This window comes from Thioclava sp. GXIMD4216 (assembly GCF_037949285.1).
GTDB lineage: Bacteria > Pseudomonadota > Alphaproteobacteria > Rhodobacterales > Rhodobacteraceae > Thioclava > Thioclava litoralis.
The window spans coordinates 765433-820758 of record NZ_CP149926.1; the positions used below are offsets into that span (position 1 = coordinate 765433).

Below are 55326 nucleotides of genomic sequence, written 5' to 3' on the forward strand. Positions count from 1 at the left end.
GCGCGTGCCGTCGCTGGTCTGCCAGCCATCAAGCACCTCGGCCCTGTCGAGCCCCATGGGCAGGCCCGTCGGCGCATCGGCCGGCAGGGACGCGGGCATCGGTTCGAGATCTTGCGCGAAGGTGCGATCTCCCGCGCCGGAAACCAGCGCGAGCGCGCCCAGACACAGCCCGAAACGAGGCCCCAAACGGGTAAGTTTTGACCGAATGCTCATGATCTTCGCTTATCGCGCCCGAGGCGCTTTCGGGAAGTCACAAACGCGCCAACTGCTCTGATGGCGGCCTTTTGGCAACATTGCCATCTTGAACCTGGATCTTTTGCACTCCAGTTTGGTTAAAAGACATAGGCGGTCTGTCATCCGATAGGCGTCACGGTAGCGATGGACATGGCACGAGGAGGCCCCGATGGATCTGAGCGGCAAGATTTTGATTGCAATGCCCGGTATGGGGGATCAGCGTTTCGAGCATTCGGTGATCATGATCTGTGCCCATTCGGAAGAGGGGGCAATGGGGCTGATCGTCAACAAACCGCTGCCCAAGCCCGACCTGCCGGATCTGCTGGAACAGCTTGGCATCACCATGACGGCCACCGACGAAAGCGGAGATCGTCCGATTCTGTTCGGCGGGCCGGTCGAGACCGGTCGCGGCTTCGTGCTGCATTCCACCGAATGGGATGGTGGTGGTCCGATGATGGAAGTCAGTGACGAACTGGCCATGACCGCAACGCGGGATATCCTTGAAGATATCGCCGCCGGAAACGGGCCGGATCGCGCCGTTCTGGCGCTTGGCTATGCCGGTTGGGGGCCGGGCCAGCTCGAGCAGGAAATCCTTGATAACGGCTGGTTGATTGCCGATGGCGATGCCGATCTGGCCCTGTCGGGCGATTACGCCAATAAATGGGTGCGCGCGCTTAATACGATGGGGATCGATCCGCGCACCTTATCCGCAACCGCAGGGCATGCCTGATAAGGGGAGCTGACACGGGGGCCTGATACGGAGTTTGGTTTGGGGCCGCAGGTCAGGGACGCGGCGCAGCGGCCCTGTCCAGACGGTCATTGACCGCCAGCCCGAGCCCCGTCACCGGCACCGGCGCCACGGCAATGCAGTTGGTGCCTTTTTCCTGCGCCAGCCTGTCGGCCTGCCGTAACAGGCCGAACAGGCGGGTTGCGGCCTCGGTTGTATCGCCTTTTTCCGATAGGTTGAACTCGGCCCCCGCACAATCGGGGCCGAAGCCGATCCAGATTTCCCCGCTCTGGCGCGCACGGGCATTTAGCCGCACCGCAGCCCCCGGCGCGTAATGCGATTTCAGCTGGCCCGGCGCATTGGGTTTGTCACTATCGCCGCCCGTGGGAAGGGCACGGCCAAGACAGGCCTCGATCTCTTCCAGAGTTAGTCCGCCCGGGCGCAGGAGGGCCAGAGGATCGAGCGAGAGAATGGTCGATTCCACCCCCACATCGCAGGGCCCGCCATCCAGCACAGCCGCGATTTTGCCGGACAGCCCGTCCATCACATGGGCGGCGGTTGTCGGGCTGATTCGGCCTGACGGATTGGCCGAGGGGGCCGCCACGGGGCCGTCAAATGCTTGTAAAAGCTTGCGTGCGACCGGATGGGCGGGCATGCGGATCGCCAGTGTCTCCAGTCCGGCTGTTACCAGATCGGAGATGCCCGCATCGGGGCGCAGCGGCAAGACCAGCGTAAGCGGCCCCGGCCAGTAGCGCGCAATCAGCGGGCGCGCGGCATCGGGGATTGTGACATAGCGCTCGGCCATTTCGACCGAATGCACATGGACAATCAGCGGGTTGAACCTTGGCCGCCCCTTGGCGGTGTAGATCGCCGCGACTGCCGCGCTGTTCCGGGCGTCGCCGCCCAGCCCGTAGACGGTCTCTGTGGCAAAGGCCACAAGCGCGCCGGTGCCAAGATATTGGGCGGCGCGGGCATAGCCTTCGGTGGTTGGGGCAAGCAATTCGGTCGTGAGGGGCATCGGATGTATCTGACGTGGCGTCTTGATTGCTGAGGAGGGGGAAGGCGATAACCTTCGCTTTGTGTTGTCCTGTGCATAAGCCGGTCCGCCTCAAATGCCAAGCGGGCTGCGTTTGTTGCAGGAGAGGGAGGAATGATGACCTACTGCGCGGCGGCCCGAGATATCGCCTTTATCCTAAATCACCTGACATCTTTTCCGGCGCTTTACGGGGCCGGGCCTTTCGGGGATCTTTCCGGCGATCTTGTCACGTCGATCCTGAGCGAGGCAGCGAAGCTGTCGGATACGGTGCTTGCGGCCAGCAACCGCGCCGGAGATCTCGATCCGGCGCATCTTGTCGACGGGCAGGTGAAAACCTCGCGCGGTTTTGCCGAAGCCTATGCCGCTTTGGCGGAAGGGGGCTGGATCGCGCTGGCGGCCCCGCAGGAGTATGGCGGTATGGGGTTGCCGAATGCGCTGGGACTGGCGGTCAATGACATGATGGCCGGTGCCAATATGGCGCTACATCTGAAACTGATGCTGACACAGGGCCAGATCGAAGCCCTGCACCATCATGGCAGCGAGGCCCAGAAGGCGCTGTATCTGCCAAAGCTCGTGTCTGGCACATGGTCGGGGACGATGAATCTGACAGAGCCACAAGCGGGCTCCGATCTGGGCGATCTGCGCACAAGGGCGATGCCCTGCGCCGATGGCAGTTACGAGATCACCGGCCAGAAGATCTTTATCTCCTGGGGCGATAGCGATCTGGTCGAGAATGTCTGTCATTTGGTTCTGGCCCGTCTGCCCGATGCGCCTGCGGGCACCAAGGGGATCAGCCTGTTTCTGGTGCCGAAATACCTGCCCGCCGAACAGGGGGCTTCAGGCGAGGCCAACCGCCTGCATGTCGCGGGACTGGAACACAAGATGGGGCTGCACGGGTCTCCGACCTGCGTCATGGTTTTCGATGCGGCCAAGGGCTGGATCGTGGGCGGGGCGGGGCAGGGGCTGGCAGCCATGTTTACCATGATGAACAATGCCCGCCTGTCGGTCGGGGTCGAGGGGATCGGGGTGGCCGAGGCGGCGGTGCAGAAAGCGGCGGCCTTTGCTGCCGAGCGGGTGCAGGGGCAGCCGCTTATCGCCTTCCCCGATATCCGCAGGCTGCTGGCAGAGGCGCGCGCCGAGTTGTTTGCCGCACGGGCGCTGGCCCTGAAGGCGGGGGTGGCGCTGGATATGGCGCGCCTGTCCGAAAGCGGTGCCCTTGCACGTGAGACGGCTGGGGGAGAGCCTGTTGCCCCTGCGGACTGGATGGCGCGCGCTGCATTCCTGACCCCGATCGTGAAGGCCTATGGCACTGAAACCGGCATGCGGGCGGCTGATGCGGGAATACAGGTTCATGGCGGCATGGGCTATGTCGAGGAAACCGGGGCGGCGCAGTTTTTCCGTGATGTGCGGGTCAGTGCGATCTATGAAGGCACCAACGGCATTCAGGCGCTGGATCTGGTGGGGCGCAAGATGCGCGATGAGGGGCAGATGGCCGGCCTTCTGTTGCAGGAGGTGCAGGATCTGGCCGCACGGGCACGCCCGGACCATCCCGATCTGGCCGAGCCGGTCTGGGAAGCGGCCGAGGCCGTGGCCGAGGCTGTCGACTGGCTGGTCGGCCAACTGCCCGAGATGCGGGCCGCATGTGCGCATGATATGTTGCAGGCGCTTGCCCTCGTGCTGGGGGCTGGGGCGCATCTTGAGGCTGTTCTGGCCGATCCGGCCCGTCTGGCTCTGGCCGCGATCCATATCGGGCGGGTGCTGCCGCGCCATGCGGCGGCTCTGGCCGCGATGCGGGCGGCCTCTGGACTTCGGGCGCTTTCGCTTTCAGATTTGGGGCTATGAACGACACCGAGACCCGCCCCCGCTCGCTGCGCTACCCTTGGACCACGCCCCCCGAACAGGGCGCGCTGTGCGAGGTGGCGCCTGATGTCTACTGGTTCCGCCTGCCCCTGCCGATGGCACTGGACCATATGAACGGCTATGCGCTGGACGAGGGGGACAGCTGGACGCTGGTCGATACGGGCATCGACCGCCCTGCCTGTCGCGCGGCCCTGCAGGCGCTGCTGGAGGGGCCGCTTTCGTCCAAGCCGGTTGGCCGCGTGGTGGTGACCCATCATCATCCGGACCATATCGGGTTGGCGGGCTGGTTGCAGGCGCAGGGGGCCGAGCTTTGGACCACGCGCACCGCTTGGCTGATGGCACGGATGCTGCAACTTGATGTGCAGGAGCGCCCCGACGCGCAGACGGTGGCTTTCTGGAAGGCCGCCGGAATGCGGGCCGATATTCTGGCCAAACGGCTGGCGGAGCGCCCGTTCAACTTCGCCGATTGCACGGCCCCCCTGCCGCTGGGCTACCGGCGGCTGGTTGAGGGCGAGGTGCTGCGCATGGCGGGGCGCGACTGGACCGTGCGGATGGGGCATGGTCACGCGCCCGAACATGCCACATTCTGGAGCGAGGATCTGGTGCTGGGCGGGGATCAGATCCTGCCGTCGATCTCGGCCAATCTCGGGGTCTATGCCACGGAACCCGAGGCCGATCCGGTGGCGGGCTGGATGGACAGCACGCGCGGCTTCCGGCCCTATGCCACGGAATGCCAGCTGGTCTTGCCGGGGCATAAGCTGCCTTTCTATGGGCTGCCGACACGGCTTGATCAGATGATCCAGAACCACGAGGGGGCGCTGAAACGTCTGCGCGCCCATCTAGGTGCCCATCCGGGTGGAGGGCCGAAGACGGCCTGCGACTGTTTTCCGCCCCTGTTCAAGCGCGAGATCACCGAGGCGGTCTACGGGCTGGCGATGGTCGAGGCGGTGGCGCATCTCAACCATCTCCACCACCGCGGCGAGGTCGGGCGGGTCGCGCGGGCTGACGGGGCGTGGCTCTGGCATCTGCTTTAGCCGCGCGCAGCGGCGCGGTATCGGGGCCATATAGGGACCGTCTTGCAGGCGGGCGGATTTTTGAAACCGTGCCCTTGGCGGAACAGCTTCGGGTTTTATCTGGAGCCTGACTTCTGCGGCGGTTGTCTTGCGCTGGATTTCCGTGTTTCAAAAGCCAGGTCGAGTGAGGGCGGTTGCCGCTCTTTATACGTGAAAAAGTTACAAGGGGGTCTGGCTGATGCGCCGACTACTTATTTGTTTGGGCATGCTGCTTGGCCTTGTCGCCTGTGCTGCCGAACCGCATTGGGCACCGGATGATGCTGTGGCAAAGGCGCATTATGTGTCGGGCGATCCGCCCTCGATCACGCTTTACACGGTTGTCAGTCGTGAAACCGGTGCCGGTGGCCATTCGGGGTTGATGATCGATGGTCCCGAGCGGGTGCTCTATGATCCGGCGGGGACGTGGTATCACCCCTACGCGCCCGAGCGGAACGACCTGCATTTCGGGATCACCGAGCGGATGCGGAAATTCTACATCGATTACCATGCCCGCGAGCGGTGGGACGTGATCGAGCAGAAGGTGCCGGTGACTATGGCGCAGGCGCAGATGATCCGTGCCAATGCCGAAAAATACGGTGCCGCGAAGAAATCCTATTGTGCCAATGCGATTTCGACCGTGCTCAAGGATGTTCCCGGGTTCGAGGCGATCCATCACACATGGTCGCCCAAGAAACTGTCGCGGTATTTCGCACAGCTGCCGGGCGCGACCTACCGCGTGTATCATGATAACGATCCCGAAAATAACTCGGGCGTGCTGATGATCCAGCAATCGGACCCGCGGGCCGCCGAGATCCGCGAAAAGGCTTTTGAAGAACAGGACGGCAAATAATACGCCGTTCCCCTCCAGCGGACAGGGCCCTTCGGGGCCCTTTTTGCTGCGTGGGTTTGTACGGCAGGCTGGCTGTTGGCACAAAGGGGGGAGGCTTTGGCCTGACAGGGCGCCTAGAAGATCAGGAACAGGCCCAGATAAAGCGAGATAAAGCCTGCCAGAATGGCCAGCAGCACATTGCGTGTCACAATGCCTGCCCCAAGGGTCAGGAGGGCGGCCAGCATGCGTGCGGGTTCGGGCATGCCACCTGTCGCTTCGGGCCACAGGACAAGCGGGGCGACCATGCCGGGCAGCACGGCCACAGGGGTGTAGCGCAGATAGCGCAAGAGCCATTCGGGCATCGGTTTGCGCGCCGCCAGTCCCAGAAACACATAGCGCAGGGCAAAGGTGCCGATGCCCAGCACGATGATGATGGTCCAGATTTCGAACGGGGAATAGCCGGTCATGCTGCGCGTCTCCGTGCCAGAAACAGTTCAACCTGTGCGCCGGTCACCATCGCGCAGACCGCGGCGATCAGCAGGCCCATACCTGCGGGCAGGAAAGCCAGCAGCAGAGCCGCACAGACCGACATCAAAGTGGCCGCGATATGCGGCAGCGACCGTAGTGCGGGGGCAATCATCGCCAGAAACGTGATGGGCAGCGCGAAATCCAGCGCGAATTCCGGCGGGATGGCCGCGCCCGCGACGGCCCCCAGAAGCGTTGACAGATACCATAGCGGCGGCAATACCGTGGAACAGCCCGCATAGAAGGCGAGTTTTGCGGGCAGCGACATCTCGGGGCGCAGGCGATATTCGGTTTCGGCGGTCACAAATGTCTGGTCGACCATGAAATAGGCAACCAGCGCGTGCTGCCAGCGCTTTGCCTGCCCGAGATGGGGTGCCAGCGCGGCGGAATACATGGCCATCCGCAGATTGATGGCGAGCGAGGTCAGAATGACGAGGATCACGGGCGCATGTTCTTCCATCAAATGGATGGCGGAAAACTGCGAGGCACCGGCGATGACCAGAATGGTGAATCCCATTACCTCGCCAAGATCGAGGCCCGCCTCGGTTGCGGCCACGCCAAAGAGTAGGCCGAAAGGGGCGATGACCAGCGTAAAGGGCAGGGTGGCCACAATACCGCGAAGAAAGGCGTGACGCGCGTGCATGCTTTGCTCTTGTAAGTCGGTGTTCATGCAGGCAGTCATAAGCACGCTCTCAAGGGCGACAAGCGCAGAATTGTATTGGAGGCAATTTGGAGATTTTCGGCCTGATCCTTGCCGGAGGAGAGGGGCGCCGTATGGGGGGCGTCGATAAGGCATGGCTCTCGCTGGGCGGCCAGCCCCTGCTTGCGCATGTCCATAACCGGCTTGCGCCACAGGTCGCGCGGCTTGCGGTTTCGGCCAATGGCACGCCCGAGCGTTTCACCGCCTGGTGCAAGGATCTGCCCGTTCTGCCCGATCCGCCCGCGTATCTGCATGACGGGCCTCTGGCGGGCATTCTGGCAGGGCTTGACTGGGCAAGTCTTGCAGGCGCGGCGGGGCTGGTGACTGTGGCCGTGGATACGCCCTTTATTCCCGCCGATCTTGTGGCGCGGCTTGTGCCCGCAGGCGCAGGCGCGGGCGCGCAGGCAGAGCCCGCGCAGGCGGTCTCGCAGGGGCGGGGGCATCCGACCCTTGCCTATTGGCCCTGTGCGTGGCGCGAGCAGGTGGTGCAGGCGCTGGCAGCAGGGGAGCGGCGTCTTGGGGCGCGGCTTGCACGGGCGCGGCGCGTGGAGTTTGCCGACCTGCCGGACCCGTTTTTCAACATCAATACGCCCGAAGACCTGCAACTGGCGCAAGCACGCCATGACGCGTTGGGGACAGGGAAATGAGCTATCATATCCGTCGCGGGGTTCCCGAGCATCACCGCAAGGCTGCCGCGCAGCTTTACTGGCAGGCCTTCGGCGGCAAGCTGGGTCGTGTTCTGGGCCCCGAACCGCAGGCGCTGGCCTTCATTGCGCGGGTGATGGACGGAACACACGGATATTGCGCCGTGGAGGATGACAGCGGAACCCTACTGGCCGTTGCGGGCTTCCGCACCGCGCAGGGGGCCTTTGTGGGCGGTGATCACCGCGATCTGAGGGCCATTTACGGGCTGGGCGGGGCCGTCTGGCGCTGGGCCTGCCTGTGGGTGTTGGCCCGTGATCAGGAACATAGGGCGATGGTGGTGGACGGGCTTTCGGTGCGGGCCGACCAGCGCTCGCGCGGGATTGGTGCGGCCTTGATCACGGCGGTCTGCACCGAGGCCAGACGCCGTGGCTACGTGCAACTGCGTCTGGACGTGGTCAAAGAGAACATGCGGGCCCGCGCATTATACGAGCGTCTGGGCTTTCGGGTGATCCGCGCGCGGGAGAGCCGCCTGACAGAGCTGCTCTTCGCCTATCGCACGGCCTTTGTGATGGTCTGCCCGCTACGGCCTTGGGATGCCTCCGAGGCCCCCCGTGGCTCAAGCCGCAGCTCTTAAGGCGCGGCTCTTGCGTCGGGCGCAGGGCATGGCTCCCTAGTCGAAGGTGCCAGCCACGCGCCCCAGCAGCATGAAAGCCCGTGCCGAGCGGGTGTCGGAGAGTTCGACGATCTCCATATCGGTCGCATTGGGCTCGAAACCGGCGAAGGTCTTGTCGAACTGGCGCAGGAAGTGATGGGCCGCATCGCGGAACACGGTGTCATTGCGCATCCGCGCCGCCGAAAGCGCCAGTGACGAACGGTCCCGCACCCCGCCCAGGGCCGCCACCTCGCGTCCGCGTTCGCCCTTGGCGAAGCGGCGCCAGAGCTCGGGGCGAGCGCGGTCGGGTTTGAGGTCATCCATGTAGATGCCGTCCTGCGATAGCAGGTTCAGCACATCCTGCGCGGCACGGATCAGCTTGGCCATCATCCGGTCTTCCAGCGCGCGGCGTAGCGCACGGAACCCCTCGCGGTCATCTGCCGTATCGGGGAAGTTCAGCGCACGCACGAAATCGCCCACGGTGACCGGCGTGCCCAGCGGCTCTGCCGGTGCGCCAAGTTCGAACGTGGCCTGTTCCTCGTGCAGAGGGTGGGCCGGTGGCGGGCTGACAAGGGCCATCTTGGTGTCGGCGGTGGCCTCCAGAGCATGGCCGCTGCCCTGCGTCGCAAGATTCAGCAAGGCGGTTTCGGTCTGGCGGGTGGCCAGCGCGATCTCGTCAAGCTTCTTCTCCACAGAGCCGTCGCGGCGGGCGCGGGCCTCGGTGACCCATGCCTGCCGCATCGCATCCACCGAGGCGCGCAGCGACTGCGCCTCGGCGCGCATTTCCCGTGAGGCTTTGGCCGTCAGGGCCGCCACCCAGATCATGGCGAAAGGCAGGAAAATACCCACCACAGTGAAGATGACAGATGTCGTTTGCCCGTCAGTTCCGGAGGGAATGAAGACCCAGACCCCGATCACCAGAACAAGCCAGAGGACACTGAGCGCCGCAGCGATCATTTCCGTGCGGCCAAAGCCCGTATCCGTAGCGGGTCGGGGCTGATCGGGCTGCCGGTTCAGCGGGTCGGATCTTTCGGGTGTCATCTTCAGGCTCCGTCAGACGAAGAGGATCTCGAGGATCTCGTAGCTGCGCGTGCCACCGGGGGTGCGGACTTCGACGGTATCGCCTTCATCCTTGCCGATCAGCGCACGGGCCAGAGGGGATTTCATGTTCAAAAGCCCCTTTTCCAGATCGGCTTCATGTTCGCCGACGATCTGGTAGGTCTTCTCTTCGTCGGTATCGACATCGACAATCGTGACGGTGGCGCTGAATTTCACCGCGCCCGACATCGTTTTCGGTTCGATCACCTGTGCGAGGCCGAGGATGCTCTCGATTTCCTTGATGCGGCCCTCGATGAAGCTCTGCTTTTCGCGCGCCGAGTGGTATTCGGCGTTTTCCGAAAGGTCGCCCAGTTCGCGTGCTTCCGAGATCGCCTGAATGACAGCAGGACGCTCGACAGATTTCAGTTTCTTCAACTCGGCATCCAGCCGATTAAATCCCGCGCGGGTCAGCGGTATCTTTTCCATAAACAAGGCCCTTTGCCGTTTTGTTTTTCCTTGGGCGGTCGAAGAAGTGTAAATCGGGGATGACGCCGTGGTGTCAAGGGCCAGCCCGAGGCAGATGCGAAATTTCGCTCTCCAGAAGTAAAGTGTCGGTTTCGCATTTCCACCGTGCAGAACAAGCCTCTAGACTTAGGCCCAGATTGCCTTGAGACTGAAGGTAAGCTATTGAAAACGTAAAAGCACGCGCGAAGGCCAGCCAGGGAGCCCTAATTTTATGACCGAAATCACCCGCGAATCGATGGATTATGACGTTGTCATCGTCGGCGCTGGCCCCTCTGGCCTGTCGGCTGCCATCCGTCTGAAGCAGATCGACCCCGATCTTGAAGTGGTCGTTTTGGAAAAAGGTTCGGAAGTGGGGGCGCATATCCTGTCGGGTGCGGTGCTGGACCCTGTAGGGCTGAACAAGCTGATCCCCGACTGGAAGGAAAAGGGCGCGCCGCTGAATACGCCGGTGACGGAAGATAACTTCCTGTTGCTGACCGAGACCAAGGCCACCAAGATCCCGCATTGGCCGATGCCCAAGCTGATGTCGAATGACGGCAATTATATCGTGTCGATGGGCAATGTCTGCCGCTGGCTGGCCGAGCAGGCCGAGGAGCTGGGCGTCGAGATTTTCCCCGGTATGGCGGCGTCCGAGCTGGTGATGGAGGGCGACCGCGTGGCGGGGGTCGTTGCGGGCGAATTTGGCCGCGAGGCCGATGGCACGCCGGGGCCTGCCTATGAACCGGGCATGGAGCTGCGCGGCAAATATGTCTTCCTCAGCGAGGGCGTGCGCGGGTCTTTGGCCAAGATCGTGATCGACCGTTACAACCTGTCCGAAGGCCATTGCCCGCAGAAATTCGGCCTTGGCATGAAAGAGATCTGGGAGATCGACCCCGCCAAGCACGCGCAAGGCACCGTGACCCATACGATGGGCTGGCCGCTGGGCAATAATGCGGGCGGCGGGTCCTTCATCTACCACCTCGAGAACAATCAGGTCTATGTGGGCTTCGTGGTCCATCTGAACTACGAGAACCCCTATGTCTTCCCCTATATGGAATTCCAGCGCTTCAAGCATCATCCCGAGGTGGCCAAGCTTCTGGAAGGCGGCAAGCGCGTGGCTTACGGCGCGCGGGCGATCTCCGAAGGTGGCTACCAGTCGCTGCCCAAGATGAGCTTCCCGGGCGGTGTTCTGCTGGGCTGTTCGGCGGGCATGGTCAATGTGCCGCGCATCAAGGGCAACCATAATGCGATGCTCTCGGGCATCGCTGCGGCAGAGGCTGCGGCCGAGGCGATCAAGGCGGGCCGTTCGGGCGATGAACTGACCGCCTACGAGGCCGAGGTCCGCGATGGCGCGATTGGCCGCGACCTGAAAAAGGTGCGCAATGTCAAACCGATGTGGGCGAAATGGGGGATGTATGCCTCGACCGTGCTGGGCGGGTTCGATATGTGGACGAACGAGCTCTTCGGCTTCTCGGTCTTCGGCACGCTGAAACATGGCAAGACCGATGCGCAGGCCACCGGCGAGGCCAAGGATTTCCAGCCCATCGACTACCCGAAACCCGATGGCAAGCTGTCCTTCGACCGGCTGACCAATGTGAGCTTTTCCTTCACCAACCACGAGGAAAGCCAGCCCTGCCACCTGAAGCTGCGCGATCCTTCGGTGCCGATCTCGGTCAACCTGCCGAAATATGCGGAACCCGCGCAGCGTTACTGCCCCGCAGGCGTCTATGAGGTGCTGGAAGGCGAGGAGGGCCCGCGCTTCCAGATCAACTTCCAGAACTGCGTCCATTGCAAGACCTGCGATATCAAGGACCCGTCCCAGAATATCGACTGGACCACGCCTCAGGGCGGCGACGGCCCGAACTATCCCAATATGTAAGCGAAAAGGGGCCGGTCGGCCCCTTTTTTGTCAGGATTAATCTCGCATTCATGCCGTTGCCCCAAGGTAAGGGGGTCTCTTGTGGAGGTGTGCATGGCTGTCCTGACCCAACGCCAGTTCCGTCTGAACCATCTTGTGCTGCGTCTTCTGGCGGGCCAGCCTTTGCCGGAAAAGCGTCGGGGGCAATGGCCACGGCAGGCCTCAACGGATGTGCTGACCCTCCGGCTGGGCGTGGAAGAGGCCATGACGGCGCTTGGGGGGCGGGCGTCGATGGCGCGGCTTGTCGGCGGGCTGACCGGTGTGGACGAGGTGATGATTTCCAGCTTTCTGATCCCGCGCGACAAGGCACGTTACAAGGCAGGCATTATGGCCCGCCTTGTGACAGAGGCAGAGGATCCGGCTGTTGCCCGGGCCGTACAGAAAAACCAGTTGCGCATTCTGACGGCCGATGAGGTGCCCGAACTGAATATCCAGCCCACGATCCGCTACCGGTTTCTGGCGCAGGGCCGGATGATTGGAAGCGGTCTTTTCACGCCGGAGGGGTTTGACCAGTCTCTGTTCGCGGCATGGGGGGAGCGGCGCTGGCAGCGGGTGATCGGTAAGGCCTATGTCTATTACGATCTTCCGGCATCGTCCTGCGGGCTGCCCTGAATGAAACATGTGCAGGAGCCTTGGCCGTAAAGCTTGCCGTCCTGCGTGCCACGGATCTCGCCCACCGCGACGCCGGTTGACCGCCCGATATGGGTCAGTTCGCCGGTGATGGTCAGCTCTGCTCCGGGCGGGATCGCGCGGATCAGATTGATCTTGTATTCGATGGTGGATTGGAACTGGCCTTTCCTGAGGCCCGAGATCACCGCCATAGACATGCAGCTATCCAGCACCATTCCGTACCAGCCGCCTTGGGTCGATCCGAAGGCATTGGTCTGGGCATGTTCGGGAAAGGCGCGGAAGGTCACCTTGCCGTATTCAGCGGCAATCACGCGGAAATTCATGAGCTTGGCAACCGTCGGATGTGGCGCGCTGCCGTCAATGATCCGTTGCATATAGTCGAGACCGCTGATCGAGGTCACCTCGTCGCGCGAGAGAAAATCTTTGGCGCTTTCGGCAAAGAGGGCGGTGTCTGTCATCCGTGGCTCCTGCATGGAAAAGGGGCCGCGCGGCCCCCGTTTCGTCTATAGTGTCAGGCGCTGCCGTCTCAGGCAACCGCGCCCAGATCAAGCCCTTGTGCAAGGCCCAGATTCTGGCAGACGCGGCCCGTCAGCACGGGGCGGTTGACGGTGTAGAAATGCAGGTCTTCCACGCCGCCCGCGATCAGCTCTTCACATAGCTTGGTGCAAAGTTCGATCGAGAGGTCTTCCTCGCGGTCTTCGGCAATGGCTTTCTCGAAGGCCGGTCCCAGATGCTCGGGGATATTGGCGCCGCAATTTGCCGCAAAACGCTGCACGCCCTTCCACGACTGGATCGGCAGGATGCCCGGAATGATCTTGGCCTTCACGCCCTCTTTCTCGCAGCGGTCGCGGAAGCGGAAGAAGGTCTCTGCCTCGAAGAAGAACTGGGTCAGCGCCGAGGTGGCTCCGGCTTCGCATTTGCGTTTGAGCCAGCGGACATCGGCCAGATCGTCGGCGGCATCGGGATGCGGCTCGGGATAGGCGCCACAGCGGATGGTGAAGCGCCCGTCGGCGGCCAGCGCCTCGATCAGCTCGACCGAAGAGGCGAAGCCCTCGGGATGGGGCGTGAAGCGGTCCTGCCCCTTTGGCGCATCGCCGCGCAGTGCGACAAGCTGGTTGACCCCTGCCTCGGCATAGGCGTTGACGATTTCCATCGTCTCGGCGCGGGTCGCATTGACGCAGGTCAGGTGAGCGGCCACATCCAGCCCGTAATTCTTGCCGATCGTGGTCACCGCCTCATGGGTCAGCTTGCGGGTCGTGCCACCTGCGCCATAGGTCACCGAGACGAAATTCGGTTGCATCGGGGCCAGAGTCTTTACCGTTTCCCACAGGCGGAACGATGCTTCCAGCGTTTGCGGGGGAAAGAATTCAAAACTCAAACGGGGCGTGGTCATGGCGCTATCCTTACTGATTGAAGATCTTGTGCCAGATTCCGTAATGTGAGACAAACTCATATTACTCAACAACAACATGAGTCAGATTTGATGTATCTCGAGCTGCGTCACCTGCGAACCATCAAAGCGATTGAAGACACGGGCGGGCTGGCGCGGGCTGCGGAGGCGCTCAATATTACACAAAGCGCGCTGTCGCATCAGATCAAGGGGCTGGAGGAACAGGTCGGGACCGAACTGTTTGTGCGCCGCTCGCGGCCTATGCGGCTTTCGGCGGCGGGGCAACGGCTGCTGCGTCTGGCCCAGCGGGTCCTGCCCGAGGTGCGCGCGGTCGAGGACGAGTTTCTGGCCCTGCGGCAGGGGCGGGCGGGGCGGTTGCATATCGCGATCGAGTGTCACGCCTGCTATGACTGGCTTTTTCCGGTGCTCGAGCAGTTCCGCAGGGCGTGGCCGGATGTCGATATCGATATCCGCCCCGGTCTGGCATTCCGTGCCCTGCCGGCCCTGCAGAACGAAGAGGTTGATCTGGTGATCTCGTCCGATCCGGAAAAGCTTGACGGTGTCGTGTTCAACCCGCTGTTCGACTATTCCCCGACATTCATTGCAGCGGCCAATAGCCCGCTGACGCAGAAGGCATATGTCGAGGCCGAGGACTTTCTGGACCAGACATTGATCACCTATCCGGTGGACCGGGCGCGCTCGGATATTTTTTCGGGCTTGCTGACGCCGGCACGGATCGAGCCTAAAACCCACCGTCAGGTCGAGTTGACCGCTGTGATCCTGATGCTGGTAGCCGCCGGGCGCGGGGTGGCCGTCCTGCCTGACTGGGTGCTGCGCGAAGTGCGCTATCGCCCTGATTACATAACGAAACCTGTGACAGAGCACGGGTTGCAAAAGCGCCTATATGCCGCCACCCGCACGGAGGATGCCGTGCAGCCCTATATGGCCTATTTCCTGCGGCTGGCGCGGACCGAGCCTGTCAAATTGCAGCGCGGCGCGGCGGCCATGACGACAGGCGCTGTCTCCGGAGGTGTGGCGCTCTGACGCGCGCGGGTCGGCATCGGGGAGAAGGGCTTTCGCATCACGCTGTGCCGGAAGCGTATATAACGCTTGGAATCGCGTGCCCGACGGTATAAGCGAACGCCTCGAACCCCCCAAGGAGATCTCCCATGCAAGGCAGCGCAAATCTTAACCTCATGATCAAAGCCGCCCGTAAGGCAGGCCGGTCGCTGGTGAAGGACTTCCGCGAAGTCGAAAACCTGCAGGTCTCCGCCAAAGGGCCGGGGGATTTCGTGTCGCGTGCCGACCGCGAGGCCGAGAAGCTGATCAAGGAAGAGCTGTTGAACGCACGCCCGACCTATGGTTGGCTGGGCGAGGAAACCGGTGAGGAAGAGGGCAAGGACCCGACCCGCCGCTGGATCGTCGACCCGCTGGATGGCACGACCAATTTCCTGCACGGTATGCCGCATTGGGCCGTGTCGATCGCGCTGGAACATAAGGGCGAGGTTGTAGCCGGTGTGATCTTCGATGCCGCCAAAGACGAGATGTTCTTCGCCGAAAAGGGCTTTGGCGCCTTCATGAACGAAACCCGCCTGCGCGTTTCGGGCCGTCGTTCGATGACCGAGGCCGTGTTTGCAACCGGCGTGCCGTTCGGGGCCAAGAATACCCTTCCGGCGACCCTGCGCGATCTGGCGCGTCTTATGCCCGCCTGTGCCGGTGTGCGCCGCTGGGGGGCGGCCTCGCTGGATCTGGCCTATGTGGCGGCGGGCCGCTACGAAGGCTATTGGGAGCGCGAGCTGCAGCCGTGGGATATGGCCGCAGGTCTGGTCATCGTGAAGGAAGCCGGTGGCTTCGTCTCGGCCGTGCGTGAGGACCGCGAGATCTTCGAAAGCGGCTCGGTTGTGGCGACCAATGCCGAGATGTTCGAGCCTTTGACGAAAATTTTGCGCAAGCCGGAGTAAATCCGTTCACTACTTGTTCACCTTGCTCTGCGATGTTCTGAACAACGCAGAAAGCGAGGTGCATCATGCAGCAGGAACAGGACTGGATTCTGGCGGGGCTGACCGCCCGGCGTGTTGTCGTGGACCATCAGGTGGTCGCCGTGGCGATGGGCCTGATAGAGATCGGGCGCGCTGCGCGTGACATTGCAACTTGCGAGGCGGCAGAGGCTATGCTGCATCACCGCGTGGCACGTATCCGTGACGGGATCGCGCGGGTCGAAGACCGGATTGCCCAGTTGAATATGGTCGATGCGTCGTTGGAAGCCGCTTCTGCGGCGCTCTGGGCGGAATTGCAAAGCTATCAGGACAGCCTGCCGCTGGAACTCGCGTTCCGTGCGGATCAGCGCGACCGTGCTATCGACCGTCTCGAGAGCGCGCGTCAGCGTCTTCAGAGGCTGATGGATCTGATCGACGAATGTCGCCCTGCCAGCAAGCAGGACCTGCGGCAGATGCTGCATGATCTGGTGGATGGTGCGATGTCGCGCCGCTCCGACGAGATTATCCGGCAAGCGCGTGAAGAGGCGCGGGCACGGCTTGCAGGGGCACCTCTGCCCGATCCGGCGCTTGAAGAATTTCACATGACCCAGCCGGAAGGCTGGTCGGCGTGGCAGGCAACGCGTCTTGTCCGCCCGGGTGGGGACACGCAAGGCTTTGCCGCTGCGTGACCAATGGCCACTGTGGGCGTCGGGGCTGTCGCGCCGCAGTGGCCATAAGGCTTATCCAAAATCTTTCCCTGACCCGTGCCGGAGCTTTGCTTCGGCATTAATTTTTTAATCTATAAAATTCAGGCGCTTACTGAATCCGCTCGGCTTTTGCCGGTGGCTCTTCGTTGACAAGCTGGCTCAGTTTGTATTTCTGATAGAAACACTCTGGTATTTGAGGACGTGATGGAACCCGAATCAATTGCAGTCGATCCTGCAACCGGCTTGAGCCGTTTGACAGATTTTCTCCAGATGGGCGGCCCTGCGATTTGGGCGATCGCTCTTCTTTCGGTGCTGACCGTGGCCCTGATCTTGTGGAAGCTTTACCGCTTTGCCTGTTTCGGTGCATGGTCGGGGGGCAGCCATTCGCGCCGCGCCTTGGTGCAATGGAAGGCCGGACAGCGCGCCGCCGCGATTGACAGCCTCAAGAAACGCCGCAGCCTGCGCGCCCGTCTGACCCGCGCAGCGATGCTGGCGGCGGATTCGAACCTGACCGATAGCGAGGCGCGCGAAGAAACCGGGCGAGTGGCACGGCTCTTGTTGTCCAAGGCGCGCGGTGGCTTGCGCGGTCTGGAACTGGCGGCCACGATCGGCCCGTTGATCGGTCTGCTGGGCACGGTGACCGGTATGATTTCGGCCTTCCAGGCTTTGCAGGAGGCGGGCGCTCGTGCGGACCCGTCAACACTGGCCGGCGGGATCTGGGAGGCGCTGCTGACCACCGCAGCCGGTATGGCCGTTGCAATTCCGGCACAGGTGGCTTTGACATGGTTCGAAAGCATCGTGGACGGTCTTCGCGAGGATATGGAAGATACCGCAACGCAGGTCTTCGTTTCGCGTGACGCCAAACAAGATACGATCCGGGCGCTGGCGGCGGAGTAAACGTCATGTTCAACTTCGCTCCGGAGCGCGTGCGCCGACGCCCCGATCTGACGCCGATGATCGATGTCGTCTTTCTGCTTCTGGTCTTTTTCATGCTGGCATCGCGCTTTACGCAAGATGTCAGCCTGCCTCTGGCCGCAGCCAGCGGGGCCGCCTCCGAGTGGAAAGGGGCCCCGCGGCTGGTCGATATCGCGGAAGACGGCACGCTGATGCTGAACGGGACACCGCGCGACTTTGATGATCTTGTCACCGAGCTGGACCGTCTGACCGAAGAGCGCAGCGATCCGGTGATCTTGAGGGCCAAAGAGGCCGAGCTGCAGGCTCTGGTGACGGTGATGGACCGTCTGACCGCCGCCGGGTTCAGCCATCTGATTTTGGTGGAGTGAGCTATGCAATTCGATGCGCCCAAGCGTCGGGGCGGAAATTCTTCGCTTCTGCCCATGATCAATGTCGTTTTTCTTCTGCTGATTTTCTTTCTTATTTCAGCCAAACTGTCCCCGCCCGAACCTTTCCCGACAGAGCCGCCACACTCCGAGGCCGCGGCCGAAGCCGAGGGGGAATTCTCGGTGTTTCTCGGGGCCGAGGGGCAGCTTGGGTTCCGTGACATGATCGTGGCGCAGGGCGAAGATGTGGATCCGCTGGTCGGGGCGTTGGTTCAGGCGCGGGAAGAATATTGCGCGACAACCGATTGCGAGACCGATCCCGCCCATCTTCTGCTTCGCGGAGATCAGCATGTGAAAGCGACCTATCTTGCGGGATTGCTGCCCAAGCTCGGGCAGGCCGGTTTTGCCAAAGTTGAACTGGTGACGACCCGGGGAGGGGCGGAATGAAAAGCGGGCGTGTTCTTATAGAGCTTGCGGGGTTCGCGACCGTGGCTGCGGCGCTGCATGTCATGGCGTTCGGGTTCGTTTCCCGTTCGGAAGGCGCGGTTTCGGCAGGGTCCGGAGGCGATGCGCTGGTCAGTATCGAGGCGGCGGATGCACAGGTCGCCGAATTGGTCGAGGCTTGGGAAAACCCCAAAATGCCCGAACCGGAGCTAAAGCTTGCGGCTGCCCCGCCCAAGATCGATATGCCCAAAGTGACCTTGCCAACGGTTGCGGAGGCTCCGCCATTGCCCGAGGTGACCGAGGAAGCGGAAGTGACCCCCGAGACGCCACCGGTTGAAGAGAAGGTGGTGCAGGAAGAAAAACCGACGGAGCTTGCGCCCGAAACGTCGGAGCGTCCGGAGGCCAAGCCCGAAAAGCCGGTCAAACCGCATCGTCAGGCGCGGGATGACCAGCGCAAGGGCCGGAAATCGGACCGCGATACGGCAGGGCGCGCAGCGCGCCATGCGGCGGGGTCGGGCAATCGCGGGGCGCGGGGCAATGACGGCCATTCGAATGCGGCGACCCTGTCCAATGCGCAAAGCGAAAGCCTGCGCGGGCGCTGGGGCGCGCAGATCCGTCAGCGGGTTGAACGGCGCAAACGCTATCCCTCGGGGGCCAATGGGGCCAAGGGGCAGGCCGTCGTGCGGTTGACGGTTGCGGCCTCCGGACAGCTGGTTTCCGCTTCGCTGGCACGGTCTTCGGGCAATGCGGCCATTGATGCGGCGGCTCTTTCTGCGGTGCGCAATGCGGGCCGTTTCCCCAAAGCACCGGCGGGTCTGGGCAATGCCAGCCTGACATTCACGCTGCCGATGAGCTTCCTGCGGCACTAAGTTTCTGTTGAAGCCCCGCGCGGGATATGCATGTGATTAACGATAAGCATGTGCAATTCGATTAGAACGAGGGAAACGTTATGCTGCAGGAATTCAAGGATTTCATTGCCAAGGGCAATGTGATGGATATGGCCGTGGGGATTATCGTTGGTGCGGCATTTACGGCGATTGTGAAATCGATGGTTTCCGATCTTCTGAATCCGATTATCGGGCTGGTCATCGGCGGGCTGGATTTCAGCAATATGTATCTGGTGCTGTCCGGCGATGTCGCAGCGGGGTCCAGCCTTGAGGCTGCGCGCGAGTCGGGGGCTGCGATCTTTGCCTATGGGGCCTTCGCGACCGCTGTCATCAACTTTCTGATCATCGCCTTTGTTGTGTTCATGCTGGTGCGGATGGTGAACCGCATTCGCGCCGCCGCAGAGAAGCCCGATGAGGTGGCACCGGCGGTGCCCACCGGCCCGAGCGAGCTGGATGTTCTGATCGATATTCGGGACGCGTTGAAAAAAAGCTGAACTCTTTCCTGCGAGAAGGGGAAAGTTTCTTGAACAAGTTTCAAAATTAGAAGATTCTTCGGCCCAGACCGTTTTGGGCCGAAGGAAACTGTATGTCACTTGATGCGACGGATCGCCGGATTTTGATGGTGCTGCAGCAGCAGGGCCGTATTTCCAACGCCGATCTCAGCGAGCGTGTGAACCTTTCGGCGTCCGCGTGTCATAGGCGGGTGCAACGGCTTGAAGAAGAAGGCTTTATCCGCGATTACGTAGCCCTTCTGGATCGTCGCCGTCTGGGGCGGAACACCACGGTTTTTGTCGAGATTACCCTGTCGAGCCAAAAGGACGAGGTTCTGCGTGCCTTCGAGAGCGAGGTGCGCAAGGTGCCCGAGGTGCTGGAATGCCATCTGATGGCAGGCAAGGCCGATTTCCTGCTGAAAGTCGTGGCGCAGGATACCGATGATTTCGCGCAATTACACCGTGCGCGGCTTGCCTCTTTGCCGGGGGTGGCGCAGCTTCAGTCCAGCTTTTCGCTGCATGAGGTGCAGAATACCACGGCGCTTCCGATATAATTTAATCGCAGCTTAAATGTTCTTCCTTAGGTAGATTCCGAGACTTGTGAAAGGGGTTCGGATGAAGCTGGAGGCGTTGATTCTTTTCTTCTCGCTCTTGGTCGCGCCGATCGCACATCTGACAGGGGCACGGCCTGATCATGCGGGATTGACCCTCATGGTTGTGCCACCTTGGGAAGATGCCGTGCAGGTGGCCGACGTCGCACAGGCGCGGCTGATCGGACCAACCCGTGCGCCCTTCGGACTTTTGATCGAGATTGACGATTTAGCTCAGCTCGACCGCCTCGAGAGGGCGGGGGCGTGGTTTCTTCTGGATGCCAGAAAAGTGGAATGGATCTGCGGATGAATAAAGTAGGGGCCTTTTTCAGCGACGATAGCGATCTCCCTTTTGCAGGCCGCGATATGGCGATGAAATATCTGGCATTCGGGATGGTGGTTGCGGCGCTTGGTGTGTCGCTTGTGGCCTGGATCATCGGGACCGCATTCTGGATCGCGACAGGGGCGGCAGGTGTCTTTGCGGCTTTGGCCCTTTTGGGGTGGCGTATCGGGGACACGAAAAAGGGACGTTCGCTTCTGGCGCAGGGGATGATCGGCCAATGTTTCGCCTTTACAGCCGCGTTTGCAGGCCATCCCTGGATCATCGACACCCATATGGCCTTTTTTGTGATGTGCGCGATGGTGACGGCACTTGTGGATACGCGCTGTTTGATCGTGATGACCGTCAGTACGGTTCTGCATCACGCAGGGCTCGGGATCATCTATCCGGTTCTGGTCTATCCCAGCACGGATATTTACGAGAATCTTGAAAGGATTGCGTTACATGGCGGTCTCTTTGCCCTTGAAGCGGGCGTGCTGATCGAGGTGGTCCGGCGACGGCAGAAGCTGTTCCGTGATGCGCTGGACCGTATGTCCGAACTTGAGGCCATTTCGGCGCAATCCGCGCAGGCACGGGAAACGGCAGAGGCCATGTCGCGCGAGGCCGAGGCGCATCGTGCCGTGGCCGAGAAATCCGCGCAGTCCGCGCAGGAGGCCAGCGCCTTGGCCGCGCGTCAGGCCGATGAAAAACATGCTGCCGATATGGCGGTGCTGGAGGCCGAACGTCAACAAAGTATGGAACGTGCCGAGACGGCCAAGCGGCAGGAGCAGTTTGTGGCGGCCTTGAAATGCGCTTTGGAGCAGCTTGCGCAGGGGGATCTGTCGGTGCGGATGGTGCGGCCCGACGATCCGGGCTATGCGGATCTGGCGCAAAATTTCAATCTTTCGGTCGAGCAGCTTGCCGCCACCGTGACCACTGCTCTGGAATGCGCCGTCGATATTCGGGCGCAGATTTCCGAAATCACATCCGCCGCCGACAACCTTTCGTCCCGGTCCGAACGGCAGGCAAGCGCACTTGGTGATGCCGCCGCTGCGATCAACGAGCTTACGGTGGCGATCGAACAGGCGGCTCTGGTGAGCCGTGAAACTGCCGGATCGGCAGAAAAGGCGCGTAAGGCGGCGGGGGAAAGCTCGACCGTGGTGGCCGAATCGATCGAAGCGATGGCCGCTATCGAGGAAAGCTCGACACAGATTGCGCGGATTTCCTCTGTGATTGACGATATCGCCTTCCAGACCAATCTTTTGGCGCTGAATGCAGGTGTAGAAGCTGCGCGAGCGGGAGAGGCTGGGCGCGGGTTTGCGGTGGTCGCATCGGAGGTGCGCGAACTGGCGCAGCGTTCTTCGTCTTCGGCGCAGGAAATCAGCAAATTGATCGAGGCTTCGGGCCGGCAGGTGAAAACCGGTGCCGAACTGGTCAGCCGCACCGTGTCCGAACTCGACAGGATTATCCGGCATGTCGGGACGATTGCGACCCAGATCCGTGAACTGGCTGAAAGCGCGGCCGAGCAATCGCGATCCGTCAATGAGGTGAATAGCTCTGTGGAGCAGTTGGACCGGACGACGCAGCAGAATGTCGCCATGCTCGAAGAAACGACTGCTGCACATAATGCGCTGAACGAGATGGCAGGGCGCCTGGAGCAAACAATGTTGGTGTTCCGCCAAAATCTTGCCGATGACAGCTTTGACGGACAGGTGATGTCGCCCAAGGCAGGGTGATTGGCCCGCTATTTCGGGCTGCGTTTGGCCAGAATACGTTGCAGGGTGCGGCGGTGCATATGGAGGCGCCGCGCCGTTTCCGACACGTTCCGATCGCAAAGTTCATAGACCCGCTGGATATGTTCCCAACGGACGCGGTCAGCGCTCATCGGATTTTCCGGCGGAGCGGGCTGCGTGTCGCTGCGCGCCAAAAGCGCATTGGTGATATCGGTCGCATCCGCCGGTTTGGACAGATAGTCGGTGGCCCCCATTTTGACTGCGGCAACGGCGGTGGCAATCGCACCATAGCCGGTCAACACCACGATACGCGCATCCTCGCGGCTTTCACGCAGAGCTTCCACGACGTCCAGCCCGTTGCCGTCCTCCAGCCGTAAATCGATGACGGCATAGGCGGGGGCAGATTGGCCGACCAGCGTTTTCCCCTCGGCCACAGAGCCAGCCATCTGGACTTCGAAACCACGTTTTTCCATGGCCCGCGCGAGGCGTGTCAGGAAAGCCTGATCGTCATCGACCAGCAACAGGCTACGATCAGAGCCGATTTCGGAAGAAAGATCATCAACCATTGGGTCGTCCGCAAAAAAATCCAAGCACCAGACATCTTTTAGGCGGCGAATGGCACAGGGTCAAATGCCGCCATACGTTCTCGCTTGCAAGTTACTCTGCGTTCGCGTGGTCGATATAGCAACTGACGCGCTCGGCCATCTCTTCCGGCGTCGTGTCGCGATCGAAGTAATCGACATAGCCAAGCTTGGGCAGCACCAGATATGTCTGGGTGGAGTGGCTGATCAGCGTATAGGGGTCGTCCGGGTTTTGCACAGAAAACAGCACGCGATAGGCTTTGGCCGCCACCTTGATCTGCTCCGGTGTGCCCACAAGCCCCAGCATTTTGGGGCTCATGACATCGGTGAAGGCCGCCACCGAAGCGGGGGTGTCACGGGCGCTGTCCACTGACACGAAAACCGGCTGCACATCATAGCCTTGTTCGTCAAGGATATCAGTTGCTTGCGCATTTCGCATGGAATCTAGAGGGCAGACGTCCGGGCAGTAGGTATAGCCGAAATAGAGCAGGCTCGGCTTTGTGAAGACCTGCTGATCCGTGACAGTTTCGCCCGTCTCCGAGGTCAGCGTGAAGGGTCCTCCCAGTTTGACATGGCCCGCAGCAGGTTTGGCGCGACATTGAGCAAATGCATCCGCAGGCTGGTTACGGGTCATGCCGATGCCGATAGCGATGCCGCCGACCACGATAACAGCCCCTAGAATGGCATAGACTTTCGGGGAAAGGCTCATCAATTTTCTCCCATGCGGATCCGGTCATCTGTTGAATTTGTGAAGCAGATCGGATTTTGCAGCAGTGTTATCAATATTGATGCTGGTTTTGAAGCAGACAGAATGTCCTAAAGGCATTTTGACGGAAGGGAAGGACGCGGTCATGTCGGGGTTTGAAACGGCGCTCCCCGTGCGCGGGACGACATCGCATGAATGGGTGCGGCTGCGCACGCTGACCTTTCTGCGCTGGATGGCGATTATCGGCCAGTTGATGGCCATCCTCGTGGCATGGTTTTTGCTGGAGATCGGGCTTAATCTTGTCTGGTGTCTGGCGACGGTCGGGGCTTCGGTTCTGGTGAATCTGCTGGCTTTGTTCCTGACGCCGGAAAGCCGCAGATTGTCACATAACGCGGTGCTGGCGTTGCTTTTGTTCGACACCGCGCAGCTGGCGGTGCTGTTGCTGCTGACGGGCGGGCTGAACAACCCTTTTGCCCTGTTGATTCTGGTTCCGACAACCATCGCGGCAACGACGCTTGAATGGCGCGCGACGATGTTGATCGGGGTAGTGACCGTGGTTCTGACGACCTTCGTGGCAGGGCTTTATGTGCCTCTGGTCTCGACCGAAGGCGAAGTCATCCAGCTACCGGCGCTGTTCGAGTTTGGGTATTGGACGGCGATTGTCATAGGGGTCGTCTTTCTTGGCGCCTATGCGCAGCGGATCTCGAATGACAGCCGTGTCATGTCAGAGGCGCTTCTGGCGGCGCAACTGGCCCTGTCGCGCGAGCAGAAACTGACCGATCTGGGCGGGGTTGTGGCGGCGGCGGCACATGAGCTGGGCACGCCTCTGGCCACGATCAAGCTGGTGTCGAGCGAGCTGGCTGACGAGCTTTCCGATAACGAGGAACTTCGGGAGGACGCGCTGTTGATCCGTGCGCAAGCGGACCGTTGTCGCGATATCCTGCGTTCGATGGGGCGTGCGGGCAAGGATGACCTGCATCTGCGGACCGCGCCGCTGATTTCTGTCCTGCGGGAGGCGGCCGAGCCGCATATGGATCGCGGAAAAGAAATTATCTTTACGACAGAACCGATTGGCGATGGCAGCGATAAGCAGCCCGCCATCTATCGTTACCCCGAGCTGATCCATGCGCTGCGTAATCTGGTGCAGAATGCGGTGGATTTTGCGGCCAGCAGGGTCTGGGTCGACGCGCTGTGGAGTGGCTCGACCATCGTGGTGCGTGTGTGTGATGACGGGCGCGGTTATGCGCCCGATGTGATCGGGCGTATCGGTGACCCCTTCCTGCACGGGCGGAATTCGACCGCGCGTAAGGAATATGAGGGGATGGGGCTGGGGCTGTTTATCGCCAAAACGCTGTTGGAACGCACCGGCGCGCGGATCACCTTTCGCAATGGTACAACCCCCTTTGTGCCCGCAGATCGCAAGCCCGAGCGTTCGGGAGCGATTGTCGAGCTGGCTTGGCCGATCGAGCGGCTGCTGGCTCCCGAGCGCGAGGCTCTGGGGGAGAATGTGCCGATAGAGAGCTGATCGAAAAGGAATTGTTAAGCTTAACGGCGCATTAACCATTGTGTTGCATCTTTGACTTCAGTTTGTGGCATGGGGCATGGATATGTCAGAGGTTTTGGTCATCACGGGTCTGGTTGCGATTGCATCAACCGTTGCGGCGGTCGTGGCGATTTTGGTGCTGACCCGATTGCAGCGCAGCTTGCGCAAGAAGGACGCCCGCGCGCTTCAGCCCATGATCGAGCAAACGGTTCTTCTGTTTGATGATGAAGAGCTGATCGACGCGACCGCGCCTGCGCGGACCCTGCTTGAAGCCTCGCCGCTTGCCTCTAGCGACTGGGGGCGTCTGGTTGCGTTTCTGATGCCGCGTTTCGAAACCGTGCGCGAAAGCCTTGCCGATCTGCGGACGGTGGGGCGGCTTGAACTCACCGGCTTTCCCGGACCCAATGGCGGGGCACCGCTGCGCTTGCTGGCCGAGGATGTGAATGGCCTGACCCGCGTGACCCTGATTGATCCCGAAGCCGAAGGGCAGGGGCTTTTGGTCGATGGTCTCTCCCAGCGCGCGCTCGAGGACGAGCTGGAGAACCTGCGCCATGCGCTGGATCTGTCGCCATCGCTGGTGTGGCAGGAGAGCGCGGCAGGCGAAACGATCTGGGCGAACCGCGCCTATCTGCTGCGGGCCGGCACCTTTGAAGAGGAAGAGGTCACGCTCAGTTGGCCCTTGCCGCAGATTTTCCAGTTCGAGCGCGAACAGACCGAATATGCGCCGCGTCGGCTGATGCTGCAGGACGAGGATGGCATTGATACGTGGTTCGATTGCTACAGCTACCGTCTGGGCGATAACTGGATGCATTTCGCGCAATCTGCCGACGCGACGGTCTATGCGGAAAAGGCTCTGCGTGATTTCGTGCAGACCCTGACCAAAACCTTTGCCGACCTGCCGATCGGTCTGGCGATCTTCAATCGCCAACGCCAGTTGCAGCTATTCAACCCTGCGCTGAGCGATCTGACGGCGCTTGGTGTGGATTTCCTGTCCAAACGTCCCACACTTTACGCGTTTCTGGATCGTCTGCGCGAGACCCGTATGATGGCGGAGCCAAAGGATTACCGCAGCTGGCGCGAGCAGATGACCACGCTCGAAAAGCAGGCGGCAGCGGGCTATCATTCGGAGACGTGGAACCTGCCCAATGGCCAGACCTACCGTGTCACCGGCCGTCCGCATCCTGACGGGGCCATCGCTTTCCTGTTCGAGGATATCACCTCGGAGATGACCCTGACCCGCAAATTCCGTTCCGAGCGGGATCTGGACCGCTCTGTGCTGGACAATATCTCCGAGGCTGTCGCCGTTTTCCTGCCCTCGGGCGAGCTGACCAGCGCCAATGCCGCCTATCGGGCGCTCTGGCCGGTGCAATCCGCTGGCATGTCGCTGCATGACTCTCTGCGGTCTTGGGCCGAAGCCTGTGTTCCGACCGAGATCTGGAGCCGCGCCCGCTTGCGTCTGGGGGCAATGGCCGAGCGCGAACCTCTGGCAGGCGAGGTGACCCTGCGCGACGGGCGCGTGGTGGGGTGTAGGTTCGTGCCGCTGGCCGGAGGGGCGCTGATGGCCAGCTTTGCAGAAAAAGAGGCGCTGTCGACATTGGAACCTTTGCGCAAGATTGCCGCGCAATGATCCTTTGCACGGGCAGGCAGGCAGGGTAGAACGGGCGCCATGAGCGCAGATATCCTGACCCTTCCTCTTGTCGACCCCGATGCCACTGCCCGGCTTGGCCGGACCATCGCCCCCTTTCTCAAGGCGGGCGATGTGCTGTTGCTGGACGGGCAGATCGGTGCCGGCAAAACCCATTTTTCGCGGGCCCTGATCCAGCATCGTCTCGAGATGCTTGGGCTATATGAGGATGTGCCATCCCCGACCTTTACGCTTGTGCAGGTCTATGAGGCGGATCCGGAAATCTGGCATAGCGATCTTTATCGCCTGTTCCACCCTGATGATGTGCTGGAACTCGGGCTGGACGAGGCCTTTCAGGAGGCGATCTGTCTGGTGGAATGGCCTGACCGTCTGGGGGATCTGGCTCCGGCTTCGGCCCTGACGCTGGCGTTTTCCCTGACTGAAGAGGGCGCGTCGCGTCAGGTGGTGTTTTCGGGCGATGCCGCGTGGGCCGCACGTCTGCCCGAGATGTTGGGGGCATTCTGATGGATAGGGTCGACGCCTTTTTGGAACGGGCTGGCTGGGCGGAGGGCAAGCGCCTGCCTCTGGCGGGGGATGCCTCCGCGCGCCGCTATGAACGTATCACAGGAACGCCGCCTGCGGTGTTGATGCTTACCTGCCCGGGAGAGGAGCTTGACCGTTTTCTCCACATGACCAACTGGTTGGCGAGCCAAGGGTTTTCTGTTCCGCAAATCTACGCGCAGGATCTTTCGCAGGGGCTTTTGCTGCTGGAAGATCTGGGGGATGACCTGATCGCCCGGCTTGTGGCGCAAGATCCCGCGCGTGAGGCCGAGCTGTACGGTCTGATTACCGAGGTGCTGGTCGGCCTGCGCGATTGTGCCCCGCCGGAGGGGTTGGCAGAGCTGGATGCCAAAGGATTGGCCGATCTGACCGCGCTGACCGAAGAATGGTATCCCTGTGCCGCTCGGCCCGAGCTGTCCACCGCCGTCCGGCGGGCTTTCGCGCGGGTGGATGACGGCCAACGTGTTGTGTCCCTGCGCGATTTCCATGCCGAAAATGCGCTGCTTCTGGCGGAGCGTGAAGGGGTCGCGCGGCTGGGATTGCTGGATTATCAGGATGCGGTTCTGGCCCATCCGGCCTATGATCTGGTCTCGGCTTTACAGGATGCGCGGCGGGAGGTCTCGCGAGAGACAGAAACGGCGCAGATTGCATTTTACTGCCGGAAGACAGCACAAAATGCGGACGTATTTTCTGCCATCTATGCCTGTCTGGGCGCGCAGCGCGCTTTGCGTATTCTGGGCATTTTTGTCCGGCTTTGTCTTGGGGCCGGAAAGCCGCGCTATCTGGAATTCATGCCGCGCGTCTGGGCGCATCTGCAGCACAATCTGACCCATCCGGCCCTGTCTGAACTGCGCGACGAGGTCCTGCGGACCATGCCCGCCCCTGACGCCCCCCTGATTGAGGAGATACGCCTCCAATGTGCGACACGCCCGATAGCCTGATGCTGTTTGCTGCCGGTTTCGGCACTCGGATGGGTGCGCTGACAGCGGATCGCCCCAAGCCTCTGGTCGAGGTGGCAGGCCGCCCCTTGCTGGATCATGCTCTGGAACTGGTTGAAGAGGCAGGGATTTCGAAGGTCGTCGCCAATATCCATTACCGAGGCGATCAGATCGTCCAGCATCTGGCGGGGCGCTCGGTCGAGATTTCGGATGAAACGGATGAGATCTTGGAAACCGGCGGCGGGCTGCGCAAGGCGCTGCCGCTTCTGGGGCAGGGGCCGGTCTTTACGTTGAATACGGATGCGATCTGGACGGGGCCGAATCCTTTGGCCGCGCTGCGGGCGGCTTGGGATCCGGCGAAGATGTCGGCGCTGTTGATGCTGGTTCCGCCTGAACGCGCGACGGGCCATAAAGGCGCGGGAGATTTCACTCTGTCAGAGGGGCGCCTGTCGCGTGGCCCGGGATTTGTCTATACAGGTGCACAGCTTATCGATCCTGCTGAACTTTCAGATATTTCCGAAGGGGCGTTTTCGTTGAACCTCTTATGGGACCGTCTTCTAACTAAGGGCAGGGTTTACGGGGTCATCCACGACGGCGGCTGGTGTGATGTCGGGCGTCCCGAAAGCATTCCGCTGGCCGAGGCGCTTCTGGAACGCCGCGATGATTGAGCGGGGCATTTACGCTCTGCCCTGCGGGGTGGATTTCCCGCGCGAGCTGGTTGCGGGGCTGATTGCGCGGATGCAGGACCAGCCCCCCGAGGCGATGGCGCGGGTGCGGCTTTACCTGAACTCGGGGCGGATGCTGCGGCGCGTGCGCGAGGAATTCGACCTGCATGGCGCGCGGTTTCTGCCGCAACTGAAGCTGGTGACCGACCTCGGGCGGGCGCCGGTGCGGGGGCTTCCGCCTGCCGAACCTGCTTTGCGGCGGCGGCTGGAGCTGGCGCAGCTGGTGGCGGGGCTGGTCGACCGGCTTCCGGGGTTCGAGGCGGGGCATGGGATCTTCGGGCTGGCTGATAGTCTTGCGACTTTGATGGCCGAGATGCAAAGCGAAGGCGTCACCCCCGATGACCTCGAGGGGCTGGAAATTGCCGATACCCATGCGCAGCATTGGCGCTTAAGCCTTGATTTCATTCGGATTGTTGCGCGCTACTTCGAGGCTGATGCCACCCCCGATGCCGAGGCCCGCCAGCGTCGTGTGGTCGAACAGATCATCGCGGATTGGGCCGAGGCAGGGCCGACCGACCCGATTATTGTGGCGGGGTCGACGGGGTCACGCGGGGCGACGGGGCTGTTCATGCAGGCGGTGGCGCGGCTGCCGCAGGGGGCGCTTGTGCTGCCGGGGTTCGATTTCTCCATGCCGCCGCATGCGTGGAACAGTCTGAAATCCGGTACATTTCCGATCGAGGATCACCCGCAATACCGCTATCGCGCGATGTTGGATGCGCTAGAGGCCACGCCCGCCGATGTGGCCCGCTGGCACCACCGCCCTGAACCCTCGCCCGAGCGTAACGCGCTGATTTCGTTGGCTCTTCGGCCTGCGCCTGTGACCGACCAATGGATGCAGGAGGGCGCGCATCTGCCGGATCTGGTTGCGGCCTGCGAAGACCTGACCCTGATCGAGGCCCGAGATCCCCGCGCCGAGGCCAATGCTATCGCGCTGATCCTGCGGGAGGCGGCGGAAAACGGCACCTCGACCGCGCTGATCACGCCGGATCGTATGCTGACACGGCGGGTGGCGGTGGCGCTGGACCGCTGGGGGATCATCCCTGACGATTCGGCGGGGCAACCGCTGCAACAGACGGCTCCGGGGCGGCTCTTGCGCCATCTGGCGGCGATGCGCGGCGAGGCTCTGACGCTGGATGGGCTGCTGATTTTGCTGAAGCACCCGCTGACCGCCACGGGCTCGACCATGCGCGGCACCCATCTGCGCTATACCCGCGAGCTGGAACTGGATCTGCGGAACAAGGGCCCTGCTTTCCCCGATCATGCGGCTTTGGTGGCTTGGGCGAAACGCTATGATGACAAGCCCGATTATCTGGACAAGCTGACCTGGGCCAATTGGCTGGGCGCGTTTTTCCCTTTGCTGGAAGCGCCTTACGAGATGCCCTTGGGCGAATGTGTGACCCATCATCTGGCGCTTGCGGCGCATCTGGCGACGGGGCCGGATGGCACGGTCGAGGCCAGCGAGCTTTGGTTGCAGGATGGCGGGCGCGAGGCCTTCCGCGTCTTTTCCGAACTGGCCCGCGAGGCGGTGCATGGCGGCGCCTATACCCGCGCCTCCTATGCCGATCTGGTCAACCATTTGCTGCAAGGCTCGATGACGCGGGCGGGGCTGGCGGCCCATCGTGACATCACGATTTTTGGCGCGCTCGAGGCGCGGGTGCAGGGGGCCGAGCTGGTGATTCTGGCAGGGCTGAACGAAGGCTCATGGCCCGAGGCGCCCGATCCCGACCCGTGGTTGTCGCGGCAGATGCGGCTTCAGGCGGGGCTTTTGCTGCCCGAGCGTCAGACGGGGCTTTCGGCGCATGATTTCCAGCAGGCGGTGGGCGCGCCGCGGGTTGTCCTGACCCGTGCGCGGCGCGATGCCGAGGCCGAGACCGTGCCCTCGCGCTGGGTGAACCGGATGGTAAACCTGATGTCCGGCCTGCCCGATAAACGCGGCCCCGAGGCGCTGGCTAAGATGCGCGAGCGCGGTGCGAAATGGCTGGGGCTGGCCTCGAGCCTTGACCGCCCGCAGGGCGAGACCAAGCCCGCGCGTCGCCCTTCGCCGCGTCCTCCGGTCGAGGCGCGCCCGAAGGATCTGTCGGTCACGCAGGTCAAAACGCTGATCCGTGATCCTTACGCGATTTACGCCCGCAAGGTGCTAAAACTCTATCCTCTCAACCCTTTGCGGCCCGAACCGGACCCGCTTTTGCGCGGCAATGTGCTGCATGAGATCGTCGAGCGTTTCGTGCGCCAGCGCCCCGACGGTGAAGACCCCGCCTTGGGCGAGGCGCGGCTGATCGCGATTGCCGGGGATGTTCTGCGCGAGGAGGTGCCATGGCCCTCGGTGCAGCGGCTCTGGCTGGCGCGGATCACCAAGATCGCGCGGCGCTTTGCCGTGGACGAAGCCGCGCGGGCCAAACTGGGCACGCCCGCGATTATCGAAGAAAAGACCGGGCTGCCCTTGCCAAATCTGGACTTCAAGCTGACCGCCAAACCTGACCGGATCGATATTCTGGAAAACGGGCTGAGCCGGATTTATGATTATAAATCAGGCTCTCCGCCCTCGGCAGGCGAGATGATCCACTTTGACAAGCAGATGCTTTTAGAGGCCGCGATGGTCACCCGTGGCGCCTTCAAGCAGATCGGCCCGCGTGAGGTCGAGGGCATGACCTATATCCGTCTGGGCGGCGAGGGCGAGACCGCCCATCACACCACGACCGTCGAATTCAAGCCCCGCGGCGGCGAGACCCAGACCGAGACGGCGGAAGAGGCTTGGGCCAAATTCTGCAAGCTGGTGGCGACCTATATGAAGCCCGCCCAAGGCTTTACCGCCCGTCGCGCGATGCATGGGGCGCAGGACCGCAGCGATTATGATCAGCTGTCGCGCTACGGCGAATGGGAGCTGAGCGAGACACCCGATGGGGAGGATCTGACATGAACGCCCCCAATGATGCGACGATCCGCCAGATCCGCGCGGCTTCTCCGACGGCTTCGACATGGCTTTCGGCCAATGCGGGCTCTGGTAAGACGCGGGTTCTGACCGACCGCGTGGCGCGGCTGTTGCTGAACGGGACCGAGCCGCAGAAGGTGCTGTGCCTGACCTACACCAAGGCCGCCGCGACCGAGATGCAGAACCGTCTTCTGAAACGTCTGGGCGAATGGGCGATGCTGTCGGATGCGGCTCTGCGTCAGCAATTGCTTGATCTGGGTGAGGAAATCACCATCGACGCCGACCGTCTGGCCGAGGCGCGCAGGCTCTTTGCCAAGGCGATCGAGACGCCGGGCGGGTTGAAGATCCAGACAATCCACTCCTTCTGTGCGGCGCTTCTGCGGCGGTTTCCGCTGGAGGCTGGCGTGCCGCATGGGTTTTCCGAAATGGATGACCGCTCGGGCGATCTGCTGCGTCAGGCGATTTTGGAGGATATCGCCACGGGCGAGGACTGCCCCGTGCTGGACGGCTTGGTTCGGTATTATTCAACCGATGATCTGGGCGGACTGCTGGCCAATATCGCGGGTAATAAAGACGGTTTTGCACAGGATCTGACCCGCGATCAGGTCTTGGCGCTTTACGGTCTGCCTGCCGGATTTGACGGGCAGGCGCTGGTGGATGAGGTCTTTGACACGCATGACCTGAAGATCCTGCGCGATATGGTGGCGGTTATGGGCAAAGGGTCCTCGACCGATGCCAAGAACGCGCTGAAGCTGGGGCTGATCTCGGGGGCGGACCTCAGTGCGCTGGCCATTCTGGAGGATGTCTGCCTGACGGGTGCATCGGCCAAGGTGCCCTTTAGTGCCAAGATCGGGTCGCTGCCCACCAAATCCACGCAGAAGGCCGCAGGCGCGCTGATGGATCCGTTCAACGAGCTGATGGAGCGGGTTGAACAGGCCCGCCCGATGCGGCTTGGGTTGCAGGCTGCTGATCGTACCGAGGCTTTGCAGAATTTCGCGCGGGTCTTCCTGCCGAAGCTTGAGGCCGCGAAGGCGGCACGCGGCTGGCTGGATTTCGACGATCTGATCGAACGGGCGGGGCGGCTATTGTCGGATAGCACCATGGCGCAATGGGTGCTGTTCCGGCTGGATGGCGGGATCGACCATATTCTGGTGGATGAGGCGCAGGATACCTCGCCCAGCCAGTGGCGCGTGATCGAACGTCTGGCCGATGAATTTACCGCAGGCGAGGGTGCACGCGACGAGCCCCGCACGATCTTCGTGGTGGGAGACCGCAAACAGTCGATCTATTCCTTCCAAGGTGCCGATCTGCGGGCTTTTGAAGCGATGCAGCGGCATTTCGCGCAGAAATTCGCAGCCGTCGGGCGGCCCCTGCAGGAGGCGCAGCTTTTGCATAGTTTCCGCTCGTCTCGGGCGGTGTTGGGGCTGACCGATATGACCTTCTCGGGCGAGGCCAATGAGGGCTTGGGCGGTGCGCCTGAACATATTGCCTTCTTTGACAAAATGCCCGGTCGGGTGGATCTTTGGCCGCTGGTCGAAAAGGCCGAGACCGAGCAGGAAGAAGCATGGGACAACCCCGTTGATCTTCTCACTGATACCGACCCGACCGTGGTTCTGGCCCGTACTGTCGCCGCCGAGATCCGCGCGATGATCGACCAAGGCGTGCGTCTGCCCGATGGCGCGGACAGCCGTCCGCTGCATGAGGGTGATATCCTCATTCTGGTGCAGCGGCGCGGGGCGTTGTTTTCCGAGATCATCCGCTCGTGCAAGGCCGCCGGATTGGCGATTGCGGGCGCGGACCGGCTGAAGCTGGGGGCCGAACTGGCGGTGAAGGACATCCGCTCGACCTTGGCGTTTCTGGCGACGGCGGAAGATGATCTGGCCTTGGCCGAGGCGCTGAAATCGCCGCTTTTCGGTTGGTCCGAGCAGGATCTTTACACGCTGGCCCAACCACGGAAGGGATATCTGTGGGAAGCCCTGCGTAAATCCGAAAGCCACCCCGAAACGCTTAAAATCCTGCAGGATCTGCGCGATCAGGCCGATTTCCTGCGTCCGCATGATCTGATCGAACGGCTTCTGACCCGCCATGGCGGGCGCGAGAAGCTGATCGCGCGGCTCGGGGTCGAGGCCGAGGATGGCATCGACGAGCTGATCTCGCAGGCGCTGGCCTTTGAACGCGCCGAGGTGCCCAGCCTGACGGGGTTCCTTGTGTGGCTGGATGCCGATGATGTCGAGGTGAAGCGCCAGCTTGAGGGCGCGGGGCGGTCCATTCGGGTGATGACGGTGCATGGGTCCAAGGGGCTTGAGGCGCCGGTGGTCATTCTGCCCGATACTGGCAAGCCGCATATCAAGGCGCGTCCGTTGAATATCTACCGGCTTGAGGATGGCACGGCGGCTTGGGCCGCGCCCTCGGCCGACCGCCCGCCGGAAGAGGCGGATGCGCAGGCGGCCAATGTCGCGCGCCAGACCGAAGAGAGGATGCGGCTGCTATATGTGGCGATGACGCGGGCCGAGAAATGGCTGATTGTGGGCGCTCAGGGGAAGGTCGGAGAGGGCGATGACAGCTGGTATTCGATGATTTCCAACGGTCTTTTGCAGGCAGGTGACCGGCCTGCCACGGGGCTGTCGCCCGATTTGCAATCCTTGGGCGAGATCCGCCGTGTGCAGCATGGCGACTGGCCGGAAAACGGGTTCAAGGCGGGCAGGGTGGTCGATACCTATCCCGCTTTGCCCGATTGGGCGCAGGTGCCTGCCTTGCGCCCCGAGCGGCCCAAACGCGTGCTGACGCCCTCGGATCTGGGTGGGGCGAAGGCTCTGGCGGGGGATTTGCCCGGTGTCTTCGATGAAGAGGCCGCCAAGCGGCGCGGGCGGCAGATCCACCTTTTGCTGGAACATCTGCCCAACTGGCCCGAGGACGACTGGGAGGATTGGGCGCGCGATCTGCTGTTGACCGGCGAGGATGCCGCCTTCGAGCATGAGCTTCCTGCGCTTCTGTCCGAGGCGCGGGCGGTGCTGCGCGCCCCCGAGATGCAGCCCTTCCTGGCGCCCGAGGCTTTGGCCGAGGTGGAACTGACCGCGCGGATGAATGGCGAGCTGATGCATGGGATCATCGACCGGCTGCTGGTCGGGCCGGACCGTGTGCGGGTGCTGGATTACAAATCCAACCAGATCGTGCCCGAGGATGTGGCGCAGGTACCGCTGGGTCTGGTGCGCCAGCTGGCCGCCTACCGCGAGATGCTGCGCCAGATCTACCCTGACCGCGCGATCGACTGCGGGCTGTTATGGACGGCAAAGGCACGGATCGATTGGCTGACTGACGCACAGATGGATGCGGCTTTGTGCAGTGACCCTGCATCTTGACGGGGCGGGGTCGCATACATAGGTTCTCATCAACTTAGTATTCAGGAGAAATCCCATGGCAACTGTCGCTGTTACCGACGCAACCTTCGATGCCGAAGTCCGCCAATCCGACGTTCCCGTCGTTGTTGATTTCTGGGCCGAATGGTGTGGCCCCTGCCGTCAGATCGGCCCCGCTCTGGAAGAGATCGCGGGCGAGATGGCCGGTAAGGTCAAGATCGTAAAGGTCAATGTCGACGAAAACCCCGAAAGCCCCGCATCGCTTGGCGTGCGCGGTATTCCGGCGCTGTTCCTGTTCAAGGATGGCGAGGTCGTTTCGAATAAAATCGGTGCGGCTCCGAAAGCGGCCCTGCAGAACTGGATCAACAGCGCGATCTGATCGCGGCTGAGGGAGACGGCCCCTAGGGTTTGAAACGGGGCCGTCAGGCTTGAAAAGGCGTCTTTCGGGGCGCCTTTTTGCTATGGTGGGTGGCTCAGCCCGTAGAATGGCCGGAAATTGCATAGATTTCGGGGCTGAAGGTCAGGTTGGTGGTGGTCATTGTGGTGACATCCGGACGGGCGCGGAAGCCCAGAGCCGCGAGAAACCCGACGAAGCTTCCTTCGGTCTGGCGGGTGTCAAGCCGGAGGAACTGCCCCGCCAGCCCCGCCATAAGCGAGGTGGTCAGGCTGAGGGCGTCGGTCTCGTTGGCGGCAATGACCGGCCCGATCACATGCCCCCGACCGAAACGGCGGCGCATCGCAAACCCTGTGACATGGCCGCATGTCTCGATCACATAGGTTTCGGACTGTTCCAGAAGGGTGGCAACCAGTCGGGATCTGTCGGCACAATAGCCGCTTTGATCAAGCTGATGGAGGCGCGGGCGGTCTTGCGGGCGGAAGGGCCGGACATTGCGCGCAAGGGAAAATCCGCAAGGCAGAAAGCCCTCATATCTGAAAACAGGTGCCGCAGAACGCACCCCGAGATCGCGATAAAAAGACACGTCTTGCTGACAGGCATTCAGGAAAGCGGCCCCCGTGCTCTGCTCCAGTGCCTCGGTCGCAAGGGTCCGGAACAGCGCTGTGCGGGCGAGTTTGGGATGGGCGATCACCATACCGATGGCGCTGAGATCCCTGTGATAGGAAAAGGTCATGGCCGAGCCATGCACCCGACCTGCCTCGTCCACCGCCACGATGCCGGTGCCGCTATCCAGATTGGCCGCCCAATCCGCATGTCGATGGGGCCATCCAAGCGCAACGGACAGGCCATGCAGCGCCCCGAGATGCTCTTGCTGCATCGGCATAAGGGTCAGGCTGAAAGGGTCGATCTCGATCTGGCGAACGGGAGAGAAGACCATCGGCGAAGCCCCTTTGCGGCCATTGTGCCACGCGGCTGTGGCGGTGATCGGGCAATGTTTCCAGTTTTGCGCTTTCGGGGCAAGAGGACGCGTGTCAGGCCGTGGCAATGGAGGGTACGGGCCAGCCCTTTTCCCGTAGATGGGTCAGCAGACGGGTTTCAAACTCCGGTCGTCCGGCATTCAGCGCCTGATCGCGCAGGAACCATGTAAGATATTTGGCGAAATTCTGCCGTTTTTGCAGCATTTCCAACGCGGCATCCAAGCCCATATGCGGCACCGACCCCGCGATATGGTGAAAGTCGATCTGCGCAAAAAGCAATGCCGGTTTACGCAGGATATAGCCGTCGAAGGCGACAGAGGAATTCTGTGTGATCACATAGGAGCAACGGCGCAGGAGTTCGGGCGTGCCCCCCTCCTGCACACGGAAATGCGGGTAGCGATTGGCCAGCGCCACCAGTGTCTGCCGCTCCAGCGGGGTGTAGTCCTCGTTCGGATGCAGCGTTGCGATCACCGGCTGTGTGACGCGCACCATCACCGTCTCGATCATCTCCAGCGGGCTCATCGACTGGAAACTGCGATGTTCGCTCAACCGTCCTTGCAGCGGCATCAGGGCGAACCCTTCGTCGGTGACGCGGGCATTGCCCAGAACACGTTCGCGCAGCGCCCGATAGAAATGCTTGGCTTCGGGGCCGTCGATCTGGCGCAGGGGAAATCTGGCATGGGCCACCGGCCATTCCCAGCGCGCGGCCTGCGCCTCGACATGCCAATAGGCGCCGGTATAGCTGCGGCGGCAGGTCAGCGCCCTGTCATGGGTCGGCTCTTCCATATGATAAAGCGCATAGCCCGGCTTTTCGGGGGCTTCGAAGCGGGCATTCAGCGTGCTTTCCTCCGCCGAGACCGTCCACCCCACTGATTCCATCGCGCCGGTGACACGCTGGAAAAAATTGTGCTGCCCCGCTTTCAGGCGGGCAAGGGCAGGAGGATCAAGGTAAAGTGTAAGATGCGGCTGACTCATTTCGGCAGCTTTCCACCGCTTATCCGTTTCGGCAAGAGCGAAGGCAGGGTTGCAAGCGGAATCCTGCGCCTACATATCAGGGTCAAACGGAGGTCTATATGTCGGAAGATAAATTCCCGGGCTGGCACGGCACCACGATTATCGGTGTGCGTAAAGGCGGTAAGGTTGTGGTGGCAGGTGACGGGCAGGTCAGCCTTGGTCAGACAGTGATCAAGGGCACGGCGCGCAAGGTGCGCAGGCTCAGCCCCGGTGGGCATGATGTGGTGGCGGGCTTTGCGGGCTCTACCGCCGATGCGTTCACCCTGCTCGAGCGGCTGGAGATCAAGCTGGAGGCGGCCCCCGGTCAGCTGGCGCGCGCCTGTGTCGAACTCGCCAAGGACTGGCGCACGGATAAATATCTGAAGAACCTCGAGGCCATGTTGATCGTGACCGACGGCACCGATCTGTTTGTCATCACGGGCGCGGGCGATGTGCTTGAGCCCGAACATGATATCGCGGCCATCGGGTCGGGGGGCAATTACGCGCTGGCGGCGGCCCGCGGCTTGATCGAGACCGATCTGGATGCCGAAACAGTGGCGCGTCGTGCAATGGCGATTGCCGCCGATATCTGCGTCTATACCAATGGCAATGTGACGGTGGAAACGATTGGCTGATCTTACACAGGCCGATCTGCGCGCGGCTGTAGCTGCGGGCCATCTGACCGAGGCACAGGCGGCCTCGGTGCAGGCGCTGGCGGCGGCACGGGCCAGCCACCGCGCCGCCGAAGACGAGCCTTTCGAGCTGTTTCGCGGTTTTGCCGAGATTTTCGTCACGGTGGGCTTGGGCATCCTGATTGCGGGGGCCTTCGGGCTGACCCTGACCGCAGGGGTGCTGTTGCCCGACCCGCAGACGGTCTTCGCCACGGGCGTGGTGGCCATCTATGCCGTCTGGGCGGTGATCGCCTGGTGTCTGGCGGAGTATTTTACCCGCAGACGGCGGATGGTGCTGCCCTCGATCCTCTTGGTGCTGACCTATGGGGCTTCGGTGATGCCGCCGATGATCTGGGCTTTGGGCCATGTCTATGACCTGCAATCCAGCCCTAAAGCGGTGGTTCTGACATTGGCGGTGCTGATGGCGGGGGCACTGGTTGCGTGGTATCGCCGCTTCCGCCTGCCCTTCACGATGGTGCTGATCGCGCTTTGCGGGCTGGCGGGGTGCTTTGTGATCTTCGGCTCGACCAATGACCTGTTCACGGCGCCCTTCACCAGCTTCAACGAGACGATGGATCTGCGCAATTCGACCCTTGCTCTGGGCACGCTGATCTTCGGGCTGGTGGCCTTTGCAGGGGGGATGTGGTTTGACACGCGCGACCCCTACCGTATGGGGCGGGCCTCGGCCAGCGGGTTCTGGCTGCATCTATGTGCCGCCCCTGCGCTGGTCAATACCTTGGCGATGACCTTTATCGGTATGGGGCCGGGTCTGGGCTACGCGCTTCTGGGCCTGTCTTTGGGGTTGATCGCCATGCTGGCGCTGGTCATCGACCGTCGTTCTTTCCTGACCGTGGGCATCGGCTATCTGATCTTTCTGGTCAGCTGGCTGACCGATGCCGAAACCCCGACCCGTAGCTGGTTCGAGGTCTCTGCCACGGTTCTCTTCTTCACCGGCATTGTGCTGACCGCGCTTGGCGCGTTCTGGACGGACCTGCGCATCGCGTTGATGCGCGCCTTGCCCGACTTCCCCGGAAAAGCGCATCTGCCGCCCTATAAAACGGAGTAATCCATGACCAATCTCACCCCGCGTGAAATCGTATCCGAGCTTGACCGCTTTATCATCGGCCAGTCCGAGGCCAAGAAGGCCGTGGCCGTGGCGCTGCGCAACCGCTGGCGTCGCCAGAAGCTGTCCGATGACCTGAAAGACGAGGTCTATCCCAAGAACATCCTGATGATCGGCCCGACCGGCGTCGGTAAAACGGAAATCTCGCGCCGTCTGGCAAAGCTGGCGAAGGCGCCGTTTCTGAAGGTCGAGGCCACCAAGTTCACCGAAGTGGGCTATGTGGGCCGCGATGTGGAACAGATCATCCGCGACCTGACCGATGTGGCCTTGGTCGAGACCCGCGAGCATATGCGCGAAGAGGTCAAGGCCCGCGCGCATAGTGCTGCCGAAGAGCGCGTGATCGAGGCGATTGCCGGAGCGGATGCCCGCGAGTCGACCCGCGAGATGTTCCGCAAGAAGCTGCGCGACGGGATGCTGGATGACAAGGAGATCGAGATCGAGGTCTCCGATCCCACCGGCGGTATGCCGATTGGCATGATGGGTGGCCAGCCCGGCATGGAGCAACAGATGCAGGGGCTGCAGGATCTGTTCAAGGCCTTCGGTTCGGGCCGCAAGCAGCGCCGCAAGGTGACCGTGAAGGAAAGCTATGACCTTCTGATCGCCGAAGAGGCCGACAAACTTCTGGATGATGAAAAGGTCAAGGCGGCGGCTCTGGAGGCCGTGCAGCATGGCGGGATCGTCTTTATCGACGAGATCGACAAGGTCTGTGCGCGGCAGGAAACCCGTGGCGGCGATGTCTCGCGCGAGGGGGTGCAGCGCGACCTGCTGCCGCTGATCGAGGGCACGACCGTGTCGACCAAGCATGGTCCGGTGAAAACCGACCATATCCTGTTCATCGCCTCGGGGGCCTTCCATATTGCCAAGCCGTCGGACCTTTTGCCCGAGCTTCAGGGCCGCCTGCCGATCCGCGTGGAACTGCGCGCGCTGACCGAGGCCGATTTCATGCGTATCCTGACGGAAACCGATAACGCCCTGACCCGCCAATATACCGCGCTGATGGGCACCGAAGAGGTGGTGGTGGAGTTTACCGAAGACGGAATTGCCGCACTGGCCCGCATTGCCGCCGAGGTAAACGCTACCGTCGAGAATATCGGCGCGCGCCGTTTGTATACCGTGATGGAACGGGTCTTCGAGGAGCTGTCCTTCACCGCGCCCGATCGTGGCGGCGAAACGGTGAAAATCGATGCGGCCTTTGTCGAGAAAGAGGTGGGGGCCTTGGCAAGATCCTCGGATCTCAGCCGGTATGTTCTGTAACATATGCACAAAATGCGGGCGCGAAGCAGGGTTTCGCGCCCCTTTTTATGCCCCGCTTGCGCGAGGGGCGCGGGGACAGGGGCAAATCTTATTGGTGCGTTAACTATTTTTGCCGACCCTTTCGATCAGGCCCCGCAGGGGAGGCCGGAAATCGAGGGGAGAGCGCATGGGACTCCAACGATGGATGGTTGCCATTGGTTTGGCGCTGGGGATGGTGCCCCTTTCGGCGCAGGCGCGCTGTGATCTGGTTCTAGTGCTGGCGCTTGATATTTCCGCCTCGATCGACAGCCATGAATATGCGTTGCAAAAACAGGGTATGGCACGGGCTTTGGCCGATCCTCGGGTGGTGGCCGCCATCGAGGAACGGGGCGGTATCTGGCTGACTGCCTTTGAATGGAGCGGCACCGACCAGACTTTTGAAACGCTGCCGTGGGTTTTTGTGGACGGGCGCGCGACCATTCTGGGCGCTGCCGAGCGGATCGGGGCAGGGGAAAGACCTGTCAGCAACTATCCCACCGCTTTGGGCTATGCGCTCGGTCAGGCCGTGATCACCTTGAGGCGCGCGCCCGAGACATGCGTCCGGCAGATTATCGACATCGCGGGCGATGGAATCAATAACGCAGGTTTTCCGCCCCGAAGCGCCTATGGCGCGACCGATATGTCGGGGATTACGGTGAATGCGCTGGTGATCGAGGGCGAGCAGCCCTCGCCCATCCCCTATTTCGAAGCGCAGGTGCTGCATGGCCCGAACGCTTTTCTGGAGATTGCCGCAAGCTATCAGGACTATCAGCAGGCAATGACGCGAAAATTGCTGCGGGAAATCCGGCCTGCCTCTTTTGTGATGCTGGCTCCCGAAACGATGCTGTCTCTGGACGCATGGGGGGCTGCTGCGCGACTGCCGGATATGGGGCCGTTCACAGGGTGGGCCAAGGGGCGCGGCGGTTAGCCACGCAGCCTACGCAGATAGACATAATAGGCCCCCTCGCCCCCGTGGCGCTGATGCGCCTGCGAGACCTGCATCACCACGGGACCAAGCGGGGGCAGGCGCAGCCATTGCGGCACCTGATGGCGAAGCACGCCGCGACGGGTGGGAATGGGGTCCCAATCCTCGACCACCTTGCCCTTGCCGGTGATCACCAGCACCAGCCGGTGCCCGTGATCTTGGGCGCGCAGGATGAAGCGGATCAGTTCGGGATGGGCTTCGGCCTGTGTCATGCCATGCAGGTCGATCTTGGCATCGGGTACCAGCTTGCCACGGGTCATCGCCTTATGGGCCTTGTGATCCATACGCAGCGGCTGGGCCTTGAGTGTTTCGGGGATGGAATGGGGCGGCACATGCGACCATCCCGCACGCGGGGTCGCGCCCCCCAGCCGCAGCTTGCCCAGATCGGCTTTCGGCAGATCGGGTTTGGTGCGTTCGGGCAGGGGGGGCTGAACGGGAGAAGACGGTTTGGCAGGGGGCGTGTCATCGGGTGGCGTGGAAACCGGTTCGGAGGGGCGGCCGTGAAAAAGCCGCGTGGTGCGTGCCACACGGTTCCAAAGCTCGCGCTCTTCCTCGGTCAGTTTGCGTTTGCGCCCCATCACCGGCCCCGTGCTTCTGGCCGTAGCCCCATGCAAAACGCCGCCCTTCCGGCGGCGCATCGCGTATATATGGTCGCGGGGGCCACCTTAGCCGCCCGTCGCCACAAGCTGCCAGTTCGGATCGGAGGCGCCCATTTTGCGGGCGAAGGTCCAGATGTCACGCTGTTTGCGCGGCATGCGCGGATCGCCCTCGACCACATTCCCCTGTGCATCGCGCGAAACCGAGACCAGCTCGCCCACGAAACGCACGGTCAGTTCGGCATCATTGCTGCCATCGATCGTGGCGGCATCAAGGGTCATCTCGCGCAGGCCCATGAATTCGGCCTCGACGGTCAGGCCACGGGCTTTGCGATCCGCGATGGCGGCGGAGAAAGCGTCATAGACCTGTGCCGAGAGGAAGGGTCTGACCTCGTCCAGATCGCCCTTTTCGAAGGCCATGAGAATCATCTCGTAGGCGGAACGCGCGCCCTTGAGGAAGCCGCCCACCTCGAAGCTGGGTTCGAGACGTTTCATCGCCGCCAAGGCGCTGGCCGAGGAGGACCCTTCCGGCACATGGTCGATGATATCGTGATCGGGTCCGCCATCGATAACCGTGAATTTCTGGGGGTCGGCCTCCGGCTCTGCGGTGGGCGACTGTGGCGGACGTTCGAAGCCGTCTCGGGTTCCAAGGACGCTTTTGAGCCGCAAGATCAAGAAGATCGCAACGGCGGCAAGAAGGATAAGCTGGATGATTGTGTTGTTCATCTGGGTCCCTTGGGCGAACGGCTTTTGGTGGGCGACTTGGTATTTCGCTCCTGCGCACATATGTATGACACGAGGTCGTTCAAGTCCATGCCGTGATCAAAGCGGCAGATCAGGGATTTGGCGTGCGATATTATAGACTGGATCAAGGACTAACCCATGTGGATCTTTCTGGCCTTTCTGCTGGTTCCGATTATCGAAATCGGCCTGTTCATTCAGGTCGGCGGGCTGATCGGGCTGTGGCCGACGCTTGCGATTGTGGTGCTGACGGCGATTATCGGCACCTCTCTGGTGCGCTCGCAGGGGGCGCAGGCGATGGCCGAGCTGCGGCGGTCGATGGCCGAGCTGAATGATCCCTCACGCCCGCTGGCGCATGGGGCGCTGATCCTGCTGGCGGGGGCGCTTTTACTGACGCCGGGGTTTTTCACCGATACCTGCGGTCTTCTGCTGCTGATCCCCGCCGTGCGCGACTGGGTCACGGGGCAGATTGCCAAGCGTGTCAGGGTGCAGGGCTTCCAGATGGGCGGGGCGGCGTCGCAGGGCTTTGACGACCCTGCGGGCTATGACAGCCGTAATCGGGGTATGGGCCGCAGTCCGGCAAACGGTCCGGGCGTGATCGACGGCGAATTTGAGGAAATTGATACGGAAAACCCGCCCCGTCCGGGCAATTCCGGCTGGACGCGGCATTGAAGAGAGCGGCACGCCAGTGCTAGACATTTCGTCAAAGTGATTTGGAGAACAAGATGACCGAAGAAACCAATGGCGCGACCGCTCCGGGCGCTGATGAGGGCCAGCAGGCATTGAAGATGCAGATCCTTGCGCAATTCGTGCGGGATATGTCCTTCGAGAATATGGTTGCGCAGAAAGGTCTGACCTCTGCGGATGTGCAGCCCGAAATGCAGGTTCAGGTCAGCCTTGATGCGAAGAAGCGTCAGGCCGAGAACCAATATGAGGTGATCTGCAAGTTTAAAGTGACCTCGAACAATAAGGCCACCAATACCGCGCTTTACCTGCTTGAGCTGGAATATGGCGGCATCTTCCACATCGAGGGTGTGCCGGCGGATCAGCTGCATCCCTTCCTGCTGATCGAATGCCCGCGCCAGCTGTTCCCCTTTGTGCGCCGGATCGTGTCGGATGTCACCCGCGATGGCGGCTTCCCGCCCTTCAATCTGGAAATGGTCGATTTCGTGCAGCTCTACCGTGCCGAGCTGGCGCGCCGCGCCGAAGTGCAGGCGGCCTCGGGCGAGGTGGCGAACTAAGCGTTCGGACCAATGTCGCGTTCGGGCAGGGGGCGCGTGCTGGTACAACGCCCCCCTGTGACGATCTGCCCCCGTGACAAATGACGCCGCTGCAAGCAAATCTTGCGGCGGCGTTCGCTATGGAGGTGTGTGCGATGACCGATCTTATTCCGGCCTGGATTGGCGAAGAGCTGACCCCAGTCGATAAGCTCGATGCACATCGTCTGGGGCTGCGTCACAAGGCCGTGTCGGTATTCGTCATGGCGGGCCGTGATGTGCTGATCCAGAAGCGGGCCGAAGGGAAATACCATTCGGCGGGGCTTTGGGCCAATAGCTGCTGCACCCATCCGCATTGGGACGAGGCGCAGCATGACTGCGCGATCCGCCGGATGCGCGAGGAGTTGGGCATTACGGGGCTGTATCCCAGCCATGCCGACCGTCTGGAATACCGTGCCGATGTGGGCAATGGCCTGATCGAGCACGAGGTCGTGGACGTGTTTCTGGCCGATGCGCCGCGCGATCTGGCGCTTGCCCCCGATCCCGGGGAAGTGGCGCAGGTGAAATGGGTCGATCTGCATGATCTGGCCGCCGAGGTGACCCGCCATCCGGAACGGTTCTCGCGTTGGCTTTCGATCTATATGACAGGGCATAAGGACCGGATTTTCAAAAGTTTGGGATGATCTGTGTGCCAAGTGGATCACTTTTGACGATCTCGGCAAGTTTCCCCCAAAATTGTGTCGGCTGCACTGGAAAAAACCGCCAATAGCTGCAACTGTTTCCGAAAATAATGCGGATTGGGGGCAATCAGGTGCGCAGCAGGAAAATTGGTCTGGCAGGGATAGTGCTTTCCGTTTGGGGAAGTGCGGCATTTGCGCAGGACATGGCACAGTTTCAGGTTTCCGGTGGGGACAAGGACCTGACCGAAACGCTGAAAAGCGCGTCTTTGGTGGTCAGTGCCGAGGCCAAGACCGGAGAGGATGCGCCCGATGCGCAGGATCTTTTCGGCTCTGCCCGTGCCGATTACGCCCGTCTTCTGGGCGCGCTTTACGACGAGGGCTATTATGCCCCTTCGATCTCCATTCTGGTGAATGGCAAAGAAGCCGCAAGTATCGCCCCGCTTGACGCACCCGCGACGATTTCATCGATCCAGATCACGGTCGATCCTGGCCCGAAATTCACCTTTTCGCAGGCGCAGGTGGCACCTTTGGCCCCCAAAACCGAGTTGCCCGATGGCTTCAGGGCGGGGCAGACCGCGCGCACCAGTGTCATCCGCTCGGCGGCGCAGACGGCGGTGGATGGCTGGGAGGCTGCGGGACATGCCAAGGCCGATGTGGCCAGCCAGAAGATCACCGCCGATCATCGCAACGAGACGCTGGCCACCGATATCCGGCTTGATCCCGGCCCGAAAGTGACCTTCGGGGACCTCACCATTTCGGGCTATAAGCGTATGCGCGAAGAACGGATTCGCGCCATTGCAGGGTTCCCCAAGGGGCAGGTGTTCGACCCTGACGAACTGGAACTGGTGCGCACCCGCCTGCGCCGTGCCAGCGTGTTCAGCTCGATCACCATGACCGAGGCCGACAAGCTGAATGCCGATGATTCCCTTGATTATACGCTGGGCGTGGTCGAGGAAAAACGCCGCCGTCTGGGCGCAGGGGTCGAATACCAGACGGTCGATGGTCTGACGCTCTCGGGCTATTGGCTGCACCGCAACCTTTTTGGCGGGGCGGAGAGGCTGCGCGTGGATGCCGAAGTGTCGGGGATTGGCGGCTCGGATGGCGGGGCCGATTACAGTCTTGGCGTGCGCATGGACCGTCCGGCCACCTTCTCGGCGGATACCTCTGCCTATGCCGAAACCACGCTGGCGCGGGAATCGACCGACGATTACGACGAGAATTCCTTCGAGATCGGCGGCGGTCTGACGCATTATTTCAACGAGCAGATCACCGGCGAACTGGGCTTGGCCTATCGCTGGTCGATGGTGACGGATGATGTGGGCGATACCTATTTCAGCGAGATCGCTGCTCCGGGCACGCTGACGCTGGACAAACGCAACAGCGAGACCGATGCGACCAAAGGGTATTATGCCAAGATCGGCCTGCGGCCTTTCGTGGGGCTGAACAGTGCGACCGGCACGGGGATCCAGACCACGGGCGATCTGCGTGGGTATTTCGGCTTTGGTGCGGATGACCGTTTCGTGCTGGCAGGGCGGGCGCAATACGGGGCGGTGCTTGGCGCGTCTCTTGCGGAAACACCGCGGGATTATCTTTTCTATTCCGGCGGCGGTGGCACCGTGCGCGGTCAGCCTTACCAGTCGCTTGGCGTCGAAAAGCTGGAAAACGGCACGCTCAAGACCGGCGGCACCGAATTCATGGGCTTCTCGGGGGAATTCCGCGCGGGCATCACCGAGAGTATCGGCGCGGTGGCATTTTATGACATGGGCTGGGTCGGGGATGATGGCACCGGCGACTGGCAATCGGGCGCGGGGATCGGTCTGCGTTACAAAACCGGTATCGGCCCGATCCGTCTGGATGTCGCGGCACCGGTGGATGGCGATACAGGCGAAGGCGTGCAGCTTTACGTCGGATTGGGGCAGGCATTCTGATGAAGACGAAACTCGCAATCGCATTTTTGGCGCTATGGCCCATGCTGGGCTTCGCTCAGGAAACCACAACGACCCAGACCGAGGATGGCACCACCGTCCAGACCACCGGTACCGATACGGCGGCCAGCGACGAATCCAAGCGCGACCGGTCCTATCTGACCGGTCTGATCGAGGACAAGCTGTCCGGCGAGGGGCGCACCATCCGTCTTGACGGGTTCAAGGGCGCGCTGTCCTCGCGGGCGACCTTTGACAGCCTGACGATTTCGGATGATCAGGGGCCGTGGCTGGTGATCCGCAATGCGGGCCTGTCCTGGAACCGCTCCGCAATTTTGCGCGGCAATATCGACATCAAGGAGCTTTCGGCCAGCTCGATCGAACTGACCCGCCTTCGTGCCGCGCAGGAAGGGGTGGAAGTGCCCGACGCCGAGGCCAAACCCTTCTCGCTGCCCGAGTTGCCCCTGTCGCTCAATGTCGACAAGCTGGATGTGGGCGAGGTGAAGCTGGGTGAGTCCATTCTGGGGGAGCCGCTGACTTTCAAGGTGAACGGGTCGCTGAAACTGGCCGGAGGCAGTGGTGATGCCAAGCTGACCATTGACCGCACCGATCAGGTGCAGGGACAGTTCTCGCTGAACGGCTCTTATGCCAATGACACCCAGACCCTGTCGCTGGACCTGCTGACGCAGGAAGGTCAGGGCGGGCTGGTCTCGAAGAAACTGGGCCTTCCGGGGGCCCCTGCCGTGACGCTGGCTGTCTCGGGTGATGGGCCGCTGAGCGATTTCTCGGCCGATATGGCATTGTCGACCGATGGCCAGCAGCGCCTGACGGGGAAGGTGATCCTTGGCCAGACCAAAGGCGAGGATGGCACCGACAAGACCTTCAAGGCCACGCTTGCGGGGGATATTACCCCGATGCTGGAGCCCGCCTATCACGACTTTTTCGGCAAGAATATCGCGCTGGAAGTGGACGGGGTGTCCAAGGCGAAGGGCGGCACCGATATCAACCGGCTGTCGCTGGATGCGCAGGCGGTGGATGTGAAAGGGTCGATGTCGCTGGCCGCAAGCGGTCTGCCCGAACGGTTCGATCTGGATATGAATGTGGGGCTGGAGACCGGCGAGCCGGTCGTGCTGCCGGTGACGGGGGCCGATACCACATTGCAGGATGCCTCGCTGAAGCTCAGTTATGACGCGGCGGCGGGCGATAACTGGACCCTGACCGGTCTGGTCGATGCGCTCAAAAGCCCCACACTGTCGCTTGAGAAGGTCAATCTGGACGGGACGGGCACCATTACGCAAGATCCCGACCAGCCGGCTGTGGCGGGGCATGTCAGTTTTGACACGCAGGGCATCGCGATGGGCGAGGCCGCTCTGGCCGAGGCCGTGGGGCCGACGCTGACCGGACAGACCGATTTCAACTGGGTCAAAGGCAGCCCGATCAAGCTGAGCGGTTTGCAGGTGGCTGGCCGTGATTACGCATTGCAGGGCGACGTGGCCTTTGAGGATCCGACCGGCGGCCTGACCATCACCACGGATGCGCAGGTGCGCCATGATAATCTTGCACGTCTGGCGCAGGTTTCGGGGCGCGATCTTTCGGGGTCGGTTCTGGGCACGGTCAAAGGCAGCTTTACCGTGCTGAGCGGTGCTTTTGATGCCGATGTGGATGTGACGGGTCAGGATATCGCGATCGGGCAGCCGCAGGCGGATGCCGCGCTGGCAGGGCAATCGAAGATCGTCCTATCCGCCAAACGGGATGAAAACGGCCTTGTGCTGCGCAATTTCTCGGCGGATGCGAAAGCCCTGAGTGCCAAGGCCTCGGGGTCGCTGGCCACCGGCAATGCGGATGTGACGGCGACGGCCAAGGCCAACCTGAACGTTCTCGGGGCGGGCTATGGCGGCGCGGTCGATCTGAACGCGCATTACACCGAGGGCGAAGAGGGGCGTCGTGTGGTGCTGAATGCCACCGGAAACGGCGTGGCCGTGGGCCAGCCGCAGGTGAACAAGTTCCTGCAAGGCAAGACGGTTATCGACCTGAACGCGCTGGAGAAAGATGGCGATATCTCGCTGGATACCTTCAACATCTCTAACCCCAATCTGAAAGCCACGGGGGCAGGGGCGCTGAGGGGCGGTCAGGGCGAGATCAATGTCTCTCTCGAGAGCGATCTGTCGGGTCTGGGCGCGCCCTATCGCGGCAAGATCACCGCGCAGGCGGCGGTCAGCGACGGGACAGCAGGGCGCCTGATCACGCTCAAGGCCAATGCCAAGAATGTCGCGATGGGCCAGTCGCAGGCCGACAAGCTGCTGGCGGGGGACTCTGTGCTGGATCTGGCCGTTTTGCAAAATGGCGATGATATCGAGCTACAGAAATTCACCCTGTCGAACCCGCAACTGAGTGCCGATGCCAAGGGCACGGTGACCGCAGGGGCGCGCAAGATCGACCTGAATGCACGTCTGGCCAATGCCGCTTTGCTGGCACCGGGCTTCCCCGGTCCGCTGACGGTGAAAGGCGATGTCACCGATAACGGTCAGCATTATGGTGTGAATATCAGCGCAACCGGACCGGGCAATACCAATGCGACAGTGTCGGGGACGCTGGCTTCGGATTTCAAAACGGCCAATCTGGCAGTGAAAGGGGCGACGCAATCGGCGCTGGCCAATGCGTTCATCTCGCCGCGCTCTGTCGAGGGGCCGCTGAATTTCGACCTTGCACTGAACGGACCGCTAGCACTGAACGCGGTGTCGGGCAAAGTGACGGGGCAGGGGCTGCGCTTTAGCGCGCCGACCCTTTCGCTGGCGCTGGAGGCGATCAATGTGAACGCCCAGCTTGGCGGCGGTCGGGTCAATCTGACGACCAGCGCCAATTTCAGCGATGGCGGCACGGTCAAGGTGACTGGTCCGATCGGGCTCACCGCGCCTTACAGCTCGGATCTGGCGATTGCGCTGGACCGTGCGCGGCTGCGGGACCCCAATCTGTATGATACCCGTATCTCGGGCGATCTGGGGATCAACGGGGCGCTGACGGGCGGGGCGAAGATCGCCGGTAAGTTGCGCCTGTCGGACACCGAGATCCGCGTGCCTTCGACCGGACTGGGCGGGGTGGAGTCCATCCCCGATATCACCCATGTCGCCGAAAGCGCGGCCTCGCGGCAGACCCGTGCGCGGGCAGGGGTGCTGCAATCGGAGAGCGAGAGCACCTCGGGCGGGTCATCGGTGGCCTTCCCGCTGGATATCACCATTTCCGCGCCCAACCAGCTTTTCGTGCGCGGGCGCGGGCTTGATGCGGAGCTGGGCGGCCAGCTGCGGATTACCGGCACCACGGCCGATGTCGTGCCAATCGGCAGTTTCGAGCTGGTGCGCGGGCGGCTGGATGTGCTGAACCAGCGCTTTACGCTGGATCAGGGGTCGATCCAGCTTCAAGGGGAGTTTACGCCCTATATCGATTTCTCGGCCACGACGACCAAGAACGATTACGCCATCACGCTTGGTATCTCGGGGCAGGCGACCGCGCCGGATCTCAGCGTGACCTCCTCGCCGGAACTGCCGCAGGAAGAGGTGCTGGCCCAGCTTCTCTTCGGGCAGGGGCTGAGCAATATCTCGGCTTTGCAAGCGGCAGAGCTGGCATCTGCGGTGGCGACGCTTGCGGGCCGCAATGACGACGGCATCATGTCCAAGCTGCGCAATAGCACGGGGCTGGATGATCTGGATGTCGGCACCGATAGTGACGGGAATGCCACCGTGACGGCGGGCAAATATATCTCGGACAAGATCTATACCGATGTCGAGCTTGGATCGTCCGGGCAGACCGAGATCAATCTCAATCTGGATCTGACCAAGACGATCACCGCAAAAGGCACGGTCGGGTCGGACGGAGATAGCGGGCTTGGGGTGTTCCTGGAGAAAGACTACTGAGCAAGGGGCCTTCGGGCCCCTTCTTCAATCCAGCGGCTTGGTGCTGCCGGTGCGTTCCTTGCGCCATTCGGCATTGAAGGCGGCCCCGAACAGAATGGCGAAGGCCGACAGGTAGAGCCATAGAAGAAGGGCGATCACGGCGCCGATAGAGCCGTAAAGCTTGGAGTAGCTTGCAAAATGCGACAGGTAGAAAGTTAGTCCGAAGCTTGCTGCTCCCCAGACGAGGGTTGCGATCACGGCCCCGAAGGTGAAGATCTTCTCGCGCGGGCGGCCCATTTTGCGCGGCCCGTAACGATAGAGGATCCCCAGCACCGTCAACATCAGCAGAAACATCGCCCCCCAAGGCAGCCATGACAGCATGAGGTTGGTCAATGCGATCAGGGCGGGAGTGTTGTGGAAGGGCAGGATGTTGAGAAAAACCGGCACGGCGACAATCGTTGCCAATGCGCCGATCATGACTGCCACCAGCGCCAAGGTCATGAAATAGGCAAAGAAGATGCTCCAGATCGTGTTGCGGGGTTTGGTGCCGTGGATGACATTCAGCCCCAGCACCAGTGCCCCGACCCCTGCCCGTGCGGAGAAAAGCGTCACGCCCAGCGAGGCGATCGTGCCCCAGCCGATGGTGGAATCGGTCGAGATCAGCCAGCTCTGGATCTGCGAATACAACAGGTTCCACGCCTGTGGCGGGATGAAATTATCGGCCACGGCCAGATAGGTCCGGATCGTATTGGCGTCGGCAAAGGCGGTCCAGATCGCGATGGTGGCCGAAACGCCGGGGAAGATGGCCAGCATCGCATAGAAGGCCACTCCGGCGGAGATCAGCCCGATATTCGTGGCCGCAAGCCGCCCTAGAAGCTGAAGGGAAAAGTTCAGCGAAACACGCAGGATATGAGCAGGTGTGACCGACACGTGATCTCCTTTTGCCAAATACCTAAGCGTGTTGGACGGTTTGGAGCAATGGGGCGCGGAAAATGTGTCGGACGGATTGCCCTTTTGGTCACGGTTTCGTATGCAAAGGGCAATCGTCAGGACCCGGGTGAGATGCCCGGGTGGCTCTTCCGGCCGCCGATCCGCCGGAGAAACCCGTTAAATACAAACCCCAAATCCGAGACGCCTGCCTGAAATTGCGGGCCGAAACGGTCAGGATATGACATGAACCTTGATGCTTATCGCAAATCATGGGTCGGCAGCTTGCGCGCAGACGTGCTGTCGGGCCTTGTTGTGGCGCTTGCGCTCATTCCCGAAGCCATCGCCTTTTCCATCATTGCCGGTGTGGACCCGAAAGTGGGGCTATATGCCAGCTTTTCCATCGCGGTGATCACCGCCATCGTGGGCGGACGTCCCGGCATGATTTCGGCCGCGACGGCCGCGACGGCCGTTCTGATGGGCAGTCTCGTGCGCGAGCATTCTCTGGACTACCTGCTGGCCGCGACCGTGCTGGCGGGGGTGATCCAGATCGTGATCGGGGTAAGCCGCGTGAGCTTCGTCATGCGCTTTGTCTCGAAATCGGTGATGACCGGCTTTGTGAACGCCTTGGCGATCCTGATTTTCATGGCGCAGCTTCCCGAAATGGACCCTGCGCGGGTGCCGATGTTCACCTTTGTCGTGATCGCGCTGGCGCTGGCCATTATCTATATCCTGCCACGCTTTACCAAGGCGGTGCCCTCGCCCTTGGTGGCCATCGTGATCCTGACGGCCTGCTCCATCGGTTTCGGTTGGGAGGTGCGTACGGTGGGGGATATGGGCAAGCTGCCCGATGCGCTGCCAAGCTTCCTGATCCCCGATGTGCCCTTCACTCTGGAGACGCTGAAGATCATCTTCCCCTATTCGCTGGGCGTGGCTGTGGTGGGGCTTTTGGAAAGCCTGATGACGCAGAACCTGATCAATGATCTCACCGATACCAAATCCTCGCGCAATCAGGAATGTGTGGGGCAGGGGATCGCCAATGGTCTGACCGGGTTTATCGGCGGTATGGCGGGCTGTGCGATGATCGGCCAGTCGATGATCAACATCAAATCCGGTGGGCGCGGGCGTCTGTCGACGCTGGTGGCGGGCGTGATGCTCTTGATCTTCTGTGTGGTGCTGGGGCCGTGGGTCAGCCAGATCCCGATGGGGGCGCTGGTGGCGATCATGATCATGGTGTCCGTCGGCACGTTCAGCTGGTCCTCGATCCGTGACTTGACGGTGCATCCCAAGACCTCGAGCGCGGTGATGCTGGCGGTGGTGGCCGTGGTGGTGGCCACCCATAACCTTGCTATCGGTGTGCTGGTGGGGGTGCTGCTGTCGGGCTGTTTCTTTGCGGCCAAGATCGCGCGCCAGTTCCATCTGACCTCCAAGCTGTCGCCCGATGGCCGCGCGCGCACCTATTATGTGCATGGGCAGCTCTTCTATGGTGCTACGGAAGATTTCATGGCAGCTTTCGATTTCCACGAAGCGCTTGATCATGTGGTGATTGATGTGACGGACGCCAAGATCTGGGATCTTTCTGCCGTCTCTGCACTGGATATGGCGGTGCTGAAATTCCGCCGTGACGGGGCGGAGGTCACGTTGATCGGTATGGACGAGATGTCGCGGCAGATGGTCGGGCGTTTGGGGCAGGCCGATAAGCCGGATGCCGAAGTCGCGGCAGGCGGGCATTAAGGAGGAGCGCATGGACAAGAAGATTATCTCTTTCGTCGACGGGTCGCATTATTCGGCCAGCGTCTGCGACTATACCGCTTGGGCGATGGCCCGTCTGGGGGTGCCTGCCGAGCTGATCCATGTGCTGGGCCGCGCGCCCGAGCAAAGCGAGGATCTGTCCGGAACGATCGCGCTGGGGGCGCGCTCGGCGCTGATGGCGCAGCTTGCCAGTATCGACGAACAACGCGCGAAGCTGGTGTCGCAGCGCGGGCGTGCAATTCTGGAAGACGCCAAGGCCCGCACGCAAGAAGTCTGCCTGCGGGATGGCTGTGCGCAGGACGTGGCGACGCAGTTGCGCAATGGGGATATTCTGGAGGCCGTCACCGAGCGCGAGGCGGATGCACGGCTGATCATCATCGGCAAGCGCGGGGATGAGGCCGATATTGCCCATGACCATCTTGGTTCCAATCTGGAGCGTGCGATCCGCTCGACCAAGGTGCCGGTGCTGGTGGCCAATCGGGCTTTCGCACCGGTGGAGCGTGTGGCGATTGCGTATGATGGCGGGGTTTCGGCCAAGCGTGCGATGGCGGTGCTGGCCCAGTCACCGATTTTCACCGATCTGGATCTGCAGGTGGTGTCTGTCGGAGACAATGCTCGGTCCCGTGCCGAAGAGGGCTGCCAGCTTCTGGCACAATCGGGGTTGCAGCCGCGTGCGGTCGGACTGTCGGGCGAGCCGGAAAAAGCACTGGGCTCGCATATCGATGCGGATGGCATCGACCTGATCGTGATGGGGGCTTACGGCCATTCGCGGATCCGGTCCTTCATTATCGGCTCGACCACCACGGCCCTGATCCGCGCCTGCAAGGTTCCGGTGCTTTTGATGCGCTAGGATCGGACCCTTTGGTGGATCAGACGAAAAAAACAGGCGTCGCACGGAACGGTGCGGCGCCTTTTTCGTTGTCCGAGTGAAACATGGAAAGGACCGCGCGGCGCTGCATTTAAGGTGCCCGGTCCGCAATCAGAGGAGACCGATCTCATGGACAATGTGCTTCAAGTCAAACCGAAAGCCGAAGCCGTCAACACCGGTGTCGAGGGGAAGAAAGCTGTCGCCAAGGCGGTCAATCAGGTCGCAGCGGATGTGTATAAGCTGGCGATCAAGACGCAGTTCTACCATTGGAACGTGGAAGGCCCGCTGTTCCGCCCGCTGCATCTGCTGACCGAAGAGCAATATGGCATCATGTTCGAAACCGCAGACGAGATTGCGGAGCGCGTGCGTGCGCTTGGCGAGCTGGCACCGATGAACCTCAAACAGCTCAATGCCTTCTCGCAGATCGAAGAGCTTGATACAAAGCCCACCGCCGAAGAGATGATCGCCGATCTGGTGAAGGATCACGAGGCGATCGCCGCCCGTATTCAGGACGTCATCGAACTGGCAGGCGAGCATAATGACCACGCCACCGATGACCTGCTGGGTGGCGTTGCGGGTCAGCATGAGAAAATGGCCTGGATGCTGCGTTCGCATCTGGCCAAGTAAGAGGTCTACTCTGCAAAAAAGCCGGGCGTTTGCCCGGCTTTTTTTATGCGTGAAGATCCGGTCAGAGACTGGGGCGTGATGCCGTTTTCGGGGTTTGGCTTCAGGGGTTGAGGGATGAGACGGGGGCGAAACGCGCCGTTTTGGCCGAGTAATGCGCAATGATGCGGGGAAAGGTCACGGACAGGCGGCAATGATGGTGCCGCACAGAAAAAAGCCCCGGTCTGGCCGGGGCTTTTTCTTATTTCAGGCGTTTGACGACTTCTTGCGAAAAGAGGTCGATCAGGGCGTTGTAATAAAGCGGGTCGTCAACCGTGAGGGCGGTGGCGTCCGTTCCCTCGGGCAGGGAAACCGCGATATTGGGGAAGCCGACATCAAGATCGTAATGGTCGAATTTGCCATTATCGGTGGCGGAATAGACGTTGATCTGGGCGCCGAGCTTCGAATCCGCGATATTGGCAAGAGTGTCCCATGTGCTTGCGACTTCGGCCTCGTCCAGATCCACCTTGATGCTGGAACCTGCTTTGTCAGGGTCGAAGGCGGGACCGAGATCGGCGATGATCT

Annotated in this window: 55 protein-coding genes and 1 other annotated feature (2 of these 56 cut by a window edge); of the genes, 39 read left to right on the top strand and 16 right to left on the bottom strand. The window is 61.9% G+C overall.

From position 1 onward, the window contains the following. On the bottom strand, positions 1 to 213 hold the start of the coding sequence (locus tag WDB88_RS03755) for a protein-disulfide reductase DsbD domain-containing protein (RefSeq protein WP_339108863.1). It extends 705 nt beyond the left edge of the window; the window shows 213 of its 918 coding nt (coding positions 1-213); the start codon lies at positions 211 to 213; the stop codon falls past the left edge of the window. 190 nt (positions 214 to 403) lie between these two features. Between WDB88_RS03755 and WDB88_RS03760 the strand changes: the two genes are divergently transcribed. Beyond that, positions 404 to 964, top strand: a complete 561-nt coding sequence (locus tag WDB88_RS03760; protein WP_339108864.1) for a YqgE/AlgH family protein — start codon at positions 404 to 406, stop codon at positions 962 to 964. 52 nt (positions 965 to 1016) lie between these two features. Here the strand turns inward: WDB88_RS03760 and WDB88_RS03765 are convergent, their stop codons facing one another. Continuing rightward, the gene (locus WDB88_RS03765) at positions 1017 to 1979 is read right to left on the bottom strand and encodes an L-threonylcarbamoyladenylate synthase (RefSeq protein WP_339108865.1); all 963 of its coding nucleotides are present in this window, start codon (positions 1977 to 1979) and stop codon (positions 1017 to 1019) included. A gap of 135 nt (positions 1980 to 2114) precedes the next feature. Between WDB88_RS03765 and WDB88_RS03770 the strand changes: the two genes are divergently transcribed. From WDB88_RS03770 to WDB88_RS03780, 3 genes are all read left to right on the top strand, one after another. Continuing rightward, the gene (locus tag WDB88_RS03770; protein ID WP_339109464.1) at positions 2115 to 3839 is read left to right on the top strand and encodes an acyl-CoA dehydrogenase family protein; all 1725 of its coding nucleotides are present in this window, start codon (positions 2115 to 2117) and stop codon (positions 3837 to 3839) included. Further along, the gene (locus tag WDB88_RS03775) at positions 3836 to 4891 is read left to right on the top strand and encodes an MBL fold metallo-hydrolase (RefSeq protein ID WP_339108866.1); all 1056 of its coding nucleotides are present in this window, start codon (positions 3836 to 3838) and stop codon (positions 4889 to 4891) included. Before WDB88_RS03770 ends, WDB88_RS03775 begins: the two co-directional genes overlap by 4 nt. A 217-nt stretch (positions 4892 to 5108) precedes the next feature. Further along, positions 5109 to 5759 carry a hypothetical protein gene (locus WDB88_RS03780; protein WP_339108867.1) on the top strand — a complete coding sequence of 217 codons (651 nt, stop codon included), beginning with the start codon at positions 5109 to 5111 and terminating at the stop codon, positions 5757 to 5759. 113 nt (positions 5760 to 5872) lie between these two features. Here WDB88_RS03780 and WDB88_RS03785 read toward each other — a convergent pair whose 3' ends face one another. After that, positions 5873 to 6205 carry an AzlD domain-containing protein gene (locus tag WDB88_RS03785; protein ID WP_339108868.1) on the bottom strand — a complete coding sequence of 111 codons (333 nt, stop codon included), beginning with the start codon at positions 6203 to 6205 and terminating at the stop codon, positions 5873 to 5875. Further along, positions 6202 to 6906 carry an AzlC family ABC transporter permease gene (locus WDB88_RS03790; protein WP_339108869.1) on the bottom strand — a complete coding sequence of 235 codons (705 nt, stop codon included), beginning with the start codon at positions 6904 to 6906 and terminating at the stop codon, positions 6202 to 6204. The genes WDB88_RS03785 and WDB88_RS03790 overlap by 4 nt, the downstream gene beginning before the upstream one ends. Before the next feature lie 86 nt (positions 6907 to 6992). On the opposite strand from WDB88_RS03790, the gene mobA reads away from it, so the two are divergent. Then, positions 6993 to 7610 carry a molybdenum cofactor guanylyltransferase MobA gene (gene mobA / locus WDB88_RS03795; protein ID WP_339108870.1) on the top strand — a complete coding sequence of 206 codons (618 nt, stop codon included), beginning with the start codon at positions 6993 to 6995 and terminating at the stop codon, positions 7608 to 7610. After that, positions 7607 to 8242 carry a GNAT family N-acetyltransferase gene (locus WDB88_RS03800; RefSeq protein ID WP_339108871.1) on the top strand — a complete coding sequence of 212 codons (636 nt, stop codon included), beginning with the start codon at positions 7607 to 7609 and terminating at the stop codon, positions 8240 to 8242. The genes mobA and WDB88_RS03800 overlap by 4 nt, the downstream gene beginning before the upstream one ends. Before the next feature lie 36 nt (positions 8243 to 8278). Here WDB88_RS03800 and WDB88_RS03805 read toward each other — a convergent pair whose 3' ends face one another. Together WDB88_RS03805 and greA are read right to left on the bottom strand one after the other, a co-directional pair. Next, positions 8279 to 9301 carry a hypothetical protein gene (locus WDB88_RS03805; RefSeq protein ID WP_339108872.1) on the bottom strand — a complete coding sequence of 341 codons (1023 nt, stop codon included), beginning with the start codon at positions 9299 to 9301 and terminating at the stop codon, positions 8279 to 8281. A gap of 12 nt (positions 9302 to 9313) precedes the next feature. After that, positions 9314 to 9784, bottom strand: coding sequence for a transcription elongation factor GreA (gene greA / locus WDB88_RS03810; RefSeq protein WP_339108873.1), 471 nt, complete (start codon positions 9782 to 9784; stop codon positions 9314 to 9316). A 250-nt stretch (positions 9785 to 10034) separates the two neighbouring features. On the opposite strand from greA, the gene WDB88_RS03815 reads away from it, so the two are divergent. Together WDB88_RS03815 and WDB88_RS03820 are read left to right on the top strand one after the other, a co-directional pair. After that, a complete protein-coding gene (locus WDB88_RS03815; protein WP_339108874.1) occupies positions 10035 to 11681 on the top strand; it encodes an electron transfer flavoprotein-ubiquinone oxidoreductase in 1647 nt (548 codons plus the stop codon). A 93-nt stretch (positions 11682 to 11774) separates the two neighbouring features. Then, positions 11775 to 12332, top strand: a complete 558-nt coding sequence (locus WDB88_RS03820; protein WP_339108875.1) for a hypothetical protein — start codon at positions 11775 to 11777, stop codon at positions 12330 to 12332. Here WDB88_RS03820 and WDB88_RS03825 read toward each other — a convergent pair. Together WDB88_RS03825 and metF are read right to left on the bottom strand one after the other, a co-directional pair. Further along, on the bottom strand, positions 12296 to 12808 hold the full coding sequence (locus tag WDB88_RS03825; RefSeq protein ID WP_339108876.1) for a PaaI family thioesterase: 513 nt from the start codon (positions 12806 to 12808) through the stop codon (positions 12296 to 12298). The genes WDB88_RS03820 and WDB88_RS03825 overlap by 37 nt on opposite strands. A gap of 68 nt (positions 12809 to 12876) precedes the next feature. Further along, positions 12877 to 13743, bottom strand: a complete 867-nt coding sequence (metF, locus tag WDB88_RS03830) for a methylenetetrahydrofolate reductase [NAD(P)H] (protein ID WP_339108877.1) — start codon at positions 13741 to 13743, stop codon at positions 12877 to 12879. Between the two features lie 90 nt (positions 13744 to 13833). Here metF and WDB88_RS03835 point away from each other — a divergent pair, with 90 nt between their 5' ends. From WDB88_RS03835 to WDB88_RS03885, 11 genes are all read left to right on the top strand, one after another. Then, complete coding sequence (locus WDB88_RS03835) at positions 13834 to 14784, top strand: LysR family transcriptional regulator (protein WP_339109465.1); 951 nt, start codon at positions 13834 to 13836, stop codon at positions 14782 to 14784. Between the two features lie 125 nt (positions 14785 to 14909). Beyond that, positions 14910 to 15701: an inositol monophosphatase family protein gene (locus tag WDB88_RS03840; RefSeq protein ID WP_339108878.1), complete on the top strand. Its 792-nt coding sequence runs from the start codon at positions 14910 to 14912 to the stop codon at positions 15699 to 15701. A 65-nt stretch (positions 15702 to 15766) separates the two neighbouring features. Further along, positions 15767 to 16405 carry a hypothetical protein gene (locus WDB88_RS03845; protein ID WP_339108879.1) on the top strand — a complete coding sequence of 213 codons (639 nt, stop codon included), beginning with the start codon at positions 15767 to 15769 and terminating at the stop codon, positions 16403 to 16405. A gap of 270 nt (positions 16406 to 16675) precedes the next feature. Next, the gene (locus WDB88_RS03850; protein ID WP_339108880.1) at positions 16676 to 17320 is read left to right on the top strand and encodes a MotA/TolQ/ExbB proton channel family protein; all 645 of its coding nucleotides are present in this window, start codon (positions 16676 to 16678) and stop codon (positions 17318 to 17320) included. 5 nt (positions 17321 to 17325) lie between these two features. Continuing rightward, positions 17326 to 17706 (top strand): biopolymer transporter ExbD, encoded by a 381-nt coding sequence (locus tag WDB88_RS03855; RefSeq protein ID WP_339108881.1) that lies wholly within the window; start codon positions 17326 to 17328, stop codon positions 17704 to 17706. A 3-nt stretch (positions 17707 to 17709) separates the two neighbouring features. Continuing rightward, the gene (locus WDB88_RS03860) at positions 17710 to 18150 is read left to right on the top strand and encodes a biopolymer transporter ExbD (RefSeq protein ID WP_339108882.1); all 441 of its coding nucleotides are present in this window, start codon (positions 17710 to 17712) and stop codon (positions 18148 to 18150) included. Further along, positions 18147 to 19016: a TonB family protein gene (locus WDB88_RS03865; RefSeq protein WP_339108883.1), complete on the top strand. Its 870-nt coding sequence runs from the start codon at positions 18147 to 18149 to the stop codon at positions 19014 to 19016. Before WDB88_RS03860 ends, WDB88_RS03865 begins: the two co-directional genes overlap by 4 nt. An 80-nt stretch (positions 19017 to 19096) precedes the next feature. After that, on the top strand, positions 19097 to 19528 hold the full coding sequence (mscL, locus tag WDB88_RS03870) for a large conductance mechanosensitive channel protein MscL (protein ID WP_339108884.1): 432 nt from the start codon (positions 19097 to 19099) through the stop codon (positions 19526 to 19528). Positions 19529 to 19620: 92 nt separating this feature from the next. Then, a complete protein-coding gene (locus tag WDB88_RS03875) occupies positions 19621 to 20079 on the top strand; it encodes an Lrp/AsnC family transcriptional regulator (RefSeq protein WP_339108885.1) in 459 nt (152 codons plus the stop codon). Between the two features lie 61 nt (positions 20080 to 20140). After that, the gene (locus WDB88_RS03880) at positions 20141 to 20425 is read left to right on the top strand and encodes a hypothetical protein (RefSeq protein ID WP_339108886.1); all 285 of its coding nucleotides are present in this window, start codon (positions 20141 to 20143) and stop codon (positions 20423 to 20425) included. Then, entirely contained in the window at positions 20422 to 22170 is a 1749-nt protein-coding gene (locus WDB88_RS03885) for a methyl-accepting chemotaxis protein (protein WP_339108887.1), read from the top strand. The genes WDB88_RS03880 and WDB88_RS03885 overlap by 4 nt, the downstream gene beginning before the upstream one ends. A gap of 8 nt (positions 22171 to 22178) precedes the next feature. Here the strand turns inward: WDB88_RS03885 and WDB88_RS03890 are convergent, their stop codons facing one another. Next, complete coding sequence (locus tag WDB88_RS03890) at positions 22179 to 22733, bottom strand: ActR/PrrA/RegA family redox response regulator transcription factor (protein ID WP_339108888.1); 555 nt, start codon at positions 22731 to 22733, stop codon at positions 22179 to 22181. Positions 22734 to 22824: 91 nt separating this feature from the next. Further along, entirely contained in the window at positions 22825 to 23457 is a 633-nt protein-coding gene (locus WDB88_RS03895) for an SCO family protein (RefSeq protein ID WP_339108889.1), read from the bottom strand. A gap of 142 nt (positions 23458 to 23599) precedes the next feature. Between WDB88_RS03895 and WDB88_RS03900 the strand changes: the two genes are divergently transcribed. From WDB88_RS03900 to trxA, 8 genes are all read left to right on the top strand, one after another. Further along, positions 23600 to 24979, top strand: coding sequence for an ActS/PrrB/RegB family redox-sensitive histidine kinase (locus WDB88_RS03900; protein ID WP_339108890.1), 1380 nt, complete (start codon positions 23600 to 23602; stop codon positions 24977 to 24979). 82 nt (positions 24980 to 25061) lie between these two features. Next, a complete protein-coding gene (locus WDB88_RS03905) occupies positions 25062 to 26624 on the top strand; it encodes a PAS-domain containing protein (protein WP_339108891.1) in 1563 nt (520 codons plus the stop codon). Between the two features lie 39 nt (positions 26625 to 26663). Beyond that, a complete protein-coding gene (tsaE, locus tag WDB88_RS03910) occupies positions 26664 to 27146 on the top strand; it encodes a tRNA (adenosine(37)-N6)-threonylcarbamoyltransferase complex ATPase subunit type 1 TsaE (protein WP_339108892.1) in 483 nt (160 codons plus the stop codon). Then, positions 27146 to 28123, top strand: coding sequence for a phosphotransferase (locus WDB88_RS03915; protein ID WP_339108893.1), 978 nt, complete (start codon positions 27146 to 27148; stop codon positions 28121 to 28123). Before tsaE ends, WDB88_RS03915 begins: the two co-directional genes overlap by 1 nt. After that, complete coding sequence (locus WDB88_RS03920) at positions 28099 to 28788, top strand: nucleotidyltransferase family protein (protein WP_339108894.1); 690 nt, start codon at positions 28099 to 28101, stop codon at positions 28786 to 28788. Before WDB88_RS03915 ends, WDB88_RS03920 begins: the two co-directional genes overlap by 25 nt. Continuing rightward, complete coding sequence (addB, locus tag WDB88_RS03925) at positions 28781 to 31762, top strand: double-strand break repair protein AddB (protein ID WP_339108895.1); 2982 nt, start codon at positions 28781 to 28783, stop codon at positions 31760 to 31762. The genes WDB88_RS03920 and addB overlap by 8 nt, the downstream gene beginning before the upstream one ends. Then, a complete protein-coding gene (gene addA / locus WDB88_RS03930; protein WP_339108896.1) occupies positions 31759 to 35133 on the top strand; it encodes a double-strand break repair helicase AddA in 3375 nt (1124 codons plus the stop codon). Before addB ends, addA begins: the two co-directional genes overlap by 4 nt. Before the next feature lie 55 nt (positions 35134 to 35188). Beyond that, complete coding sequence (trxA, locus tag WDB88_RS03935) at positions 35189 to 35509, top strand: thioredoxin (RefSeq protein WP_339108897.1); 321 nt, start codon at positions 35189 to 35191, stop codon at positions 35507 to 35509. 94 nt (positions 35510 to 35603) lie between these two features. On the opposite strand, the gene WDB88_RS03940 is transcribed toward trxA, so the two are convergent. Together WDB88_RS03940 and WDB88_RS03945 are read right to left on the bottom strand one after the other, a co-directional pair. Continuing rightward, positions 35604 to 36464 (bottom strand): hypothetical protein, encoded by an 861-nt coding sequence (locus tag WDB88_RS03940; protein ID WP_339108898.1) that lies wholly within the window; start codon positions 36462 to 36464, stop codon positions 35604 to 35606. 94 nt (positions 36465 to 36558) lie between these two features. Further along, on the bottom strand, positions 36559 to 37479 hold the full coding sequence (locus tag WDB88_RS03945) for a hypothetical protein (RefSeq protein ID WP_339108899.1): 921 nt from the start codon (positions 37477 to 37479) through the stop codon (positions 36559 to 36561). Positions 37480 to 37577: 98 nt separating this feature from the next. Here WDB88_RS03945 and hslV point away from each other — a divergent pair, with 98 nt between their 5' ends. The 4 genes from hslV (at position 37578) to WDB88_RS03965 (ending at position 41491) form a co-directional block, all read left to right on the top strand. Beyond that, positions 37578 to 38132 (top strand): ATP-dependent protease subunit HslV, encoded by a 555-nt coding sequence (gene hslV / locus WDB88_RS03950; protein ID WP_339108900.1) that lies wholly within the window; start codon positions 37578 to 37580, stop codon positions 38130 to 38132. Next, positions 38125 to 39234 (top strand): hypothetical protein, encoded by a 1110-nt coding sequence (locus WDB88_RS03955; protein WP_339108901.1) that lies wholly within the window; start codon positions 38125 to 38127, stop codon positions 39232 to 39234. Before hslV ends, WDB88_RS03955 begins: the two co-directional genes overlap by 8 nt. A 3-nt stretch (positions 39235 to 39237) precedes the next feature. Continuing rightward, a complete protein-coding gene (gene hslU / locus WDB88_RS03960) occupies positions 39238 to 40545 on the top strand; it encodes an ATP-dependent protease ATPase subunit HslU (RefSeq protein WP_339108902.1) in 1308 nt (435 codons plus the stop codon). 166 nt (positions 40546 to 40711) lie between these two features. Next, positions 40712 to 41491, top strand: a complete 780-nt coding sequence (locus WDB88_RS03965; RefSeq protein ID WP_339108903.1) for a DUF1194 domain-containing protein — start codon at positions 40712 to 40714, stop codon at positions 41489 to 41491. Here WDB88_RS03965 and WDB88_RS03970 read toward each other — a convergent pair. Both WDB88_RS03970 and WDB88_RS03975 read right to left on the bottom strand, forming a co-directional pair. Next, positions 41488 to 42126: a Smr/MutS family protein gene (locus tag WDB88_RS03970; RefSeq protein WP_339108904.1), complete on the bottom strand. Its 639-nt coding sequence runs from the start codon at positions 42124 to 42126 to the stop codon at positions 41488 to 41490. The genes WDB88_RS03965 and WDB88_RS03970 overlap by 4 nt on opposite strands. Before the next feature lie 87 nt (positions 42127 to 42213). Beyond that, on the bottom strand, positions 42214 to 42870 hold the full coding sequence (locus WDB88_RS03975; RefSeq protein ID WP_339108905.1) for a Tim44/TimA family putative adaptor protein: 657 nt from the start codon (positions 42868 to 42870) through the stop codon (positions 42214 to 42216). A gap of 156 nt (positions 42871 to 43026) precedes the next feature. On the opposite strand from WDB88_RS03975, the gene WDB88_RS03980 reads away from it, so the two are divergent. From WDB88_RS03980 to WDB88_RS04000, 5 genes are all read left to right on the top strand, one after another. Further along, positions 43027 to 43557, top strand: coding sequence for an FxsA family protein (locus WDB88_RS03980; RefSeq protein ID WP_339108906.1), 531 nt, complete (start codon positions 43027 to 43029; stop codon positions 43555 to 43557). Positions 43558 to 43610: 53 nt separating this feature from the next. After that, complete coding sequence (gene secB, locus WDB88_RS03985; RefSeq protein WP_339108907.1) at positions 43611 to 44126, top strand: protein-export chaperone SecB; 516 nt, start codon at positions 43611 to 43613, stop codon at positions 44124 to 44126. A 134-nt stretch (positions 44127 to 44260) separates the two neighbouring features. Beyond that, on the top strand, positions 44261 to 44785 hold the full coding sequence (locus WDB88_RS03990; RefSeq protein ID WP_339108908.1) for an NUDIX domain-containing protein: 525 nt from the start codon (positions 44261 to 44263) through the stop codon (positions 44783 to 44785). Positions 44786 to 44985: 200 nt separating this feature from the next. Continuing rightward, positions 44986 to 46710, top strand: a complete 1725-nt coding sequence (locus WDB88_RS03995; RefSeq protein ID WP_339108909.1) for an autotransporter assembly complex family protein — start codon at positions 44986 to 44988, stop codon at positions 46708 to 46710. Further along, positions 46710 to 50612 carry a translocation/assembly module TamB domain-containing protein gene (locus tag WDB88_RS04000; protein WP_339108910.1) on the top strand — a complete coding sequence of 1301 codons (3903 nt, stop codon included), beginning with the start codon at positions 46710 to 46712 and terminating at the stop codon, positions 50610 to 50612. The genes WDB88_RS03995 and WDB88_RS04000 overlap by 1 nt, the downstream gene beginning before the upstream one ends. Positions 50613 to 50636: 24 nt before the next feature. Here the strand turns inward: WDB88_RS04000 and WDB88_RS04005 are convergent, their stop codons facing one another. After that, a complete protein-coding gene (locus WDB88_RS04005) occupies positions 50637 to 51521 on the bottom strand; it encodes a YihY/virulence factor BrkB family protein (protein WP_339108912.1) in 885 nt (294 codons plus the stop codon). A 116-nt stretch (positions 51522 to 51637) separates the two neighbouring features. Next, positions 51638 to 51695 (top strand) — a sequence feature (sul1 is cis-regulatory element that is thought to sense ions involved in sulfur or methionine metabolism; They are found in Alphaproteobacteria). Between the two features lie 69 nt (positions 51696 to 51764). Between WDB88_RS04005 and WDB88_RS04010 the strand changes: the two genes are divergently transcribed. The 3 genes from WDB88_RS04010 to WDB88_RS04020 all read left to right on the top strand — a co-directional run bounded on the left by WDB88_RS04010 (position 51765) and on the right by WDB88_RS04020 (position 54765). Beyond that, a complete protein-coding gene (locus tag WDB88_RS04010) occupies positions 51765 to 53252 on the top strand; it encodes a SulP family inorganic anion transporter (protein WP_339108913.1) in 1488 nt (495 codons plus the stop codon). Between the two features lie 10 nt (positions 53253 to 53262). After that, positions 53263 to 54120: a universal stress protein gene (locus WDB88_RS04015; RefSeq protein WP_339108914.1), complete on the top strand. Its 858-nt coding sequence runs from the start codon at positions 53263 to 53265 to the stop codon at positions 54118 to 54120. Between the two features lie 147 nt (positions 54121 to 54267). Continuing rightward, on the top strand, positions 54268 to 54765 hold the full coding sequence (locus tag WDB88_RS04020) for a DNA starvation/stationary phase protection protein (protein ID WP_339108915.1): 498 nt from the start codon (positions 54268 to 54270) through the stop codon (positions 54763 to 54765). Positions 54766 to 55003: 238 nt separating this feature from the next. On the opposite strand, the gene WDB88_RS04025 is transcribed toward WDB88_RS04020, so the two are convergent. Continuing rightward, positions 55004 to 55326 carry the 3' portion of a hypothetical protein gene (locus WDB88_RS04025; RefSeq protein WP_339108916.1) on the bottom strand. 166 nt of this gene lie beyond the right edge of the window, so only the last 323 of its 489 coding nucleotides appear in the window; the start codon falls outside the window, past its right edge — the gene reads right to left on this strand; its stop codon occupies positions 55004 to 55006.

Excerpts from the sequence above, each read along its gene's own strand:
- WDB88_RS03760 (WP_339108864.1), top strand. The coding sequence starts at position 404 with ATGGATCTGAGCGGCAAGATTTTGATTGCAATGCCCGGTATGGGGGAT.
- WDB88_RS03765 (WP_339108865.1), bottom strand. The coding sequence starts at position 1,979 with ATGCCCCTCACGACCGAATTGCTTGCCCCAACCACCGAAGGCTATGCC.
- WDB88_RS03770 (WP_339109464.1), top strand. The coding sequence starts at position 2,115 with ATGACCTACTGCGCGGCGGCCCGAGATATCGCCTTTATCCTAAATCAC.
- WDB88_RS03775 (WP_339108866.1), top strand. The coding sequence starts at position 3,836 with ATGAACGACACCGAGACCCGCCCCCGCTCGCTGCGCTACCCTTGGACC.
- WDB88_RS03780 (WP_339108867.1), top strand. The coding sequence starts at position 5,109 with ATGCGCCGACTACTTATTTGTTTGGGCATGCTGCTTGGCCTTGTCGCC.
- WDB88_RS03785 (WP_339108868.1), bottom strand. The coding sequence starts at position 6,205 with ATGACCGGCTATTCCCCGTTCGAAATCTGGACCATCATCATCGTGCTG.
- WDB88_RS03790 (WP_339108869.1), bottom strand. The coding sequence starts at position 6,906 with ATGCACGCGCGTCACGCCTTTCTTCGCGGTATTGTGGCCACCCTGCCC.
- WDB88_RS03800 (WP_339108871.1), top strand. The coding sequence starts at position 7,607 with ATGAGCTATCATATCCGTCGCGGGGTTCCCGAGCATCACCGCAAGGCT.
- WDB88_RS03805 (WP_339108872.1), bottom strand. The coding sequence starts at position 9,301 with ATGACACCCGAAAGATCCGACCCGCTGAACCGGCAGCCCGATCAGCCC.
- greA (WP_339108873.1), bottom strand. The coding sequence starts at position 9,784 with ATGGAAAAGATACCGCTGACCCGCGCGGGATTTAATCGGCTGGATGCC.
- WDB88_RS03815 (WP_339108874.1), top strand. The coding sequence starts at position 10,035 with ATGACCGAAATCACCCGCGAATCGATGGATTATGACGTTGTCATCGTC.
- WDB88_RS03820 (WP_339108875.1), top strand. The coding sequence starts at position 11,775 with ATGGCTGTCCTGACCCAACGCCAGTTCCGTCTGAACCATCTTGTGCTG.
- WDB88_RS03825 (WP_339108876.1), bottom strand. The coding sequence starts at position 12,808 with ATGACAGACACCGCCCTCTTTGCCGAAAGCGCCAAAGATTTTCTCTCG.
- metF (WP_339108877.1), bottom strand. The coding sequence starts at position 13,743 with ATGACCACGCCCCGTTTGAGTTTTGAATTCTTTCCCCCGCAAACGCTG.
- WDB88_RS03835 (WP_339109465.1), top strand. The coding sequence starts at position 13,834 with ATGTATCTCGAGCTGCGTCACCTGCGAACCATCAAAGCGATTGAAGAC.
- WDB88_RS03840 (WP_339108878.1), top strand. The coding sequence starts at position 14,910 with ATGCAAGGCAGCGCAAATCTTAACCTCATGATCAAAGCCGCCCGTAAG.
- WDB88_RS03845 (WP_339108879.1), top strand. The coding sequence starts at position 15,767 with ATGCAGCAGGAACAGGACTGGATTCTGGCGGGGCTGACCGCCCGGCGT.
- WDB88_RS03855 (WP_339108881.1), top strand. The coding sequence starts at position 17,326 with ATGTTCAACTTCGCTCCGGAGCGCGTGCGCCGACGCCCCGATCTGACG.
- WDB88_RS03860 (WP_339108882.1), top strand. The coding sequence starts at position 17,710 with ATGCAATTCGATGCGCCCAAGCGTCGGGGCGGAAATTCTTCGCTTCTG.
- WDB88_RS03865 (WP_339108883.1), top strand. The coding sequence starts at position 18,147 with ATGAAAAGCGGGCGTGTTCTTATAGAGCTTGCGGGGTTCGCGACCGTG.
- mscL (WP_339108884.1), top strand. The coding sequence starts at position 19,097 with ATGCTGCAGGAATTCAAGGATTTCATTGCCAAGGGCAATGTGATGGAT.
- WDB88_RS03875 (WP_339108885.1), top strand. The coding sequence starts at position 19,621 with ATGTCACTTGATGCGACGGATCGCCGGATTTTGATGGTGCTGCAGCAG.
- WDB88_RS03880 (WP_339108886.1), top strand. The coding sequence starts at position 20,141 with ATGAAGCTGGAGGCGTTGATTCTTTTCTTCTCGCTCTTGGTCGCGCCG.
- WDB88_RS03885 (WP_339108887.1), top strand. The coding sequence starts at position 20,422 with ATGAATAAAGTAGGGGCCTTTTTCAGCGACGATAGCGATCTCCCTTTT.
- WDB88_RS03890 (WP_339108888.1), bottom strand. The coding sequence starts at position 22,733 with ATGGTTGATGATCTTTCTTCCGAAATCGGCTCTGATCGTAGCCTGTTG.
- WDB88_RS03895 (WP_339108889.1), bottom strand. The coding sequence starts at position 23,457 with ATGAGCCTTTCCCCGAAAGTCTATGCCATTCTAGGGGCTGTTATCGTG.
- WDB88_RS03900 (WP_339108890.1), top strand. The coding sequence starts at position 23,600 with ATGTCGGGGTTTGAAACGGCGCTCCCCGTGCGCGGGACGACATCGCAT.
- WDB88_RS03905 (WP_339108891.1), top strand. The coding sequence starts at position 25,062 with ATGTCAGAGGTTTTGGTCATCACGGGTCTGGTTGCGATTGCATCAACC.
- tsaE (WP_339108892.1), top strand. The coding sequence starts at position 26,664 with ATGAGCGCAGATATCCTGACCCTTCCTCTTGTCGACCCCGATGCCACT.
- WDB88_RS03915 (WP_339108893.1), top strand. The coding sequence starts at position 27,146 with ATGGATAGGGTCGACGCCTTTTTGGAACGGGCTGGCTGGGCGGAGGGC.
- WDB88_RS03920 (WP_339108894.1), top strand. The coding sequence starts at position 28,099 with ATGTGCGACACGCCCGATAGCCTGATGCTGTTTGCTGCCGGTTTCGGC.
- addB (WP_339108895.1), top strand. The coding sequence starts at position 28,781 with ATGATTGAGCGGGGCATTTACGCTCTGCCCTGCGGGGTGGATTTCCCG.
- addA (WP_339108896.1), top strand. The coding sequence starts at position 31,759 with ATGAACGCCCCCAATGATGCGACGATCCGCCAGATCCGCGCGGCTTCT.
- trxA (WP_339108897.1), top strand. The coding sequence starts at position 35,189 with ATGGCAACTGTCGCTGTTACCGACGCAACCTTCGATGCCGAAGTCCGC.
- WDB88_RS03940 (WP_339108898.1), bottom strand. The coding sequence starts at position 36,464 with ATGGTCTTCTCTCCCGTTCGCCAGATCGAGATCGACCCTTTCAGCCTG.
- WDB88_RS03945 (WP_339108899.1), bottom strand. The coding sequence starts at position 37,479 with ATGAGTCAGCCGCATCTTACACTTTACCTTGATCCTCCTGCCCTTGCC.
- hslV (WP_339108900.1), top strand. The coding sequence starts at position 37,578 with ATGTCGGAAGATAAATTCCCGGGCTGGCACGGCACCACGATTATCGGT.
- hslU (WP_339108902.1), top strand. The coding sequence starts at position 39,238 with ATGACCAATCTCACCCCGCGTGAAATCGTATCCGAGCTTGACCGCTTT.
- WDB88_RS03965 (WP_339108903.1), top strand. The coding sequence starts at position 40,712 with ATGGGACTCCAACGATGGATGGTTGCCATTGGTTTGGCGCTGGGGATG.
- WDB88_RS03970 (WP_339108904.1), bottom strand. The coding sequence starts at position 42,126 with ATGGGGCGCAAACGCAAACTGACCGAGGAAGAGCGCGAGCTTTGGAAC.
- WDB88_RS03975 (WP_339108905.1), bottom strand. The coding sequence starts at position 42,870 with ATGAACAACACAATCATCCAGCTTATCCTTCTTGCCGCCGTTGCGATC.
- WDB88_RS03980 (WP_339108906.1), top strand. The coding sequence starts at position 43,027 with ATGTGGATCTTTCTGGCCTTTCTGCTGGTTCCGATTATCGAAATCGGC.
- secB (WP_339108907.1), top strand. The coding sequence starts at position 43,611 with ATGACCGAAGAAACCAATGGCGCGACCGCTCCGGGCGCTGATGAGGGC.
- WDB88_RS03990 (WP_339108908.1), top strand. The coding sequence starts at position 44,261 with ATGACCGATCTTATTCCGGCCTGGATTGGCGAAGAGCTGACCCCAGTC.
- WDB88_RS03995 (WP_339108909.1), top strand. The coding sequence starts at position 44,986 with ATGGCACAGTTTCAGGTTTCCGGTGGGGACAAGGACCTGACCGAAACG.
- WDB88_RS04000 (WP_339108910.1), top strand. The coding sequence starts at position 46,710 with ATGAAGACGAAACTCGCAATCGCATTTTTGGCGCTATGGCCCATGCTG.
- WDB88_RS04010 (WP_339108913.1), top strand. The coding sequence starts at position 51,765 with ATGAACCTTGATGCTTATCGCAAATCATGGGTCGGCAGCTTGCGCGCA.
- WDB88_RS04015 (WP_339108914.1), top strand. The coding sequence starts at position 53,263 with ATGGACAAGAAGATTATCTCTTTCGTCGACGGGTCGCATTATTCGGCC.
- WDB88_RS04020 (WP_339108915.1), top strand. The coding sequence starts at position 54,268 with ATGGACAATGTGCTTCAAGTCAAACCGAAAGCCGAAGCCGTCAACACC.